Below are 55123 nucleotides of genomic sequence, written 5' to 3'. Positions count from 1 at the left end.
ACAAGCGGGCGAAGGACGCCGACGGGAGCGCCCCCGCGGTGACCACCGACGACGGGCAGTCCGACGACGACGGCACGACCACGACCGACGACGCGACGGCGGACGACGAATCGGAAACGTCGTCCACGGACGACTCGGGCGCTTGAAGCCGGGGACGGCGACCCCGCCTCCCGATACTGTTTAATATCCCCATCCTGTAGGTCCACACTGTAATGTCGGAAGTCTGCTCGACGTGCGGGCTCCCTGAAGAGCTCTGCGTCTGCGAGGACGTGGCGAAAGAGTCTCAGGAGATAGTCATCCGCATCGACGAGCGCCGCTACGGAAAAGAGGTTACAGTCATCGAGGGATTCGACCCGAAGGACGTCGACATGGACAGCCTGTCGTCGGACCTGAAGTCGAAATTCGCTTGCGGTGGAACCGTGGAAGACGATTCCATCGAGCTCCAAGGCAACCACCGCGGCCGCGTGGAGGACTTCCTCCGCGAAAAGGGGTTCAACGTCGCGTGACCGACCTCTGAGTTAGCCCGCCGTCGAGATTTTTCGAAGCAACTCAGCGCACACGAGCCGTTAGTCCGTCGGTCGTCCGACCGCTCGTGTCCGCGGCCGCGTCACGCTCCAGCGACGCCGCCGCTCAGCGGCGTCCGTCGTCGCGCCCGCCCTCGTCGGTGCCCTCTTCGAGCGGGCCGTCCCACGCGTCGAGTCCGCCGGCCATGCTCTCGATACGGGCGTTTTCGGTCCCCTCGTAGGCCGAAAGCAGGCGGACGGCCTGCACGCTCGCCTCGCCCCGCGGACAGACGGTGACGATGCGCTCTGCGCCCGCGACGCGGTCGAGGTGCGAGACGAGGTCGGAAAGCGGGACGTTGATGCTCCCCGGCACGTGCCCGAGCGCGAACTCGGCCTCGGTGCTCACGTCGACGACGAGCGGCGGGTCCTCGCCGTCGAGGAGTTCCTCGACCGCCGCGGGGGAGATTTCGTCGACCATCTACAGCAGGCCCTCGTCGCGGGCGAGGAGGACGCCCTCGACGGTCGCGTCGTTCGTCGGCGGTTCGGTCGCCCGCTCGATGGCCTCCTCGACCGGTACGGCGCGGACCGAGAGGAACTCGTTGTCGTCGAGGTCGCGTTCGACCGGCGTGAGCCCCTCGGCGAAGACGAAGCCGCGGCGGTGCCGGAGGACGCCGGTCGAACACCACACGTCGCCGACGACCGACGCGGAGTCGGCGGCGAAGCCGGTCTCCTCGCGGAGTTCGCGCAGTCCGGCGTCGGTGAACGACTCTCCCTTCTCGACGACGCCCGCGGGGAGTTCGAGCTGGGTCTGGCGGATGTTCGGCCGGTACTGCTCGACGAAGACGACGTGGTCGTCCGCGACGGCGACGACGACCACCGCGGTCGCCAGTTCGGCCCAGTAGTAGCGCTTCGTGGTCCCGTTGGGCTGTTCGACGAGGTCGTAGCCGCCGGTGAACCAGCCGGTCTCGTACTCGGTTTCGGATTCCAGCACGCGCCACTCGGGGTCGGGCAGGCGCTCGTGACGGCGGCCGTCGTCGGTCATCGGCCCGCTCCGGTCGCGTCGTCGGTTTCGTCGTCGTCGGTCTCGGCGGCGTCATCGTCGGCCGCGGCCGCCTCGTCGGTCTCGGCTTCCTCCCCGAGGAGCGCGTCGCGGTAGACGCGGCCGAAGGCGTTGCGTCGGAGCGTACTGACGGCGGCGTCCTCCTCGTTCTGGAACGTCGTCGCCAGCACCGTCTCGGCGAACGGAACCACGTGCCACGCGACGCGGTCCACGTCGGGGTTGCCGAGTTCGACGACCTCGTAGCGCTCGTGGGCCGCGCGCCAGTCGTCGAACTCGTCGCGCGTGCCGACGGAGACCGAAAGCGACTCGGCGAACAGCGCGTTGCGGACGGTCTCGATTACGTCGCCGGTCACGCGCTCTCGGTACTCCTCGCGGTCGAAGTCCATCGCCTTGGCCGTCTCGCGGACGACCACCTGTGCGGTCGGTCCGACGCGGTCGAAGGCGGCCTCGGCCTCGTCGAGCGACGCCGGAGCAATCGTCCCGTAGGTTTCCATCGCCAGTCGATTCGGGACCCGGACTTACGACTCTTTCCTGTCCACGTCGTCGTCGGCACTGTTGGCGTCACCGGCGTCGTCACGCCCCGCGTGCTCGTCGTCGCCGGTTCCCTCGCCGTCTTCTCCCTCCTCGTACATCTCGCGGGTGAGCGACTGCGCCTCCTCGAAGATGCGCGCCGCGTCACCAGACAGCGACTGCGACCCGCCGGAGCCGCCGAACTGCTGCGGCTGTCGGTCGGGGATGTCGTGGCCGTGATTGTGGTCGTGACCGTGACCTCGGCCTCCCGTGCGGTCGACCGTGTCCTCGAACACCTCGTCGAACTCCCGTTCCTCGGCGAGGTCGGAGACGAGCGGGCCGAGCGAGTCGGCGTTCAGGTCGCTCCACTCGGGGACGTGTTCGTCCAGCCACGTCTCGTGGTCGTCGCCGTGGACGATGGCCTGCAACGCGAGGTGGTTCGCGAGGTGCGTCTCGTCGCGCTGCGGCGCGTCGCAGACCGGACAGGCGTATCCCATGCCCTCCGGTAGCGGCTCTGTGTACCAAAACCCGTCGCACTCTCGCGTCGTGCTCTGTCGCGTTGCGTCGCGCCGCGTCGGCGTCGTCGGTCGTCGAAGGAAATGTGGCCGCGTCGCCCGCGCGGTGGTGGGTGGGTCGCGGGCGACGGTCGGCTCTCGCGGCACCGAACGAGGTGCCGCGTCGTGTGGTGGTGGGTGGTGGTGATACCGATTCGTTCGTGTGTCGATGCGTCAGGCGGACTTGACGATGACCGTTCCGTCGGCCCAGACGGTCACGTCGCAGGCAGCGTACCGGAACCCGATTCGACCGCGCGAGGGGACGACCGACCCGCGGGTGCCGCCGTCCGTCGCCGGTGCCCGCGCCAGCGGAGCGAACAGTTGGCAGAGCGCGTCGGGGTCGATAGTCTCGGACAGCGGCGGGAGGTCGACGGCGTCCACGTCTCGCAACTGGGCGGCCGCGGTGACGACGGTCACCGCGAGGGTGTCTCGTCCGCTCCAGTCGTGTCGGGCGACGACCTCGTCGGCCGTCCCCGTATTCCATCCCACATCGTTGCCCGGTAACACGCGAGTTTCGTCCATGGTTCGGTTCGCGTCGGCGCCTCGCCGACATCCGAGCCGACGACGTTCGTGAATATATCGGTCGCTGCTATCCAACTAGTGGTGGCGCGCGCGTCACCTCTAGGTACCTAGAACCGTAACTGAAAATCAGCTGGTATCGCTGGTTCTCATGTGGTATGTTATCATTCGAAGACGTGCGCGACCAGTTTTCGCTCGGCCGCGCGCAGGTGGTACTGGTAGGTCGGCGCGCTGATGTCGAACGTCTCGGCGAGCGTCTCGGCGGTGCTGCGGCGCGGCCACTCGTAGAATCCGGAGAGGTGGGCCGCCCGAATCGACTCGTACTGCCGGCTCGTCCACGCCTCGCGCATCTCGGCGGCGAACGTCTGCGGCGACTCGGTGCCGTCGTCCGCGGTCCGCCGCGACAGCAGACTCGTCCCCGGGTAGTTCGAGTCGAGCGCGTCGACGAACGACCGGACCCGGATTCGCTCCGGCACCTCGGCGGTGAGCGTGGTCTGGGTCGGCGTCGCGTCGAGCGCGCGCAGGGTCGCCTCCGAGGCGTACAGCGTCTCGAACAGCGACTCCCGCGGGAGGCGGAGTTCGAACAGGGACCCCGAGTCGTCGGTCGAGACGTGGCGCACGCGCGTCGCGATGTCCCGCCCGGCGGCGACGACCTCCTCGGGTTCCGCGTCGCTGGTGACGAACGCGATAACGGAGCCGTCGGAGTTCGGGATGACGCCGCCGAGGCTCACCGCGCGGCCGACGCGCCGGGCGAGCCGCGACAGCGACAGCCGGTCGCCGCCGAGCTGTACCTGCACGTCCGTCCGGCGCTCGGTCAGCATGGCGTCGGCGCGCCCGGTGGCCGCGAGGGCGTAGCCGACCGTCTCGCCCAGGTCGGTGAGCAGGCCGTCGTCGTCGGCGAAGGCGTCCGGGTCGGTGGCGTGGACGACGAACAGCGCCTCCACCCGGTCGTCGGCGACCGCGGGGATGACCGCGATAGCGCGGAACCCGTAGCTGAGGGCGTCGCCTCGGTGGTCGGCCCACGCGGGGTCGTCGAGCACGTCCGCTACCACCTGTATCTCCCGGGTCTCCACGGCGGCTTCGAGCAGGGGAAACAGCGGCTCAGCGGACGCCACCTCTCCGAGCCGGTCGGCGTAGGCGGTGTCAGCGCCGTGGACCGCGTCGCTCGTCGGCCGGTACGTCTCGTCTACGTCCCTGGCCTCTGCGTGCCAGACGATGGCGTAGTCGTCGGCGTCGACGAGGTGCTTGGCCACGGCCGAAAGCGCCTCGCCGCGGGTCGGCGCGCGGATGAGCGACTGGTTGATGTTCCGGATGGTCGCGTTGATTCGGTCGAGTCGGGTGAGCGCCTCGTTCTGGGCCTCGAGCCGCCGGTCGCGCTCGCGTAGCTCCGCCTCGGCGTCGATTCGGTCGAGCAGTTCCTCGACGGTCGCAGAAAGCAGGTTCACGAGCTCCACGTCGACCTCGTCTGGCGCGACGGTGCCGGGGTGGCCGGTGACGAGGACGCCGTGACGACCGAGCGGCGCGGCGATGACGCGCTCGACGCCGTCGACGACGCCCCCGTCGGGCGCGAGTTCGACCACCCGGACCTCGCCGGAGACGAACGCGTCCCAGACCCCGCCGCGGTCGAGGCCGCCCCCGACCGGCTTGTCGCCGAGGCCGGTTCCGGCCGCGCCGACCCGGACGAGGCTCGTGTCCGCCTCGTCGAAGACGAACAGCTCGGTCCGGGCGTCGCCGAGCACCTCGTCGCAGGCGTCGACGGCGGCCCGGAGGACCGCCTGCCGGTCGGTCGCGCCCATCATCTCTCGGGTCCGGTCGTGGAGCGTCGCGAGCAGGCGCTCGTAGCGGTGTCGCTTCGTCACGTCGCGGAGGACGCCGACCGAGCCGACCTCCTCCCCGCCGACGACCAGCGGCGTCCGGTGGTCCTCGACTCTGACGACCCCCTCGTCGGGCGTCCGCAGGTCCAACTCCACGATTCCCTGCGAGGTCGACGCGAACGCCTCGTCGCTGCCGTCGGTCGCGCTCGCGTTCTCGGTGAGCAACGCCGTCGACGACCCGATGACGCGGTCGCGGTCGAGTCCGGTGAGGCGCTCGAACGCGGGGTTGACCGCCGCGAACCGACCCTCGTCGTCCAGCGCGTACACCGCGTCGGCGACGGCCGCGAGCATCCGCCCGTACTGCTCGGCCTCGACCTCGTGTTCCAACTGCTCCGTGATGTCGGTGAAGTAGACGGACAGCCCCGTCTCTGAGGGGTACGCCCGAACCGCGTACCACGTTTCGAGGCGGTCGTAGTACTGTTCGAAGGTCGCCGGCTCCTGTCGCTCCATCGCGCGCTCGAACTCCTCGCGGAAGACGGCCGACTCGGGCACCGAGTCCCAGATTCGCGTCCCCAACACCGCCTCGGCCGACATCCCGAGGCCGTGTTCGGCCGTCGAGTTGACGTAGGTGACGCGCCAGTCCGCGTCGAACCCCATCACCGCCTCGTCCATCCGCTCTAAGACCTCCGAGAGGGCGCTTTTCAGCTCGTGCCGTTCGGTCGCCGCGCCGACGACGGCGGCAATGTTCTCCAAGAAGAGCACGTCGTCGTCGGAGAACTGCCCGCTGGCGACGCCGTGGACGGCGATGACTCCCCACCGGGTGTCGTCGCCGCCGATGGCCGCGCTCATTCCGCTTTTCGGTCCCGACGGGCCCGCGTCGCTCGCGTGCTCGAAGCGCTCGTCGTCGTCGAAGTCGTCGACGAGCGTCGAACGCCCGGACCGGTACGTCTCGACCGCCTGCGTCCCCCCGGCCGCGGCGAGTCCGTGGTCCCGATTCGCCGACCAGCCCGCGGCGGCGGCGACGCGGAACGCGCCGTCGTCGAGGCCCTCGAAAATCGTGACCGAACTGGCGTCGAGCACGTCGCGGACGCGACTCGCGGCGTGGTCGAGCGTCGAGTCGAGGTCGACGGCGGTCAGCGCCCGCGTTCCGATTTCGGAGACGACGCGCTGCTGTTCGATTCGGTCCCGGTGGCTCCGAGCGAGGGTGCACTCGCCGAGCGCCCGCTCGACGCGGAAGGCGAGCCACGACATCGTCTCGGGGTCGTCGTCGCGGACGACGTAGTCCGTCGCGCCGGCTTCGACCGCGCGGGTCGCGGTCTCCTGGTCGGCGGCCGCGACGACGACCGGGACGTCGATACCCTGGGCGTAGATGTCGCGGACGAACGTCCCCTCGTCGCCGGCCGCCGTGGGGGCGGCCAGGACGATACAGGAGATGGCCGCCGAGGCGGAAACGAGTTCCGCGCGCGCCGCGGCGGGGGTGCGGACGTGCCGGACGGTCGTCGCTCCGTCGAGCGACGACAGCGACGAGTCGAGGGACGCCGCGAACTCGCCGTCGTCACTCAGACAGAGCACGGTGGGGGACGGTAACACAACCCGTGTACGCGGCTCGTCGTGATAAGCGCTCCTTCGGCCGCGAGCGGTCCTGTCAGGCGCGCTGCCACTCCGCCACGTCGAGGACCATGATGTACGCGTCCTCGCCGTCGCCGTAGTAGCCCGGCACCCGGCGGGCGGGCTCGAAGCCGAGGCTCCGGTAGAGGCCGATGGCCGGCTCGTTCGAGACGCGGACTTCGAGCTTCACGACCGTCGCGCCCGCGATGGCCATCGCCGTCAGCGACTGGACGAGCAGCCGCCGACCGAGGCCGTTCCCGCGGGCCTCCGGGCGGACCGCGAGGTCCTTCACGTGGCCGATGTCGTTGCCGTGGTTCGGCATCACGTCGGCGACGACGTAGCCGAGCACCTCGTCTCCGCGGGCGGCGACGAGGAACGCCGGCTCGTCGACGAACATCTCGAACGCGGAGTACGGCCACGGCTCGGAGAAACACGTCCGCTCGATGCGGAGCACGTCGAGGAGGTCCGCCCGGTCGACCCGCCTGACGACCAAGTCGCCGGCGAGCGCGTCGTCGAACGCCGTCACGCCCGGCGCTACGTGGTTGGCACGCAAAAGCCCGACGGCACGGGTGCGGACGGTCGGCACGGGTCCGGACGGTCGTCGGACGGACGCGGAACCGACGTCGAGACAGACGCGCACGGGAGCGGGCGGTGCACTACTTCCGGCCGCGCGGTGGCCGCCGCTCGCCGGGCGAAAAAGTGAGAAGGTGTGTTGGTCGCGTTCAGTCGTCCGCGGGGGCAGCGCCGCCCTCGGCCTGCTGCTTCGTGAGGGGGAGCTTGCCGCCGGCGGTGAGGATACGACGCTCACGCTCGGAGGCGTGCAGGTTCGCCGTCGCTTCCCAGTCGTCGTTCACGCGGATGGTGAACTCTTCCTGGCCGGATTCGACGGCTTCGGCAACGTCGTCGACGATTTCGACGTCGTCGCCCTGTTCGATCTTCGCGTAGGTCTCCTCGTCGATGGCGAGGGGGACGATACCGAAGTTGAACAGGTTCGCCTTGTGGATGCGGGCGAACGACTGCGCGAGGACGGCCTCGATGCCGAGGTACATCGGACACATCGCGGCGTGTTCGCGGGAGGAACCCTGACCGTAGTTCTCGCCCGCGACGAGGACGCCGGTGCCGGCATCCTTGGCGCGCTGGGCGAACGTCTCGTCGACGCGCGAGAGCGTGAAGTCCGAGAGGCGCTCGATGTTCGAGCGGAACTTGAGGATGTCGGACGTCGCCGGGATGATGTGGTCGGTCGTGATGTTGTCCTCCATCTTCAGGAGGGTCTCACCCGAGATGTTGGAGCCGAGGGGGTCCTGCAGGGGAACCTCGCCGATGTTCGGGCCCTTGATGAGCTCGTCGTCGATGGCGTCTTCGGCGTAGATGAGGTCCGTCTTCGAGCCGTCGTACTTGTCGGGGAGCTCGATGCCGGGGGCGTCGAGACCGAGTTCGTCGGCGAGGTCGCGCGGGTCGACGATTTCGCCCTTGAGCGCCGCGGCGGCGGCGACCTGCGGCGAACAGAGGTAGACGTTGTCGTCTTCGATGCCCGAGCGGCCCTCGAAGTTGCGGTTGAAGGTGCGCAGCGAGACGGAGTCGGAGGCGGGGACGTGGCCGATACCGATACACGGTCCACAGGTCGCCTCGGAGACGTTGACGCCGGCCGCCATCATCTCTGCCGTCCAGCCCTGACGGGCGAGCATCTCGCCGGCCTGCTTCGAACCGGGCGCGACGATCATCTCGAGGTGCTTTGCGACTTCCTGGTCCTTGACCATCTTCGCGGCCGGGAGGACGTCCTCGTAGCCGCCGTTGGTACAGGAACCGACGAGGACCTGCTCGACCTTCTCGCCGGCGACTTCGCGGACCGGAACCACGTTGTCGGGCATCGACGGGCAGGCGATGAGCGGTTCGAGGTCGCCGAGGTCGATGACGATTTCGTCGGCGTATTCGGCGTCGTCGTCGGCCGTCAGCTCGACGTACTCGTCGCCGCGACCCTGGCGCTCGAGGTAGTCCTTGGTCTTCTCGTCGGTCTCGAAGAGCGACGAGGTGGCACCGAGTTCGGTTCCCATGTTGGTGATGGTGGTTCGCTCGGGCACGGTGAGCGATTCAGCACCGGGGCCGGTGTACTCGAACACCTTGCCGACGCCGCCCTTGACGGTCTCGCGGCGGAGCATCTCGAGGATGACGTCCTTCGCGGAGGACCACTCGGGGAGTTCGCCTTCGAGGCGGACGTTCACGACTTCCGGCATCTCGACGTAGTACGCGCCGCCGCCCATGGCGACAGCGATGTCGAGGCCGCCGGCACCGATGGCGAGCTGGCCGAGGCCGCCGGGCGTCGGCGTGTGGGAGTCCGAGCCGAGGAGCGTCTTGCCGGGCGCGGCGAAGTTCTCCTTGTGGACGTTGTGGCAGATACCGTTACCGGGGCGGGAGAAGTGGGCACCATATGTCCCGGCCGCGGAACGGAGGAAGCGGTGGTCGTCCGTGTTCTTGAAGTCGAACTGGTAGGTCTGGTGGTCGCAGTACTGGGCGGCGAGTTCGGTCTGGGCCTCGTCGAGGTCGAGCGCCTCGAACTGGAGCCACACCATCGTCCCAGTCGTGTCCTGCATCAGGACTTGGTCGATTTCGATTCCGATCTCCTCTCCGGGGGTGAGGTCACCCTCGACGAGGTGGTCCGAGAGAATCTTTTCCGTGAGCGTCTGTCCCATAACACCCGAACGTCGATGGTCCTCGGATATAAATCCCGCGTACTTCCCTATCTTCGAACGTGAACGATAGCGCCGTCTCGGGGTTTCTAGCGTCTAAGGGCCATTAAACTCCTTGTTGGTTCTCCCATGTGACTTGTCACCGCGGGGGTCGTCACCGCCCCAGATGGAGGGCGATTCGGGCTCTCACATCCCCCCGAAACCGGGGTGTTTGGACCCCGTCACGACCTCGGAATCGACACCGTCCTCGGGCCGCCGACCGACCGAGGTTCGGCACAGTTTTGCGCCCCCTGGACGGGGTTCGGATATGCACCGCGCTGGCTCGTTCGTCGCACAGCACATCTCGCCGGTTACGGCCGAACAGGTCCAACCGAACGGCGTCGACCTGACGCTCGAAGCGGTCCTCGAACAGGTCGAACCGGGCCGCCTCGGCCGCGAAGGGAAGACCATCGGCGAGCGTCGGCCCCTCGAGTTCGCCGACCCGGACGCCGAGACGTACCGACTCGACCCCGGCGGCTACGTCCTCCAGTACGCCGAGACGGTCCACATCCCGGAAGACCACGTCGGCTTCATCTACCCGCGGTCGTCGCTCATGCGGAACTCCTGTATGCTGAACACGGCCGTCTGGGACGCCGGCTACGAGGGGAAAGGCGAGGGGCTCTTGCAGGTCCACCACCCGGTCGAACTCGAACGCGGCGCGCGCGTGGCTCAAATCGTCCTCGCGGACGCGAACCACGACGGGACCTACGACGGTAGCTATCAGGGCGAGCGGACCCGCTGACGGCTTCCGGTCGATGGCGCTCCGGAGGCATCGCTCGGCGGATCGTACCGGATGAATACCGACATCCCGATTTACGGGACGTTCTCGGCGATTACGAATTCGTTTCAAGTCGATGGGCGTCGTATTTGTCCTCGCGGAGGACATGTCGGGCCGAAACGAGGGGCGACCTGTACACACCGAACCTCCGCAACTTCCTCCTTTCACACCTTCTTCAGTGCGCGTGTTCCTGTTGGGCCCGTTTCGCTTCGCGCGAGTCGCAGACACCGCCCGCGGGCCTTCGATTCGCCCGGAAAGCGAGCGGCCACGGGGGCGCTGTCACCTAAAACCGCTTCGAGCGGCGCACTCGTGTTCTCTGACCCAAAGGCACATTTACGCGCATGCCTAAGTGTGGCCAATCACTGATGTCACGGAGTCCATCTCTCCCGGAACGTCCTCATCTCGATCTGGACCCCGAGATGTCGGATGCAGAGCGCCTCTCTGCACTCCGCCAGCACTTCGAACGCATGGTCGACGTCAACCGCGAACTCGACCAGCGGCTCCAGAACGCCGACGACCGTCACGCCGAACTGGTCGACGAGGTCGACCAGATGAAGGCGCGAAACGAGGCCCTGAAGACGGCCTCGTACTACATCGCCACGGTCGAAGAACTGACCGACGACGGCGTCATCATCAAGCAGCACGGCAACAACCAGGAGGTCCTGACCGAGTTCGCACCGAGCCTGAACATCGACGACATCGAACCCGGCGACCGCGTCGCCATCAACGATTCGTTCGCCGTCCAGACCGTCCTCGACGACGAGACGGACGCGCGGGCGCAGGCGATGGAGGTCGTCGAGTCGCCGACGGTCACCTACGACGACATCGGCGGCATCGACGAGCAGGTCCGCGAGGTCCGCGAGGCGGTCGAACAGCCCCTCGAGAACCCCGAGATGTTCGAGGAAGTCGGCATCGACCCGCCCGCGGGCGTGCTCCTGTACGGCCCGCCGGGAACGGGGAAGACGATGCTCGCGAAGGCCGTCGCCAACGAGACCAACGCCTCGTTCATCAAGATGGCCGGCTCCGAACTCGTCCAGAAGTTCATCGGCGAGGGCGCGCGGCTCGTCCGCGACCTGTTCAAGCTCGCCGCCGAGCGCGAACCGGTGGTCATCTTCATCGACGAAATCGACGCCGTCGCCTCGAAGCGCACGGACTCGAAGACCTCCGGCGACGCCGAGGTTCAGCGCACGATGATGCAACTGCTCTCGGAGATGGACGGCTTCGACGACCGCGGCGACATCCGCATCATCGCGGCGACTAACCGCTTCGACATGCTCGACGAGGCCATTCTCCGGCCGGGGCGGTTCGACCGCCTCATCGAGGTGCCCAAGCCCGCCGTCGAGGGCCGCCGCCGCATCCTCGACATCCACACCCGCGACATGAACGTCGCCGACGACGTGGACCTCGACGCGCTCGCCGAGGAACTCGACGACTACTCCGGCGCGGACATCGCGTCGCTCACGACCGAGGCCGGGATGTTCGCCATCCGCGACGGCCGGACCGAGGTGACGGGCGCGGACTTCGACGCCGCCCACGAGAAGCTCTCGAACGTCGAGGAGTCCGGCACCGGCCCCATCTCGGGCTTCACGGACTACCAGTACTGAACCCGGCCGGGAACCGGCGTCGCGGCGGTCGTCGACGCCCCCGCCTCGCCCCGGCTTTCGAGCGCCACTATTCGTAACCCCCTTTTCCGCCGCCGCGAGAGTTCGGACATGAACACGATTCGCGTCGTCCGCGGGGTCGGCACCGCCCCCACCGAGATGGCGTCGTACGACGCCGCCCTCGCCGCCGCTAACGTCCACAACTACAACCTCGTCGCCGTCTCCTCGGTCGTACCCGCCGACGCGACCGTCGAGGCGGTCGACGTGGCCCCCGACCTCGGCCCGGCGGGCAACCGACTGACCGTGGTGCAGGCCCGCGAGACCACCTCGACGCCCGGCGAGACGGTCGTCGCCGGCCTCGGCTGGGCGACCGGCTCCGGACCCGGCCTGTTCTACGAGGCGTCCGGCACCGACGAAGCGAGCGTTCGCGCGGCCGTCCTCGACGGGCTCGAAGCGGGCCGGAACCTCCGCGAGTGGTCGTTCGACGACGAGGAAGTCGCGCTCACGACCGGGACCCACGAGGGCGACGGCTACACCACCGCCGTCACGGTCGCGGCCTACGGGCAGAGCGAATCCATCTTCTGACGGTCCCCGCGCTGACCGACGGACTCATCAGCTTTTGTGAGAACCCTTCCGGCATGAGTGGTGACGCGCCGTTCGACCTGTCTCCCGGGCGAGTGGCGCTTATCTACGCCGCCTTCGGCTTCCTCTGGGTCGCGACGAGCGACAGTCTCGTAGAGGGACTCCCGAACCACGAACTCATCCAGACGGCGAAGGGATGGCTGTTCGTCGGCCTCTCGGCGCTGTTGGTGTACGCCCTCGTCAACCGGAGCCAGTCCAAACTGAACCGGACCTCCGAGCAACTGGAGTCGACGCTCGCACACACGAGCGTCCTCCATCGAATCCTCAGACACGACATCAGAAACGCCTGCACCGCCATCCTCGGCTACGCCGAACTCGTCGAGTCGAAAGGCGACGCGGGTTCGAACATCGACCCGGTCGAGGCGATTCAGGTGCGCGCGAACCGGCTGGTCGAAGTGAGCGACGAGGTCGCGCTCCTCCGCACCGTCGAACTCGCGGAGGGGAACGAGGTCGACGTCGACCTCTCCTGTGCGGTCGCGGACGCCGTCGAGGACCTCGAAATGGAGTATCCGGAGGTGCAGGTCTCGGTCGCCTCGCCGGAGTCGCTCGTCGTGCGGGCGCATCCGGCGCTCCCGCGGAGTCTCGCGGAGTTACTCGACAACGCCGTCGTCCACGCCGACTGCGACGAACCGGAGGTGCACGTCGGCGTCTGGCAACTCGGCGAAGTCGCCGGGGTGACCGTCACCGACAACGGCCCCGGTATCCCCGATGCCGAGCGCGACGCCCTCCTTTCCGGCTCGGAGACGCCGCTTTCGCACACGAGCGGGGTCGGCCTCTGGCTGGTTCGCGCCATCGTCGACGCGTCCGGCGGCTCCCTCGACATCTCGAAGCCGAAGGCCCACGGGACCGTGGTCACCGTGTCGCTCCCGCGGACGGCGTCGTGACCGCGCCGCGACCGAGCCGAGACCGAGCCGCGACGGTCTCGTCCGCGCCGCGACGGCCTCGCCCGCGTCGCAACCGCGTCGTCACCCGGTTTCGATTCGCTCGCCACATCACCGCCGACGACGGCTTTTTACACGTCCTTCCCGTATCGCAGACGACTGATGAACGGGAACAACCCATATGCGGGCGCTCCCGGCGTGGCTGGGGCCGGCCAGCCGTCGGCCAACCGAGAACTGACCGTCGAGCAGATGGACGCACTCCGGCGGGCCGTCGCCGGCATCGTCTCGCGCACCGAGTCGTATCTCCCCGAGGGGTTCGCCGTCGGCTCGGAGCTCTCGACGGGGTCGAACGGACCGCTGGCGACCGTGGCCGTCCACCCGCCCGTCGGCCACCCCGTCAGCGCCGGCTTCTCGCCGGACGCCGACGAACTCGACGCCGGACTCACCGACGAGGACCGAAACGAGGTCGCCCGCGGACTCGCCGCGACCGCGGCGTTCCAGGTGATGAGCGCCGTCGGCGACGACCTCACGCCCGCCGCGCGGTAACCCCGAACGACCCCCGCCGCCGTCGGGGTCCGAGTGGCGACTGACGCGCGGTCGCCGACCGATTCACTCCGCGACTCCTTTCACGGCCTGTCGCTTCGCTTCCGAGCGCTCTCGTCCTCTCAGAACGAGAACAATACACTTCACGGAGGCGGTCGAAAGGGAGGTATGGCTTCGCTCCTCGGATACGCGGACGAGATCGGCCCGACGACGCTCATCATCGTCGGATTCCTCCTGTTTGTCTTCCCGGAACCGGCGACCTCCGCGCTCGGCGCGGGGCTGATGCTGTTCGGCGCGGCGTACTGGTTCTGGGAGTGGAACCGCCCCTGAGTGCAAAACGAGTGCGTGAACTCGCTCAGACGCTCCCGCGACGACGGTTTCGCCCGGTGTCGTCGCGAGCGCGAGACGTAACGCCGCCGAGCGGGACGTCGGTCTCGGCGGACGCATCCGACCCGCGTGTCGGCCCGACGGCCGACCGCGGCGTCGCAACGAACAACCCGTGAGCGAGCACGGCCGCCGAGACGAGGCCGCTCGCCCCCACGACGAGCGAGAGGGGGAGCGGCGAGAGCGTGCCGGCCGCCGTCCCGACGACTATTGGGAGCGGCAGTGTCGCGAGGATGGCGTCGTACCGCGTCGCTTCCGAGACGATGCTGTCGCTATGGGGAGTTCGTGTGCGCATGATACCACTCGGAGACGAGTACGAACGTGTGAATAATAGCTATTTCGCCGGACGGGTCGGTCCCGGTGGTCGAATGGAACGGCCGTCCGGACCGCGTCGGGCGGGCGTCGCGGGCGCGGTGAATCCGCGAGATTTCCGGTCGCGTCTCGCGCCTACTTCCCCCAGAAGGGGTCGCGGCGGCGGTGCTTTTCGAGGTAGCCGGACAGCGCCTCCAGTTCGTCGGTGGGGATGTCGTCGCGGAGTTCCTGTTCGAGAATCTTCGCGTGCTTCTCGGGGAGTTCGATCCAGAGTTCGTCGCCCTCGTCTATCTGCCGGCCGACCGTCGGGCCGTCGATGGCGACGCTGACGCGCGAGCCGGCGCGGGCGCTCGACGCGTCCTCGCCGTTCTCTTGGATGCCCGAGAGCTGCCCGACGCGAGTGGGCTCGCCGTCTTCCCACTTCACGACGTTCATGTTGTTCTTGATGGTCCCGGACATGATTTCGACGCCGACGACGGCGGGGTTGTTCTGCCGGAAGACGTGGTCCTGGAGGATGCGGAAGCGACACGGCCGGACGATTTTGTCGAGAATCGTCTCCTGCTGGGCGCGTTTCATCTCGTCGACGTACTCCTCGTACTCCTCGACGAGCTGATAGATGACGTCGTCTTCGAACAGCTTCACGTCGTTCTTGTCGAGTTCGGCCTCGGCGTTCGAGAGCACGTCCACGTTGAAGCCGAGGATGACCTTGTGCTCGGGTTCGCGGGCGGTCGAGGCGACGGCAACGTCGCGCGGGGCGATGTCGCCGACCTCGGCGCGGAGGATGGGGACTTCGGCCTCCTGTAAGGCGTTCGCCATCGCTTCGAGGCTGCCGAGCGTGTCGGCCTTGACGACGACGCCCTCCTCTTCGGTCGTCACTTCGATGTCGGCGAGTTCGGCTTCGACCTCGCGGATGACCTCGTCGAGGTCGCGGTCGCCGACGACGCGGACCGGCGCGCCGGCCATCGCGTCTTCGAGGTCGGGGGCGGCGATTTTCACACCGGCCGCGGCACCGACCTCGTCGACCTTGTCGAACCGCTTTTCGGTGCGAATCTCGGCGTTCGGTCGGGGCTGGAGGAGCGCGCGGACCTCGGTGACGATGGGGTCGTTCGCGCCGCCGACGACGATGGTGTCGCCCGCGCGAATCGTCCCGTCGTAGAGGACCACGTCGAGGGTCGCGCCGAAGCCACGTTCCTCCTTGACTTCGAGGACCGTCCCGGAGCCGGGGCCGGCCACGTCGATGGCCATCTCGTCTTTCATGTAGCGCTGGGAGAGGCCCATGAGGACGCCCAGCAGGTCCGGAATGCCCTCGCCGGTGAGCGCGGAGACGGGGACGACGCCGATGTTGGACTGGAAGTTCTGGACGCGCCAGTAGAAGTCAGAGGAAAAGCCCCGGTCGGAGAGTTCGCCGATAATCTCGTACAGCTTCTCGTCGAGTTTCGAGCGGGCGCGCTGGGACTGTTCCTCGTAGGTCTTCTGGATGGGGGCCCCCTCTTGGGGGTTCCAGCCCGGCGTCGTGTCTATCTTGTTCGCGGCCACGATGAACGGCGTCCCCGTTCGTTTGAGGATGTCGATGGCCTCCTCGGTCTGCGGCTGGAAACTGTCGTTCACGTCGACCACGAGGATGGCGATGTCGGCGAGCGCCCCGCCGCGAGAGCGGAGGGTGCTGAAGGAGTGGTGGCCCGGCGTGTCGATGAACAACAGCCCCGGGAGGTCGAAGTCCTCGGGTTTGACCAGGCTGCCGGCCATCTGCGAGACGGTGTCTAAGGGGACCGCGGTCGCGCCGATGTGCTGGGTGATGGCACCGGCCTCACCCTCGCTGACGGCGGAGCCGCGAATCTTGTCGAGAAGACTCGTCTTCCCGTGGTCCACGTGGCCGAGGACGGCCACGATGGGTGTGCGAAGCGTATCGGATTGTGACGTCGAATCAGTGTCGGACATGGAGAATCGCCCCGGAGAAAGCTCTTACCGGAATCGAGTCGGTGACTCAAGTTAAGTCCATCGTCACGGGCGCACGACCCCGCGATTCGCCGTGTCGACTGTTCTCGCGGCCCACGCTCGGGTCCGGATTCGCTCGTCGGCCGCCCGTCAGACGTGCCCGTGTCGTTTATGTGAACCGGCGAGGAAGGGGTGTGTATGGCCGACATACTCGCCGAGAACCTCTCCGGAAAGGCCGTCATGGGGTCCGACGGGACGGAACTCGGGATGCTGTACAACATCACGATGGATCTGAAATCGGGCGAGCTTCACGACCTCCTCGTCCAGCCGAACGAGCAGGTCGCCCCGAGCCGCGTGGCGTTCGACCAGGACGACCGCGGTCGGTTCCGTGTCCCGGTGAACCGCGTGCAGGCGGTCAAGGATTACATCGTCGTCCAACGGTAGTTTCAGGATAGATTCTCAATGCGGATTCTCGACGCTTCTGCGTTCATCAACGAGTACCACACCGACGACGAGACGGCCTCGATTCCCCTCGTCAAGGAAGAACTCACCGGCGAGCACGCCTTCCGGTTCGACGCCCTCGAAGGCGCGGGCATGTACGTCCACATCCCCGGACAGGGAACCGTGGACAAGGTGCTCCGCGCCGCGGGCGAGACCGGCGACCGCGACGTGCTCTCGGAGACCGACACGCGCCTCATCGCCGCCGCGTTCGAACTCGACGCGACGCTCGTCACCGACGACTACGCGATGCAGAACGTCGCCGAGCGGCTCAACGTCGGCGTCGAAGTCATCGCCCAAGACGGCATCGCAGAACAGCGGAGCTGGAAGTTCCAGTGTCAGGGCTGCGGCCGCGAGTTCGACGAGAACAAAGAGCGCTGTCCCATCTGCGGGATGGAGCTGTCGCGGAAGAATCCGGCGTAAGCCGGTCGAACCGGCCGACTCGACTCGGCTGTCCGACGTTCTTTTTCAGACCATGCCGGTCGCCTGCGCGTAGCTCACGAGGAACTGGACCGCGTTGTACAGCCCGTGGACCAGCGCGGCGACGAGCAGGTTCCCGCTTTTCTCGTAGACGAGCGCGAGGACGCTCCCGAGGAGGAACACCATCCCCAGCGAGACGAAGGCCCCCTCGCCGGAAAACGACCAGACGTGAATCGACGCGAACACCAGACTCGACAGGACGACCGCGGGCGCGGGACCCCAGAGTCGGCGGAGTTCGCCGAAGGCGACGCCGCGGAAGATGAGCTCCTCCGCCGGGCCGACGAGGACGATGGTGACGACGGTGAGATACAGGAAGTACACCGGGTTCTCGCGGCCCTGCTGGGCGATGACGCTGTCGCCGCTCTGGATGCCGAGCGCGGACATCAGCGCCGACGCGCCGAGGTAGACGCCCATCACGGCGACGAACCCGCCGACGATCCACAGGGCGTCGCGCGCGGTCGGTCGCTCGAACCGAATCAGGTCCCAGTCGTCGCGGGCGGCGAGGTAGCCCGCGCCGACGACGCCGAAGCCGACGAACTGCCCGGCGCTCTGTATCGCGCCGATGAGTGCGGTGTCACCCGGAACCACGCCGCGAGCGAGGCCGCCGGCGAGCGAGCCGAACGTCGCGCCGACGAGGAGCGAGAGGGCGACGACGATGATGATGCCACCGTACGCTTGGAGGTGGTCTGCGGGGCTCGCAGACGTGCGGGCGGTGTCGTGTGCCATTGCCCTCCCCTTCGGAACGGGGTCGGATAACCGATTCGGGTCGATTCTCGTGATTCCGTGGAGTCTCGTGACTCTGCGCCGTTTGCGTCGTTTCGAGAGGAGAACCGGACTTCGGGACCCCCCTCGAAAGCTCCCGCCCATGGACTGTTCGGTGGTCGTTCGGTGGTCGTCGCTGGGTGGTCGTTCGGTGGTCGCCGCAAAAGTTAGCTCTCGGCCGTGGTCGCCGGGAGACTCTCGTTCCGACTACTCCACGACCAGCCGCGACTTCTCTTCGACCGCGTCGGCCTCCGCGAAGTCGCCGCCGCCGAGCAGGCCGCGGGCGGCGCGCTTGCCCCACTCGACCGCCGGCTGGATGAACGTGTCAACGCTGGCGAGCTCGCCGTAGAGGACGCAGGCGGCCTCCATCGCGTAGAGGAGTTCGCCCAGCCCGTACTCGTCGACGCGGTCGAGTTCGATGCGGACGTTCGGACAGCCGGCCGCGGCGAGGCTCGCCTCGGTCGCCTCGAACTCGGCGTCGAGCAGTTCGCCGAGCGACGAGCCGCCGAGGTACGCGAGGCCGTCGAGGTCGGTCTCGGGGATGGAAACGTCCTCGCGCTCCGTGGCGCGGACGAGCGTCACGAGCTTGTCGCGCGGGCCGGCGCGGTACAGTTGGAGCTGGGAGTGCTGGTCGGTCGCGCCGAGCGCTCGCAGGGGCGTCTGGCCGAGGCCGTCCTTTCCGAGCGACTCGGCCCACAGCTGGGCGAACCACTCGGAGAACGTTTCGAGCGACTCGGCGTAGGGCATCATCGCGTTCTGCCGCAGGCCGCGCTCGGCGAGGGCGTAGGAGACCGCGCCGTAGGCGTAGGCGGGCGAGTCGAAAAGCGAGTCCGACAGGCGCGCTTCCTGTGCGGCCGCGCCCTCCAGCACCGCCTCGATGTCGTGGCCGCAGAGGGCCGCGGCGGCGAGGCCGACCGTCGAGAGCACCGAAAAGCGGCCGGGGACGCCGTCCGGGACGGGGAGCGACGGGAGGTCGTGCTGGTCGGCGAGGTCGCGGAGATTGCCCTCCTCGCCGGTCGTGACGAAGGTACGGTCGGCCCAGTCGACGCCCGCGTCGGCCATCGCCTCCTGCACGACGAGGAAGTTCGCCAGCGTCTCGGCGGTCGTGCCGGACCGCGAGACGACGTTGACGACCGTCGACGAGAGGTCCAGCGAGTCGAGGAGGCGCTCGACGGCCTCGGGGTCGACGTTGTCGAGGTAGTAGGCGTCGACGTCGCTTTCGAGGGCGTCGGTGAGGGTGGCCGCGCCGAGGGCGCTCCCGCCGATGCCGACGGTGACGACCGCGGAGGGGTCGTCGAACCGGCTCACGGCGTCCCGAATCGCCGCGGGGTCGGTGCTGTTCGGGAGGTTCAGCGATTCGTAGCCGTGCTCGCCGGCCTCTCGGCCCCGTTCGATGCGGTCGTGGGCGGCCGCGACGCGGCCGTCGAGTCGTTCGAGCGTCTCGCGCGAGACGCCGTGGGACGACGCCGTGTCCAGGACGTTCCCGAGGTCTACCTGCATACAGAATGCCGCGTCGCCCGGCGTCAAAACGACACCGGTCGCTTTAATCGCGGCCGCTCCCAAGGGCGACCGATGGCAGACGACTACGGCGGCGTCATCGGCGCGTTCCCGTACGCCTTCCGGCACAGCGAGTCGTGGCTGTTCAAGTGCTACGTGCTCGTCGGTGCCCTCGCGACGGGTGTCGTCTCGCTGTTCGTCGCCTTCGGACTCGTGGTTCTCATCGGCGCGACCGCCGGCGTCCCCGGCGGCTCGCTCACCCTCTCGCGGTCGTTCTACGTCCTCGTGGGGCTGTTCGTCGTCGCGCCGCTGGTCGCTCCCGTACTGTTCGTCGCCCGACGACACCGCCGCACCGGCTCGGAGCCGCGGTACGACCTGAGCCTCGCGCTCGCTGGCTTCGTGTTCATGGCGTCGGTGTACGTCGGGCTCGTCGCGTCGGTGCCGGCGGAGCTTCAGACGCCCGCAGAGCCGTTCACGGTGGGTCCCGTGACCGTCTCCGCACTCGTTCCCGTCGTCCAGCTCCTCTACGACCTGCCCGCAATCTACGGGCTCGTCCCGCCGGTCGCGTGCGCGGTGGGAATCTACGGGATTCACCGACTGCTTCGGTAACCGCCGCGGACTCGTTTTTTTCCGACTCGGCCTCACCCGACTCGCGCCGCTAACTCGTCGCGGTAGCGGTAGACGACCGCCGAGGCCACGACGCCGACGCCGACGAGGAGCGCAACCGTCTCGTAGTTCGCCGCCCCCGCGTTCCGCCCGGCGGCCGCCGCGAGCGCGAACGTCGGCAGGCGACCGACGGCGACGAGGACGACGAGCGTCCGCAGTCGAAGCGGCGAGACCCCGGCGAGCGCACAGAGCGCGTCGTCCGGGAACACCGGCAGGAGAAACAGGACGAACAGGCCGGCGACGCCCCGGCGGTCGGCGACGCCGTCGAACCGCGCGAGCGCGTCGTCGGCGACGAGGCGCTCGACCGCGGGTCGGCCGAAACGCCGGGCGAGCAGGAAGACGATTGCGCTCCCGGCGACGACGCCGACCATGCTGTAGGCCGTCCCGGCGACCGTCCCGAACAGGTAACCGCCGACGGCGGCGAGGGCTTGCCCGGGAATCGGCGCGAGAATCACCTGCAGGGTCTGGACGCCGACGAACGCCAGCGGCGCGAACGGGCCGGTCGATTCGACCGCCGAGCGAATCCACGCCGGGTCGGCGAGCCGTGGGGCGAACGCGGCGACGGCGACCGCGAGGACCGCGGCGGCGACCGCGACGACGCCGACTCTGAGGAGCGCCGCGTTCCGCGCCGCGGGCGAGTCGAACAGCCGGCCCGTCACAGGAACGAGGCGGTCTTGAGCCGGGCGTTCAGCGCGTACTTCCGCAGGTACTGGCGGGCGGTCGTTCGCGTCCCCCGCGCGACGGTCCGCCCGGCGCGAACCCCGTCCAAGATGGCGTCGGTCGTGACGCCGCCGTCCGCCGCGACCGAGACGGCCGTGTACGCCTGTCCGACCAGCGCGGGTCGGTGCGCGTCGCTTCCACCCGTCCCCGGAAGGCCCTCGCGGCGGGCGTAGCGCCGCGCCTGCCCGTTTCTGAACCCGGTGAGCGTGTGCGCGTTGTACACCTCGACGGCGTCCACGTCCCGAATCGCCCGACGGGACGCGCCGTGGCGGAACGTCTGAAAGGGGTGCGGTACGACCGCGAGGCCGCCCGACTCGCGGACCGCCCGCGCCGTCTCGGAGAGCGGTCGTCCCCTCGCCGGCGGGTCGTCGACGCCGAGCGCGAGGAGGTGACCGTCGGCCGTCGAGACCTCGACACCGGGGACGACCCGGACGCCGTACTCGTGGGCGATGTCGAACGCCCGCGGGAGCGACCCGACCGAGTCGTGGTCGGTGATGGCGACCGCGTCCAGGCCGACCGCCGCGGCGCGGGCCAACACCGCCTCGACCGACATCTCGCAGTCGTAGGAGGCGTCGGTGTGGACGTGGAGGTCGACCGCGAGCGTCCGCGCCTCCCGCGAGCCCTGCGTCCGACCGCTCATATCACGCCGAATTCGAGCGCGAGACAGCCGACGACCGTCAGGACGCCGGCGGCGCCGACGAGGAGGTGCCCCGCGTCGGTCTTGTACGCCTTGTAGTCGGAGGTCATGAGCGGGCAGACCGCCACGATGGTCGCGCCCGCGACCCAGCCGTTCCACGGCGGGACGAACTGGAGGAGGAAGTAGTTCGCCAGCACGACGAGGTGCGTGTGGACGACGGTCGTCCCGCGGTAGTACGAGGTCCCCGAGTCGTCGCCGAAGCCCTCGCTGTTGTGGCGGATGAGTCGCAGGCCGCCGAAGGTGAGGACGACGAACCCGACGACGGCGCTCACGACCGGGTTGGGCGCGAGCGCGACGTGGTACAGGAGCGCCGCCGACACGAGGTACGCGAAGATGTCGATGAAGGAGTCTATCTGTCGGCCGAACGCCGAGGCGGTCCCGGTCTTGCGGGCGTAGTAGCCGTCGGCCTTGTCGAAGGCGAAGCCGACGAGGACGGCCACGATGGCCCAGTTCGGCTCGCCCGACACGAACAGTATCGCGCCGACCCACGCCCAGAAGAGCGCGCCCAGACTCAACCAGTCCGCGACCCCGAGCCGCGAAATCATGTTCTCCCCCGTCGATGAGCGCACGACCTCGCTCGCCCGCGCGTCGACCGCGTCCAGCCTCCCGCGAAGTGCTGACCTGAGTTCGTCCGTCATGCCTGTCTGTCCGACACACTCGGCCGATTGAGTATAAATTTAACCGCTATAGTATATATAAATCAAATATCTATATATCAACGTTCCCGAACGGAGCGCTCGGGACGTAACTGAGCACTCTGTACCGCTATGAACGCGGTTTGACGCGCCGGCGACGCCACGGCCCGACCCGGTAGTACGCCCGGGTTCGGGCGACTCGGAAGCCGACGCTCTCGAAGGTCCACTGCGAGGGTCTGTTGTCGCGGGCGACGAGCGCGTGCACCGTTTCGGCCCCCCGCTCGCCGGCGACCGCGACGGCCCGCGAGACGAGCGCGGTGGCGATGCCGCGATTCCGCGCTTCGGGCGCGACGAACACCCGGCGGACGTAGCCGCCGGGGAAGGTCACGTCGGCCTCCAGCGGGTGGACGCGGTACGTCAGGCCGGGGTCGCCGAGGAAGAGATAGCCGACGAGCACAGGTTCCTCGTCTGCCCCACCATCGAACGCGCACACCGCCGTCTCGTCGCCTCTGAGTTCGGAAAACGCGTCGTATCGGGCTTCGAACCGCGTCGCCTCCGCGGGGTCGAGCGCGCGAATCTCGACGCCCGCCGGGGGGTCGCGGCCGACGTCCGCCGCGTCGGCGTCCGCGACGTACTCGTCCATCTGCGTCGCCGTGAGTCCGCGGGCTTTGAGCGCGTCGTAGACGCGTCGGGCCGTCTCGGTCCGGGTCAACCGCCAGAGCGCGGGCATCGTCAGTCGCGTCGAAGCGCCGCGAGAAAAGCCCACCGTCGCCGTGGGTACAGGTGGCACACGCGGTCGAAAGCGCCCGAAACGGGGAAAAGGCCCGGCGGCTTACACCGGGTGATGACCGAGACCGAGTCCGAGACCGAATCCGAGTCCGAGCGAACGGGAACGTTTCTCGTCACCGCCGCCGACGAGGAGTCGGCCGTCCTGAAGGACGTTCACTCCGGGCAGGTTCACGCGCTCTCGTCGAACCCCGGCGTCTCCGAGGACGAAGCCGTCCGCGGGACCGTCGCGCCCGACCCGCCGATGAACGTCTCGTGGCAACTCGTCGAGGTCGACTCGCGCTGGACCGTCTCCGTCGAGCGCTCCACCGAGTCGCCGACGACGAACTCCCGCGACATCGCCGCGGACAACCCCGACGGCGAACTCGTCCGGGAGGAACGCGCCGGCACCGGCGAGATTCACGTCCTCTCGGTTCCCGACGACATGACCGAACAGGCCGTCGACGATGTCCTCTCGGACCGCGAGGGGCTGCTCTCGCGGGCCGCCAGACTCGACGTGAACCGCGTCGAAGTCCGCTCGCAGCCGGGCGTCGTCGCGGTCCGCTACATGCCCTGAGTCGGGTCTTTTCCGCCCTCCGCTCGCTCGTCTACTTCGCTCCCGCTTCGCCTCTCGCTACCGCTGTGTTCCGGTCGAGGAGACGGGACCGTCCGCGCTCTGGACGCACCACCCGCCGTGGACGCTCCCCTCGCGCTCGACGAACTCGACGGTCGTCTCCTCGCCGATTCCGGTCGCGTCCGCGGGGTCGAGCCCCTCCACGCGGAGCGTCAGCGTCAACGCGTCGCCGCAACAGCCCACGTTGAGGAACTCCTCCCACTCGTCGCCCGGCGCGGCGTCCTCGTGGACCCGCTGCAGGTAGGTCACGAAGTGGTCGGTGGTCAGCTGGTCGCGGCCCCACGCGCTGAGTTCGTCGGGAAAGGAGACGACCACGCGGGTCGCCGTCTGGTCGGTCGCCATACCTCACGATTGTCGGCCAACGATTATGGGCCTGTCGCGGGTTCGCCGCGCGCCCGTCAGACCGTTTTACGGCCGAGGCCGTCCGCGGATAAGAAACCTTATTCGGCACCGCTCAGGACCGCAACCCATGGTTGAGTTTACGGTACCGGAGGTAGACTACACCCGGTACACGAATCGCCAACTCGTGGCCGTCCCCCTCGCGGTCCTCGCGGTGGCCCTACTGGTCATCGGAGGGTGGTACGTCGCGACTGGCGCGCCGGTGAACCCGGGCGTCGATTTCACCGGCGGGACCGAACTCCGTATCGCAACGGATGCCCCGCAAAGCGAGGTCGCCGCGGCCTTCGACAGTCAGCCCGAATCGATTCGTTCCGTCGCGGCCGACGGAACGTACGTCGTGACCTTCCAGTCCGGGAGCGCGACGTCGAGCGAGCTCCAGACGCAGGCCGAAGACGCCGGCTTCGAAGTCAGGTCTATCGATGCGGTGTCGGCTAACTTCGGCTCCGAGACGCAACTGCTCGCCCTCGGTGGCCTCGCGGTCGCCTTCGCGGGCATGAGCATCCTCGTGTTCGCCATGTTCCGCTCGTTCGTCCCCTCCATCGCGGTCGTCGTCTCGGCGTTCTCCGACATCGTCATCCCGGTGGCGCTGATGAACCTCCTCGGCATCGAGCTATCGCTGGGGACCGTCGCCGCCCTCCTGATGCTCATCGGGTACTCGGTGGACTCGGACATCCTCCTGAACAACCACGTCCTCCGACGGTCCGGTGACTTCTACGAGTCCACCGCGCGCGCCATGCGCACCGGTGTCACCATGACGCTCACGTCCATCGCGGCGATGATCGTCATGACCATCACGGCGACGCTGTTCGGCATTCAGCTGCTCGCCGCCATCGGAACGGTCCTCGTCTTCGGCCTCACCGCCGACCTGATGAACACCTACATGCTGAACGTGACCCTCCTTCGCTGGTACAAGTTCGAGGGGGTGGCCCGATGAGCACGCTCCGCGACAACTGGCGGGTCATCTTCCTCGTCGTCGCCGTCCTGCTCTCGACGCTCGCCCTCTTCTCGCCGACCATCGGGGGGCAGACCCAGGGCCCCGTCGCCGATGACGGCGGCGCGACGAACCTCAAGTTCGGCCTCCAACTCGACGGCGGGACGCGCATCCGCGCGCCGCTCGTCGGCGTCACGGCCGAGGACGTCGAGTTCGAGGGCGATTCCGACCGCGTCGTCGAGCGACAGGTCGCCGCTCAGTTGGACGGCGCCGACGCCGCGGACGTCATCGCCCGTGTGGGCGCGGAGTCCAACACGGTCGAAGTGACCATCGAGAACGCCACGACCGACGACTTGGCCGCCGCGCTCGACGCCGCGGGCTACGCCCACGGCGAGGTCAGAGACGGCGTCACCGAGACGACCCGCGCCGAGACGGTCCGCGTCCTCCAGTCGAAGATCAACGAGGCCGGCCTCTCCGGCGGGACGGTCCAACAGGTGACCACGGCGACGGGCGAACACTTCATCCTCGTCGAGGTCCCCAACCGCGACCAGTCGGACGTCGTCGACCTCGTCGGCGAGCGCGGGACGGTCCAAATCGACATCTATCACCCGGTCTCACAGAACGGCACGCGGACCTACGAGACGCGCGAGGCCGTCCTGACGCAGGCCGACTTCACCTCCATCGGGACCGCACAGGAGTCCCAGGTCGGGAGCGGGGCGTTCGTCCCCGTCTCCGTCCGGGACGAACCCGCACAGGAGTTCCAGTCGGCGGTCGTCGAGACCGGCCTCGCCCAGAACGGCGGGACCCGGTGTACCTACATGGAAGACGGCGGACAGAACACGACCGAGGGCTGTCTCCTGCTCGTCGTCAACGGGGAGGTCGTCAACGCCTTCGGCATGAGCGACGGACTCGCCGACACCATGCGGGCCGGCGAGTGGGCCGGCGCACCGAGCTTCCAGCTCCAGACGCGCAACACGTCCGAGGCCCAGGAAATCGCCATCAACCTCCGCGCCGGCGCGCTGCCGGCCAAGCTCGACCTCTCGGGCGAGGACAGCGGCACCTCGTCGTACATCTCCCCGAGCCAGGGTGAGAGCTTCAAGTTCAACTCGCTCATCACGGGTATCATCGCGGTCCTCGCGGTCGCCGGCGTCGTCTTCGTCCGCTACGGCAAACCGCAGGTCGCCCTGCCGATGATCGTCACCGGCCTCTCCGAGGTGTACATCCTCCTCGGGTTCGCCGCGGCCATCGGCTACCCGCTCGACCTCTCTGTCATCGCCGGCTTCATCGCCGTCATCGGGACGGGTGTGGACGACCTCATCATCATCGCCGACGAGGTGATGGCTGAGGGCACGGTGAAGTCGCGGAAGGTCTTCCAGTCGCGGTTCCGTCGGGCCTTCTGGGTCATCGGCGCGGCCGCTGCGACGACCATCATCGCCATGAGCCCGCTCGCCGTGCTCTCGCTCGGCGATCTGCAGGGCTTCGCCATCTTCACCATCCTCGGCGTCATCATCGGCGTCCTCGTCACCCGCCCGGCGTACGGTGACATCCTCCGAATCCTCCTGACCGAGGACCGCTGAGGTCGGCTCCACCTCCGACCGACGCTTTCTCTCACTCGTCCGTCACGCGCCCAGCCCCGCGAGCCGACGACCCCGCCCGCAGACCACCGTGGCGATTCTCGCAGTTGATACCTCTCCGACCGCTCAATCGTTCCCCATGTCAGAATCGGAAGACGGCGACGGTTTCGGTCGTCCTCATCGGGACGTATTCGCCGACAGAATCATATAGACTGTCTATAAAATACTGACCGAACCGGCAACCGACCAACCGCCGCCCGTCGGTACTCACGGTGCACGCACTCCACTCATGGAAGACACGCCACTTCGACGCGACGACACGGACGCGACGACGACCCGGCCGGACGCTCCGCGACGCTCCGCCCCCGCGGACGACGAGGAGTTCGTCGCCATCGTCGCCCCGTACGAGGACGCACCAGACGAGTGCACCATCTTCCCCGCAGGACTCGCAGAAGACGAGTTGCTGACGACGTGGCTCTCCGCGCAGGAAGGCTCGTACGTCGCGCTCGCCGAGATGCGGTGAGCCGTCTCCGCGACTCGCCCTCGAACCACCGACCCTCCACTTTTTCGACCGCCGCTCCCGAGCCGACTCAGAAATCGCCCAGCGACGACTGTTCGTGTGCGGCCATGAGGTCGGCGCAGGTCGACCACGACTTCCGCGCGCAGTCCGGGAGAATCCCGTGTTCGCGGACGTACTCCCGCAGGAACTCGCGGGTCGTCCCGTCGCTCGGGTAGCCGCTTCCGACCTCGCCGTACGACGCGGCAATCTCCTCGACCCGGCGGTCGCGTTCGACCTTCGCCACGATGCTCGCCGCGCCGACGATGGCGTGTTCGTCGTCCGCGCGGTGCTGGGCGTGGACCTCGACTTCGACGCCCGCCTCGGCCAGCCCCTCGCGGACGCGGCGGCCGAATCTGGACTCGCTCACGTCGCCCGCGTCGCAGACGAGTTCGTCGGCGTCGACGGCGACCTCGGCGGCGGCCTCGACCTGCGCTCGGACGGTCAGCAGGTTCATGTCCGTCTCGGGGTCGTCGATGGTCTCGGGTTCGACGAACGCGACCCCGACTTCCACGTCGTCTCGGTCACGGAGTTTCGCGGCGAGTTCCTCGCGGCGCTCGGGAGCGAGTCGCTTCGAGTCGGCGATTCCGTCCGGGAGGGCGTCGGGGTCCCCTCGGACCGCCGCGGCGACCATCGGACCCAACACGGGTCCCTTTCCGGCTTCGTCGACGCCGATGTGCATACCTCGTCGGGTGTCGCGGGCGAGAATTAGAGATTGCGGTCTGCGGCGACGTTCGCAGGGGGTCCCCGGGGTCTCGTTTCAGTCCTTGAAGAAGTCGTCGTCCTCGAACGGTTCGTCCTCGCCTTCGACGGCGATGACGTCGAGCGCGGTGACGACCGCGCCGGTGTCGAGGATGCCGGCGAGGCTCGGGTTGGTTCGGCCCTCGTCGCCCGAGACGAGTTCCTTGATGTAGAGGCCGCCCTCGCCGTGGATTTCGACGGTCGCGTGGCGCGCGTCTTCGAGGTCGCCGGTGGCGTCGTAGACGTGGCGGGTGCGGGTGATGCTCGCGCGGCGGTGGTCGACGCGGTGGGGCGTGTACTGCTCGATGGTCGCGCCGGTGAGTTCGTCCAGCGCGGCCCCCAGTTCCTCGTCGGTCACGTCGTCGTCGAACTCGACGGCGGCGCGGTACTCCTTGCTCGCGTCGAGTTTCTTCACGCGCTCGACCATGTCGTAGGTGGCGAGGCGGAGCCCCTCGACCTCGATTTCCCCCTCGGCCATCGCGTTGATGTCGCCTTCGAGCTGTTCGACGTCGATGGTGCGGCGGCGGGGTTCCATGATTTCGACCACGAACGGCCGGCCCGTCCCGAGCATGAGCGCGTCCACGTCCTCGCGGCCCGCGCCGTGGAACTTCGCGTCGACGCCGTCCATCACGTCCGTCACGACGGGGGCGACGAAGCCCTCGACGCTGTCCTCGTAGAGGTAGCCCGAGCCGCCGCAGTAGTCGCAGGGCTCCTTGCCCTTGTAGCCCGAGCCGTCGCACTCGCGGCAGGGCCACTCGGTCTGCGGGATGTCGCGCGCGAGCTTCCGGTAGCGCCCGTAGACGAACGCGGAGTTGAGCTGCGCCTCGACGGTGTCGGCTTCGATGTCGAGGAGGAACTGCACGTCCGGTCGGGTGAAGTCGACCTCGGTGCCGGTGAGTCGGCCCACGCGCTTTCCGACCTCGCGGTTGAACTCGGATTTGAACAGTTCGCCGGCGTCCTCGGGGAGGCCCGCCCCCTCGCGGAGCAGTAGCTCGTTTTCCTCGACGAGCGGCGGCGCGCGGGTGCCGACCTGATACGTCTCGACTTCCACGTCCTCGATGGCCTCGGCGCAGCGTTCGGCCCACGCGTCGAACTCGGCGCAGGCCCCCTCGCAGACCCAGCAGTCCTCGGTCTCGACGGCCTCGTAGGGCTCGTCCGCGTCGAGGGCGGCGGCGACCCGGAGCGACTTGCCCCGCTCGGCGTTCGTCAGCCCGAAACTGCGCTCGGCGAAGGCCCGGCCCAGACAGGCGTCGCAGACCGGCCCGCTCTCGGCGAGCGCTCGCGCGTCCTCAAGGATGCTCATGTTCGGTCTCTATCGGGGCGCGCGTAACTAGCTTACTTTGTTCGCCGCGTCGCCGCGGCACGGCTTGTCGACGTATCTCAGCTCAGAGATGTTTGTCAACACGACCCGAGTGGAGTGCTATCTCGGCTCCGAGAAATTTGATGTACGGCGGCGTGGTAGCCGCTTCAACACCTGGGTCTACGGTCGATATCTCGTGTCTATCAATACGCAAACGAATCGGACGCTCGCACTGTTCGCGACCATCGCGGTCCTCTGGGGAACCTCGTTTATCGCCATCGAGGTCGGCCTCGACGTCCTCCCGCCCGTACTGTTCGCCGCCCTCCGATACGACGTGGCCGGCGTGGTGCTGTTCACCTACGGCCTGCTCGCGGCCGAGGACTGGCGGCCCCGCGGCCGCGACGAGTGGCTCGTCGTCCTCGTCGGCGGGGCGCTCCTCATCGGCGCGCACTTCTCGCTCCTGTTCTCCGGCCAGCGGTACGTGACGAGCGGCGTCTCGGCCATCGTCATCAGCCTCGCGCCCGTCCTCACGCCGCTTTTCGCGTGGCCGATGCTGCCCGAAGAGCGCCTCGACGGGTTCGGCTTCCTCGGGGTGTTTCTGGGGTTGGCCGGGACGGTGGTCATCGCCCTCGCGTCAGGGTCGGTCGGCGGCCAACTCCTCGGCGTCGTCCTGCTCCTTCTCGCGGCCGCGGCGTGGGCGTTCGGCTCGGTGCTCGTCAAGCGGCTCCCCGGGAACCCGCCCGTCGTTCCGATGCAGGCGTGGATGATGCTCCTCGGCGCGGGCATGCTCCACGTCACGAGCCCCGTCCTCGGCGAGCCCGGCCTCGCGAGCGTGGCGTGGTCGCCGGTCGTCGTCGCCGCGCTGCTGTTCTTGGCCGTGCTGTGCAGCGCCGTCGGCTTCATCGCCTACTTCGTCCTGCTCGACCGCATCGGCGCGGTCGAAATCAGCCTCGTCAACTACGTCACGCCGGTCGTCGCCGCCGTCACCGGCTGGGCGTTCCTCGGCGAGCGCATCGGCCCCGTCACCGTCGTCGGCTTCGCGCTCATCCTCCTCGGCTTCGCGTTCATGAAGCGCGACGCGCTCGGCCCGCTGGGTCGTCGCCTCGGCGTCCGCGTCGGTCTCGTCGCGCCCGAACCGGCGACCGACCCGGACGGCCTCCCGGCCGACGACTGAGCCGGTTCCGCCGCCGCCCACCCGAGAGTATCGTAGCGCTATCGCGGTCCCGTTGCTCCGCGACAGCGCGAACGTCGAACCGCTTTCGAGTCGAAAAAAGCCTCGTCGCGTCCGACGCCGGTGTCCGCGTCGGCGTCGGCCGTCGTTCTCAGTTGCTGGTCTCGTTGTCCGACGACGTGGTCGTCTCGTTCGTCGTCGTGACCGTCTCGTTGGCGGCCGTCGTCTCGGTGACCGTCTCGTTGGTGGCGGTCCCGTTCGTGGTCGTCTCGTTGGTCGTCGCGGTCGTCGTGGTCTCCTCTGCGGCGACCTCGTGGGTGGCGAGGACTTCTTCGGCACCCGCGCGGCCGACCCAGACGACCTCGACCGTCGAGCCGCTCTCGGCGGACTCGATTTCGCGGAAGTTACCCACCGAGACGGGGTAGTCCTGCCCCTCCTCGCCGTCGGCGACCCACGTCGCGGTGCGCTCGTCGTCGACGGTGACGTAGACCTCGCTCGTCGCCTCGTCGGTAATCTTCTCGCCGCCCATGTGAACCACGCGGAGGACGCCGCTGTTGGTGCGGAAGGCGAGTTCGGGGTCCGGGACCTCGGCCGGCTCGACGTCGGCCGTCGTCTCGCCCGCCGTGCCGTTGCCGGTCTCGTTACCCGTCTCGTTGCCCGCGGTCGGCTGCGACCCGGAGCCACCGCCCATGCATCCGGCGGTGGTGAGGAGGGCTCCCGTCGCGGCGACGCTCTTCAGGAAAGTTCGTCGTTCCATACGCCATGATTTGCAAGCCCGTATATATGTCTTGTAGTTTACAGTTTGGGGGTGGATAACGACTCACACAGCGGATTTCTTCGTTTCGAGCACTGGTAACTTACAACAGTCCAACCTGTCCGAGCACCCACAGGGCGACGAGCGCGGTCGCCGCGCCGAGCGCGACGAGCAGGAGGGCGATGGCGGCGACCGCGGCCAAGAGGAAGCGTCGGTCGGCCGCTACGGCCGCGGGGGAGGCGTCGTCGTATCGGGCCTCCAACAGCCGAACGTTCCGGGCGTTCGCCTTCCACGCCGCGTCGAACACGTCGCCGACGACCGGGAGCGACCCGACGGTCGCGTCGAGGACGACGTTGCCGAGCATCCGCGCGAGCGTCTCCCGCGGCACGCCGAGCATGGCGGCCTCGACGAGGATGTACGCCGAGAGCGCCGAGGCCGTCGCGTCGCCGACGCCGGGCACGAGCCCCAGAATCGGGTCGAGGCCGATGCGGTAGTTCGTCCCCGGAATCTCGAACGCCTCGTCGAGGTAGAAGCTCACCGTACGGAGTCGCGCGAGCGTCTCCTCGTCCGCGACGCCCACGGACTCGAAGTCGACGACTGCGTCGGGTTCCAGCGACTCGTCCGCGTCGCCGTTGCTGTCGCTCGTCCCCACGGGCGTCGCCGGGGTGTTCGTCGAATCGTTCACACGTGCCAACTCGCGCGGGCGGAACTTGAGAATAGCGTCGGTCGGGGTCGTGTCGAGTCGGAAACTGCGCGTCGAGTGGAAAAAGAGCGCGACGCGCCGCCCCCACGGTTCGGGCGGGCACGTCGTCGGAGCTACGAAGCCGGACGCCGTCGCGTGACTAAGCCGGAACCCGGGGCCGACGGCGGACCCCCTGCGGTGAGGTCGGTTCCCGAGCTTAGAGCCCCACCTCCATCGCGCGCTCGACGACGTCCGCGCCGTAGCGCTCCGCTAACTCTTCGTGTTGGTCCGGACGGTGCTCGTACACGTCCTGGAACAGGCTGATGGGCGTCATCGCGGCCTGATAGGTCGCCTCGTCCCACATGCGGTCCTTGGCGATGTCGATTTCGGTGCCGCCGATGCGGAGCGTCGCCGACTGCGTCATGGCGATAGCGCCGCGACCGGCCTCCTTGGCCGCCTCGAACTCCTCCATGGAGTCGACGATGTCGTCCATGCTCGGCACGTACGAGGTCAGCCCGAGCAGTTCCTCGCGGAGTTCGTCCGCGGTGAGTTCACGCGCATCGCCGCCGACGCGGAGTTCGTAGCCGTCGTCGGTGGCTTCGAGCGAGAGGCGGTCGCCGTCGTACACCTCAGCTCCGTCCTCGGACGCGAGTTCGACTTCCTCGCCGCCCGCGTCGAGGAGCCAACTGCCGGTCTTCGGCGGGAGCGGCGAGGTGTTCGCCTCGACGACTTGGCCGGGCGTGAGCGACCAGATGCCGAGCATTCCCTTCGCCTGGTTCTCGGTCATGCGCTCGCGGTAGCCCTCCACGTCGCGGATGTCATCGTAGGGGCCGTCCACGGCGATACAGCCGGCGGCGCTCGCTCCGCGCGAGGTGTTGTGTCGAAGCTCCGGCCACGCCGGAAGCTCGCCGGTCGGCGTCATGGCGCGCATGTCCTTCGTGTAGTCGACCTCGCCGTCGACGAGGAGGAACAGCCGTTCGAGGTTGTTCGTCGGCTTGCCCATCTCGTCGCGGAGGTCGCCCATGGCGAGTTCGGCCTCGCCGCTCTCGATGATAACCGACATTGCGAGGCTCCCCTCGTCGAGTCCGTGCTCGTTCTCGACGATGGTGAAGAACTCGTCGGCCTTCTTCCAGTCGTCGATGCCGCCGACCTCGGGGATGACGAAGCCGTCGATGTGCTCGACCGCGCCCCGCTCGGGGTCGGTGATGTCGAGCATGTGCCGGAAGCCCTGATACCGGGTCCCGGGGCTGTCGCGGTGCCAGACCATCCGGGGGTGAATCTCGCCGGGGAACGCCGCGCCGTGCTCGGAGATGACTTCGACGATGTTCTCGGCTCCCTCGTCGCGCATCGACGGCGCGGTGGCGTCCTCGTTGTCGGGGACCCACACGTCGGGCGCTTGCATCCCGCGGAGGCCGGCCGCCCGTCGGAGCATCTTCGCGGAGTCGGCTTCGCCCTCGACGGCCGTCGGCGAGGTGAAGAACGTCCGCACGAACTCGCGGTCGTGTCTGCGCTCAGTCATCGTCGTTGCTCGTGATGGGGTCGGCCTGCTCCTCGCTGAACCCTTCGGACTCCTCGATGCGGCGGCGCGCCTCGGGGTCGAACTCCGTCTCGATGTCCTGATACCGCGAGACGAACGATAGCTCGTGGTGGCTCTCGGTCGGGTGGCCGAGGTAGCGCTGTTCGAGGTCGAACTGGCCTTCCTCGTCCTGTTCGGCGAGCTTCTTGAAGTCCTCGTAGACGGCGTGCGCGCCCGAGTGGAGCCCGAACAGCGTGATGAAGATGTACTTGTAGCCGAGGTCGCCCAGTTCCTGGAACGTCAGCGGGTCCTCTTCTTCGGACCACGCGAACGACGAGGAGTAGTTGAACGCGAGCTTCAGGTCGGGGTGCGTCTCGTGAATCTCCTCGGCGTAGGCGACGGCGTCCTCGCGCGAGGGGTTCGGCATCTCGGGCCAGACGATGTCGACGCCGGCGTCGGCGTAGATGCGACCGCGCTCGACGTGTTCGTCCCAGTCGCCGTTCGAGGAGCCGTAGGCGTCGGTGCGGGCGATGACGACCGTGTCCTCCGACTGCTTGGCGTCGACGGCCGCCTCGAAGCGGGCGCGGGCCTTCTCGCGGGAGACTATCTGCTTGCCCGCGATGTGGCCGCAGCGCTTGGGCGTCGTCTGGTCTTCGATGTGGACGGCGGCGACGCCGGCCTTCTCGTACTCGCGGACGGCGCGGCGGACGTTGTGGATGCCGCCGTAGCCCGTGTCGCAGTCGGCGATGACCGGGAGGTTCGTCGCCTCGACCATGCGCTTGGCGTTCTCGACCATCTCGGTCATCGTGACCATCTCCAGGTCCGGGAAGCCGAACTGCCCGAGGACCGTCGAGTAGCCGGACATGTAGGCGGCGTCGTGGCCCGTCATCTCGGCGAGGCGGGCGTCGAGGGCGTGGTACATGCCGGGGGCGAACACGAAGTCCTGCGTGTTCAGCATCTCCCGCAGTTCGCGGGCCTTCTGGTTGTCAACATCCTGTGCGAAGACGTCGCTGTCGAGTTCGGTCGGGTTCATTGGGTATCGGTGGGCTGCATCGTTCGCTCGATGCGGTTCAGTTGGGCGCGGAGCGCGGCCAGTTCGCGCCGGATGCTCGTCATCTCGTCGTCCTCCCCCGGTTGTCGGATGAAGGGGACGAGCGGCGCGTCCATGTTCTCCTCGTTGTTGGGGTAGCGTCGCGCGGCGCGAGGGCGAGTCGTCGTCGAGCGAGTGGTGGTCGGCGTGCGGGTCGTCGTGTCGGTTCGGGTCGTGTTGTCGCGGTTTGTCATCGGTTACGTCGGTGGGGTCGGCGGTCGGTAGCGGTCGGTTCGGGTCGCGGTCGTCGAGTGGTCGGTTGCGTGGTGTGCTGCGGATACTACCATCGGATGTCTCCTCACCCGGTTCGACTGCCGAGTGGTACTAATAGTTAATGATTGATAATGATAATATTAGTTAATGACTTAGTTCTGTACGGATGGATATTAGGCCCTAATTTGACACGTGGTAACACATCTAACTCTTTGAGCGGGGTTCGAGCGTCGTCGGTTTCCCCGGCGACCGGGCGTGCCACGCCGTGACGGGGCGTTCCGCGGACACTACGCTTAATCGCGTCCACGCCCGACGACGCACCAGCGAATGGCATCCGCGATAGAGATACGCGACTTGACGAAGTCCTACGGCGACGTCCGCGCCCTCGACGGCGTCGACCTCGACGTTCCCGAGGGGTCGTTCTTCGGGCTGTTGGGGCCGAACGGGGCGGGGAAGACGACGTTCATCAACATCCTCGTGGGCCTCGTCCGCAAGACCGGCGGCGAGGCGAGCGTCTTCGGCTACGACGTCGAAGACGACTACCGCGAAGCCCGCGACCGAATCGGCCTCGCGCCCCAGGAGTTCAACGTGGACCGATTCTTCCCGATCCGCGAAGTGCTCGAACACAAGGCGGGATACCACGGCATTCCGCACGACGAGGCCGCAGAGCGCGCCGACGAGGTGCTCAAGCGCGTCGGCATCTACGACAAGCGCGACACCCGGTTCGACTGGCTGTCCGGCGGGATGAAACGGCGGTTCATGCTCGCGCGGGCGCTCATCACCGACCCCGACCTGCTCATCCTCGACGAGCCGACCGCCGGCGTCGACGTGCAACTGCGCCACGAACTCTGGGAGACCATCGTCGACCTCAACGACAGCGGGACGACCATCCTGCTCACGACCCACTACATCGAGGAGGCCGAACGCCTCTGCGACGAGGTCGCCATCCTCGACTCCGGCTCCGTCATCGAGGTCGCAAGCCCCGAGGAACTGATGGACCGCGGCACCGACGACATCGTCGTCCAACTCCGCGACCCGCCGACGGCGGTCCCCGACTTCGCGGCCGACGACGACCGCGTCGAGGCCGTCGAACTGGACGGGACTCGCCTCGTCGTGACGGCCCAGCAGGGCGGCCTCGTCGCTCCCGACGTGGTGCAGGCGCTCGACCGCGCCGGCCACGAAATCGTCGACCTCGAAATCTCGCGCACGTCGCTCGAAGAGGTGTTCGTCGAGATGACGAGAAAGGGCGAGGGCCGCGCCACCGCGGAGGTCGAGCAGTGAGCCTCACGAGCCTCGACGTGACCGGCTTTTACGCCCTGCTCCGCCGCGAAGTCCTCCGGTTCGTCCGCCGCCCGCGCAACACGTTCGTCCCGCCGTTCATCACGAACGTGCTGTACTTCTCCGTGTTCGGCGTCATCCTCGGCGAGCGCATCAACGAAATCGCGGGCGTCCCGTACATCCTGTTTATCCTCCCCGGTCTCATCGTCCTCGGGGCCGTCTCGAACGCCTTCGAGAACGCCTCGTTTTCCATCTTCCACGGCCGCTGGAACCGCTACATCGAGGAGGCGCTGACCTCGCCGCTTTCGTACTCCTCGATGGTCGGCGCGTACGTCCTCTCCAGCGCGACCCGCGGGGTGCTCGTCGGCGCGCTCGTCGCGCTCATCGGCGCGTTCTTCACGTCCGTCGGCGTCGCCAGACCGTTCTACCTCGTCGCGTTCATGCTCGTCATCACCCTGCTTTTCGCGGGTCTCGGCGTGGTCGGCGGCCTCTGGGCCGACGACTTCGACGACCTGACGATGATGAACCAGTTCATCCTGCGCCCGCTGGTGTTCTTCGGCGGCGTCTTCTACTCGCTCAACGAGATTCCCGCGACCTTCCAGCAGGCGTCGCTCCTCAATCCGATGATATACATGGTTAACGGCGTCCGCTACGGCTTCCTCGGCGTCACAGAGGTCGACCCGAACCTGTCTCTCGGCGTGCTGACGGCGCTCACGCTCGGGGTCGTCGGTCTCAACGTCGTTCTCTTCCGGCGCGGCTACGGGCTGACCGACTGAGGTCGGTCGACCGTCGTCGACTTCCTCCGGTGGCGACCGGGTGCGGTCGGCGCATTTTCGACCCGCCGCTCGGAGTTCTTGTCTGAACAACTGTCTTTTGAGATGACAAGTATTTTGACACACGCTCTAGAAGTCACGTCCGAAGTATGGTATCAAAACCCTCCTCCGCGGCGTCGGCGCGGACCATCTCGGTCCTCGCCCTCGTCGCGGCCGTCCTGGTTGGAGCATTCCTCGCCCCCGTCGTCTACGACGCGGCCGCGCCCACCCCCGACAGGGTCGCGGTCATCTCGGTCGACGGGACCATCACCTCCTACACAGCTGACCAGCTGGAAGAGGACCTCCACGAAGCGCGAGAGAACGAATCGATAAAGGCGGTCGTCCTGCAGGTCGACAGCCCCGGCGGCTCTGCCGCCGCCTCCGAGCGCATGTACTTGGCGGTCAATCGGACCGCCCAAGAGATGCCCGTCGTTTCGAGCGTCCAAGGAACGGGCGCGTCGGGCGCGTACTACACGATGCTCCCCTCCGAGAGCATCTACGTGACGCCCTCGTCGGTCATCGGGAGCGTCGGCGTCCGCGGGTCGGCCCCCTACGGTGGCACGTCCAGCGAGATTCGCACCGGCCCCGACAAGGCGTCGATGACTCTCGACCACCGCGAAGCGCAGATTGAGACGCTGAAGCACGCCTTCGTCGGCAGCGTCATGGACCACCGCGGCGACGAACTCTCGCTGTCGCGCGAGGAGGTCGCCTACGCGAAGGTCTACACCGGCGCTCGCGCCACGCAGAACGGCTACGCCGACGACATCGGCACGCTTCAGACGGCCATCGACCGCGCCGCCTCCGAGGCCGGCCTCGAAAACTACGAGGTCGTCGAGAAGGAGCCCCCGACCCGCTCGGGAATCATCCTTCTCAGCTCGCAGAACGGTAATTCGTCGGTCGTCATCCAAGAGAGTCCCATCGGGTACGACGGCGTTCGCGCGCCGCAGTTCCTGATGGTGTACGGACAAGTGCAGTACGAAGATGAGGTGATCGGCAATGTCTCAGCGTAACTTACTCGGCGGGACGGTCGTCTTCGCGGTCGCGCTCGGCCTCATCTTGGTCGGAGCCGCGGTGGCACCCTACGCCTTCCAACTCGGCGGTAGCGCCCCGGCAGACACGGAAAACGCCGCGAAACAGGCGTTCGACGCGGACGAACTCGTCGCCACGCCCGGCCCCGAATCGGGCGAGGTGACGATGGATTCGAACGCGGAGCCCAAAACCGTCCTCATCGACGTGGCCCACGAGAACGGTGTGAGCGAGTCCGACATGCAACCGCTCGTCGACGCGCTCGTCGCCAACGGCCATCAGGTGAAGTACCTCACCCGCGAGGACGCCCAGCGGAACTTCAACGCCTCGCTCCGGTCGGCCGACGCCTTCGTCGTCGTCAACCCCGAACAGCCGTACACCGGCGACCAGCTCGCCGGCCTGCGGTCGTTCGAGGACGCCGGCGGCCGCGTCGCCCTCGTCGGGGACCCGCAGTCCGCGGGCACGACGAGCGTCCTCGGTCTCATCACCGTCTCGGTGTCGTCCGGCGCTGTCGGCGGCGACGCCGGGCTGACCTCCGACTACGGGGTCTCGTTCGGTTCCTCGTCGCTGTACAACATGCACGACTACTACCTCAACTACGAGAACGTCTACGCCACGCCCGAGGGCGAAACTGCCCTGACCGAGGGCGTCGACGAGGTCGTGTTCCGCGACGCCGCGCCGCTTTCGGTCTCGGCCGACAGCGTCTCGCCGGCGCTCGTCTCCGGCGGCGAGACCCGCGTCGAGTCGATTCGCAAGACCGGTCCGTACACGGTCGCCGCCCAGAGCGAGACGGTCGTCGCCATCGGTGACGCCGACTTCCTCGCGCCCGAATCGGCCTACGAGGCCGACAACGAGGTGCTCGTCGGCAACCTCGCCGACTTCCTCGTCTCCGGCGACAAGGAGTCCGGCGCGCCCGCCCCGGCCACGCCCGAATCCGGCGGCGAGGCCGGTTCGGCACCCGGACAGGGAACCGCCCCGACTCCGGCGTAACTGAGTCGCACCGACGCGGCCGAAGCCGGACTCCCGGCTTCGCTGCCCCGCCCCGTTTTCTTTCGTCGTTCTTCGCCTAGCGTCGGTTGACGACTTCCTCAGGCGCCTTCGCCGCCGTCGGCGGTGACTCCGTCGGCGATGCGGTCCGCGTCGGCCTCGTCGGCCGCGCGGCTTCGCTCGACCAGTCGCGCGAGGATGTCCGCGGAGACGCCCGACACGTCGCCGGCTTGGACGCCCCAGAGCGTCGCGTAGAGGCCGCCGAGTTCGACGAGTTCGTCGTGGGTGCCCGACTCGACGACTTCGCCCTCGTCGAGGACGACGATGGCGTCGGCGCGGCGGACCGTCGAGAGCCGGTGGGCGATGACGAGCGTCGTCCGGCCCGCCGAGAGGCGGTCGAGCGCGCGCTGGATGAGCAGTTCCGTCTCGGTGTCGACGGCGCTCGTCGCCTCGTCGAGGACGAGAATCCGCGGGTCTTGGAGCATCGCGCGGGCGATGGAGAGCCGCTGGCGCTGGCCGCCCGAGAGCTTCACGCCGCGCTCGCCGATGCGGGTGTCGTAGCCCTCGGGGAGCCGCGAGACGAACTCGTGGGCCTCGGCGGCTTTCGCGGCCGCGACCATCTCCGTCTCGGTCGCGTCGAACGCTCCGTACAGGAGGTTCTCCCTGACAGTCCCGTCGAAGAGGTACACGTCCTGACTCACGTAGCCGATGGCCTCGCGGAGGCTCCTGAGTTCGACGTCGCGCACGTCGTGGCCGTCCACGCGGACCGCTCCGTCCGTGGGTTCGTAGAGCCTGAGGAGGAGCTTCGCGACGGTGGATTTTCCCGCGCCCGTGGGGCCGACGAGCGCGACGGTTTCGCCCGGCTCGGCCGCGAACGAGACGTCGTGGAGCACGTCGCGGCCGGTCGCGTAGGCGAACGAGACGCCGTCGAACTCGATTCGCCCGGCGACGGTGTCGAGAGACTCGGCGTCGGGTGCGTCGCGGACGACGGCCTCGCGGTCGGCCAGCCCGAAGATGCGCTCGCCCGAGGCGCGGGCGTTCTCGTAGGAGTTGACGATGCGGCCCGCGCCGGACAGCGGGTCGATGAACCGCTGGGTCATGAACAGGAACGTGACGAACTCGCCGACGAGCAGGTCCCCTGTGAAGGGGGCGGGCGGGCCGAAGATGAGCCAGACGCCGCCGATGGCGAACGTGGCGGCGAACGCGACGCCGGCGAGGAGTTCCATCGACGGCTGATAGAGGTAGTCGAGCCTGACGACCGCGAGGGCGCGCCGGTAGTAGTCCATGGAGGCGTCGGCGACGCGGTCGGTCTCGTAGTCCTCGGTCGCGGAGGCCTTGATGACCTCCATCCCCGAGACGTTGTTCTCGATGCGGGTGTTGAGCGCGCCGACGCTCTCGCGGAGCGCGCGGTACAGCGGCCGAATCGTCCGCATGAACCAGACGGTGAAGACGGCCAGAAGCGGGACGGCCACGAGCGTGACGACCGCGAGCTGGGCGTTCAGGTAGAACAGCACGCCCGCGATGCCGACGACGGCGACGACCAACTGGAGGCCGCCCGAGAGCGTGCTGTCGAGGAACGTCCGGAGGTTTCGCACGTCGCCGTCGAGAATCGACAGCACCTGCCCGGTCTGCTTGTCGTCGAAGAAGGCCATATCGAGGCGCTGGAGCGCGTCGTAGGTGTCCACGCGGACGGCGTGTTGGACGCGATTCGAGTAGACCGCGAGGCCGAGGCCCTGCACCCACGAGAGCGCGACCCCGCCGACGAACGCTCCGATGACGAGCCAGAAACTCAGCCAGAACTGCCCGGAGACGGTCGTCGGCAGCCACGACGACGGAACCAGCGGGAGGGCGTACGCCGTGTTCCGGAAGAACACCGCGTCGATGGCGACCCCGAGGACGAGCGCCGGGACGATGGCGACGAGTCGCCCGAGGACGCTCGCCAGTAGCCCGACGACGAACCACGCCAGGTTCTCGCGACCGTATTCGGCGAACAGGCGGACCATCGGGTCGCGCCCGGATTTGAGGCTCACTTACCCGAGGTAAGCGTCCGGCGGATATGACGTGCGCGGTCGGGGAGATTCGCGCCCGCTGCGGGCGTCGCTTCGCCCTCGCCCGCACGCCCGCCCGAGTGAACAGCGATAAGGTTCCCACGCGACGAATCGGAGTCATGCGCCAATTCATCGTCATCGGCCACGACGCGCCGACGACGCCCGACTTCTCGCTCGACGACATCGCCGGCGGGGCCGGCCGACTCGACGTGCTCTGTCGCTGTGTCAACGCCGCGTTCTTCCTCTCGCACGACATCCGCGAGGACGTTCGGGTTCATCTCGTCCTCGGCGACGAGTACACCGTCCGGTTCGAAGGTTCGGAACTCCGTCGGCTCAACCCCGACGAGCGCTCCACCGCCGCCCTGATTCGCAAGGCGCTGGAGAAGCGCGAGGAGGCAATCGGGCACATGCCCGCCGAGTCGTCGCCGGGGGTCTCCATCCGCCGGATGGGCTTCGAGACGACGCTGGAGGAGGCCGCCCGCGACGCGACCGTGGTCGAACTCCACGAGGAGGGCGACCCCGTGGTTCAGGTCGAACCGCCCGAAAACCCGCTTTTCGTCCTCTCGGACCACCACGACTTCACCGACGAGGAGGCCGAGTTGCTGGCGGCCGCCGCCGACGAGCGGGTCCGACTCGGTCCCGAGATTCTCCACGCCGACCACTCGATTACGGTCGCGCACAACTACCTCGATACCGCGGGCTATTCGCGGTACTGAGGCGGGGTCGGCGGTGTGTCACGCCGTCTGACGGTGGCCCACAATCACAACTGTTAAACGCGACGGTGGCTTGCCTCAAAATGCGGGCCGGTGGGGTAGCTTGGTATCCTTCGGCCTTCGGGTGGCCGTAACCTCAGTTCGAATCTGAGCCGGCCCATTTCTACCCCTTTCAACGCCAACGAGCACCGCGTAGCGTGTGCGAGTCCCCCCGAAACGGTTGTCTGGGCGACTGAAGATCCGAACGCCCGAGCGACAGCGAGGGAAGTTCGAATCTGAATTGACGGAGCCCCGAAATCAAAGTCACAGGAACTCATTTGATTACGCTCCGATCACACTCGAGATCTCTGCTGCCACATCCGCCTCTTCTTCCGCGAGCGAAATCGTCTCAATCACGTCCCCGTCATCGCCGATAACCTTCACCGTGACTGCGCCTTGCTTCGTCTGGACCGCGTTCCAGATGTACACGACACCGATGATTCCACCAATGAACGCCGAGGCCAGTCCGACGAGTTCAGCAAGACCTGCGAGCTCACCGCTCACACGCTCGGTGACGAAGAAAATCCCCAAACCGAGTACGAGTGCTACCAACCCGGCGGCGAGTCCTTGGAGGTCCACTCGCTCACTCCCTTCCTCGACGATTTTGACACCGAGAATGTTTGGTCCCGTAATGAGCGTGCTCTTCGCAAGTTTGAGGTCACGTCCTCGACTGTCTGAGCCGCGTTTAACCTCCATAACGCGCCGGTCTGTGACGACGACCGCGCTTGAGTCGTTGGCTCGAGCAGCGCGAATAGACTCGTTGGAGGACAGATACGGTTGAATCGCATCAGTAAGGTTGGTCATTAGAGTGTCTGGTGGGATATATTCAGGATATATAATATATTCGTGGCATGATATGTATTGGACGACTCACCGGTGAGTGGCGTGATCGATGCGGAACTCATGCTCCTAGGAGAGAGAGCTACGGGAGCCCTGAGACGTTTGAAATACGAGTCTTCCACAGGCCGAGAACGACTGATTCAATCGAGTTACACGGAGTGGTTACTGCCGCCCACGCCACCAAACCGAAAAGCTTCAATAGTTTAGGCCAACCTAAAACAGAAGAGGGCGAGCGGTACCGACGGCTCGACCGCCGCCTCGCCGCCGACAGACCCAAGGTGAGCACGGAATCGGCCGAACGGCCGAAGGCAGTCCAATCGCACCAAGCGGCGACGCGAGGCCGGCCCCCGCAGTTTCCTGTCGGAGCCGACGCGCGGCCGAGCCGACGAGGCGCTGTTCGCGCTCGTGACGGCCCCGCTGTCGTCCGGGAACCGAAGCAATTATCTATTTTAGGCTGGCCTAAAAAACTATGGAACGCGACGAGACACCACGGAAGGGATTGACGCGGCGCGACTACGTGAAGTACGGCGGCGCGGCCGTCGGCGGCGGGCTGCTCGCCGGCTGTACCGGGGGGAACGGTTCGGAGCCGACGACGGACGCCGAGACCGGGTCGACGACCGAGACGGCAACGGAAACGGAGACCGAGACGCCCGAGGACAGTTCGTACTCGGTGACGATGTCGCCGGTCGGCACCGTCGAGTTCGACGAGCCGCCGCAGAGCATCTTCACGCGGCTGACCCACCACGCGGGGATGGCGTTCGCGCTCGGCCGCGGCGACGACGTGAACGCGGTCAACGGGCCGGAGTACTACGACACGACGTGGAAGCAGTTCACGGCGCGGCTCCCGGGCGTCGAGGTCGACTGGGCGGACCTGTATCCCTCGTGGGAGACGAGCAAGGAGAAGCTCTACGAACTCGACAGCGACGTGCATCTGGCGGACCCCGCGTGGGTCGTCCAGCTCGAACAGTGGGACATGGACGACATCGAGGAGGTCGACGACAACATCTCGCCGTGGTTCGGGAACTCGCTGAGCGGTCGTCACGCGTCGCCGACCGACGAGTGGACCGGCGACTACGAGTACTACACGCTGTGGGAGCAGTTCGAGAAGGTCGCGCAGGTGCTCAACGAAGAAGAGCGCTACGAGGCGCTCACGGCCGTTCGCAACGACGTGCTCGCCACCATCGAGGAACGGCTCCCGCCGGAAGACGAGCGCCCGAGCGTGGTGCTTCTCACCGCGGCCGACATCGAAAAGCAAATCTGGGCGTACACGGTCGGCAACCCCGGCTTTATGTCATCACACATTCGGCCGCTCGAACCCCACGACGCGTTCGAAGGCTCCATCGAGTCCGGTTCGAACGTCGACTTCGAGGCGCTCTTAGAGGCAGACCCCGACGTCATCCTCTTCCTGAGCGGGATGCAGCCGAACGTCAGCATGAACGACCTCCGAGCGACGCTCGAAGACGACCCCGTCGCCGCGGAGATTTCGGCGGTCCAGAACGGTCGCGTCTACCCGCAGGGCGCGCGCTATCAGGGTCCGATTCTCAACCTCTTCCAACTGGAGATGAGCGCCAAGCAGTTCCATCCCGAGGAGTTCGGCGCGTGGCCGACCTCGGACGGCGGACCGTACCCCGAAATCCCCGAGGAGGAACAGCTGTTCGACCGTCAGCACGTCGCCGACATCATCAACGGCGAGTTCTGAGCGGCCGCCGGAGCCGCATCGACGGCCCCGCTACCGGCCCCACTACCGGCCCCGCACCCGCCGTCGCCGAACGACACAAGAGATTTGTTCCGTCCTCGACTCCACCACATAGACAGATGACGGACCGACCCGCGTTCGACCGACGGGCGTTCCTCGCCGCGCTCGGGAGCGCCGGCCTCGGGTCGCTCGCCGGGTGTTCGGCCCTCGGCGGCGACTCGACCGAGACCGCCAGCACCGCCGCCCCGACCGCCAGCGTCGACGCCGACGTCGCCCGCGACCTCGCCGCGCGGTTCGCGCCGACGCTCTACTTCGACGCCGACGAGACGTGGTTCCCGACGGACCCGCGGTCGTACGCGAGCGACCGGGACGGCGAGACGGTCGTCGACGGCTTCGACGCCTTCGACGGCTACCACGCGACACAGGAGGAAACGGGCGAGCGAGCGCCGGAGCCGACGGTGTTCTACAACGTGGTTCGATACGAGGACTCGTCGCTGACGACCGTGCAGTACTGGTTCTACTCGGTGTTCGACCAGTTCACGACGAACTTCCACTGGCACGACTGGGAGGTGCTGCACGTCTTCGTCGACACGGCGGACGACGAGCCGGTCCCCCAACTCTACGTGGCGAGTTCGCACTCGCGGTCGGTGCCGAACAACGAGTTCCTCGACCCGGACCCCGCGCGTCCGCCGCGGGTGCTCTCCGAACTCGGGTCGCACTCCAGCGCGCTCTCGCTCAACGACCGCGCCGACCGATTCCAGCGGCTCCCGACGGGCGGGACGTTCGCGGACATCACGAACCGGGCGTTCGACCGTATCGAGGACGCCGCGGAGATACCCATCGCCTACGGCCTCCCGCGGGACGAGGGCGCGCGCCTCCCCTACGTCGTCCCGGAACTCGACGGCGCGCCGGTGTACGAAGACGAGCGACTCCCGTCGGTCACCCGCGACTCCCTCGTCAGCGAGGCGCTCACGGTGCGGTCGTTCGACGCGCTGTCGTCGCCGCCGACGGACCTCCCGGCGCGGTCGACGGGGTTGGTGTTCGGGCCCGAGGCGACCGGCGAGCGCGACGCGGACGCGGACGCCGACATCGAATACGCGCTCGTCTCCGCGGGCGAGGTCGAACACATCACCGAGTTCACCGGGCCGCAACTGAGCTTCGAGTTCGCGGTCCCGACGTTCGCCGAAGACGCGATTGCGAGCCACCTCACGACGACGAGCACGCCGTGGAGCCAGTCGCGCTACGCCGACCCCGCGGCGGACATCACCGACCCGACCCACCGCAGCGCCCTCGCCGAGCGGTACGACGTCGTCGACGAGCCCTCGGCGCTCAACACGCTTTTCGTCCGGGTGACGGAGGCCGTCACCGACGCCGACGCGCCGGACGGCGAGGGCGTGACGACCCGCGAGTCGGGCGTCGAGTCCGTCCTCCTCTTGGAGAGCGACCCGGAGGCCGCGCCGACGTTCGGCGGTCTCGGCGTCCTCCGCGACGTCCCCGCGGGCGAGCATCGGCTCACGGTGAACGGCGCAGGTTCGGCACCACACAGCGAGACGGTTCAGGTCGGCGACGCGGGGCCCGGGTCGGAGTCCGCAACAGAGACCGAATCGTCATCCACCGACGGCGACGACGGCGAGACGCTCACCACGGCCGGCGTGGGCGGCGAAATCCCGCTCGTCGCCCGGGAGTCGGCGACGAAAGTCGAAGTCGACGCCGACGGGACCGACCGCGACCTGACGTCGCTCGCGCTCGAAGACGACTTCGCCGGGCGGCTGTACGACGCGCCGCTGTCCGGGCCGGACGCCGTCTACGTCCACCGCGGCGGCGCGTACACCGTCGAAGTCCGCGACAGCGACGACGAAATCGGCGCGTTCCGCGTGAACCCCGACCCGAACGCGAGCGCCGCGGGCGACGACTCGGATTCTGACTCCGGGTCCGCGCCGGCGTCGATTCCGAGCGTCCGAATCGACGACCCGCGGACCGGGAAGTCGTCGCTCGCGACCTTCCTCGCCGACATCGCCGCCGAGACGGCCGCGGCGGTCGCGGCGGCCGACGAGAGAGACGGCGGCGACAGCGACGACTCGGACGACTCGGGTACTTCGGACGACTCGTCGGGCACGGGTACCCCGGACGACTCGACGGGAACGGCGACGAGCGACGGACAGGCGAACGCGGTCCGCGGGCTGGCGCAGGCGCTCGAATCGGTCGCCGAGGCCGCGAACCGGGCCGCGGAACGCGCCGAGGCCGGCGAGCGCGGCCGGGCGGACGAGAGCCTCGACACCGTCGCGTCGCGGCTCGAACGCGTGGCTGAGCGGTTAGCCGAGGCGCGCGGGGAGCTTCCGGGGTCGCTCTCTCGGGCGGCCGACCGGCGACTCGAACAGGCGCGCCGTCGCTCGGAGCAGGCCCGCGCGGCCGACGCGCTCTGAGTGGTGCGTGGATAGGTCGCGTAGCCGACCGGCCGCGAACGCGTCGCTCGCCGGTCGAATATACGCAAAATGTGAGTTATCGTTCTGCCGCGAAAACGCGGCGTACTAAATTAGTTTAAAGGCGCGTGAGGTTCGTCGCGCGGGGGCCCTTGGGGGCCTGCTCGATGTCGAACTCAACATCCGTGCCTTCTTCGAGGTCCGGGCCGCCGATGTCTTCCATGTGGAAGAACACGTCGTCGTCAGCATCGTCCGTCGAAATGAAACCGTAGCCGCCAGTGTCGTTGAAGAAATCAACGTTTCCTTTCGCCATTGCTTTTGAACACACACGCCCTTTACGGATAAGACTTGTGAGGGTCGTGTTGTCACGGGGTTATTTTATTGAATATGTTTCTGAATCATCGACATTTGTAGACGAATGTTCTGGTATGTCGGTTCTACCCGCGCTCGCCTAGTGGTTCGACGGTGATTCCTCGATAAGCTGTGGTATCGGCAGTTCCCCCCGTCGAATCCGGTCGGTCGCGGCCGACGAGGCTTTACGCGTGGCCGGACGGTCTCCGACACCGTGGATGCTAACGACGTTCGTCGGAAGTGGGCGAATCGGTCGGGAGAGTTCTCGCCGGAGTACTACGCGTACTACGGGCCGAACGAGACGAGCGAGTCGATTCGGCGCGTCTTCGAGGCGCGTCTCGACCCCTCGGCGTCGATTCTCGAACTCGGTTGCGGTCCCGGTCGGCACCTCTCGCACCTCCGCGAACACGGCTTCGAGAACCTCCACGGCGTCGACATCAACCCCGACTGTTTCGAGGTGATGGCCGACGCCTACCCCGACCTCGCCGACTGCGGGACGTTCCACGCCGCCGCCATCGAGGAGGTCGCCGAGGAGTTCTCCCCGGGCCAGTTCGACGCCGTCTACTCCATCGAGACGCTCCAGCACATCCACCCCGACGACGCGTGGGTGTTCGAGGCGCTCGCCCGGAGCGCGAGCGACTACTTCGTCACCGTCGAAAACGAGGGCGACCAGTCGGTCCCGCCCGAGGACCGCGGCGTCAACGACGACGAGTACGACTTCCCCCTCTACTACCGCGATTGGGAGGCCGTGTTCGCGCCGTTCGGCTTCGAACAGGTCGCCTGCGAGCGCGGCGACCGCGACACCCTCCGCGTGTTCCGCCGGACCGACTGACCTCGGTTCGGGTCAGAACCCGCCGTAGCGGAGGTACACCATGTCGGCGATGAGGACGAGTTGGAACAGTCCCTGCACGCCGCCGAGCATGGCGTTCTGTTTTCCGATGGCCGAAATGACGCCGGGGTCGGGGTCCTCGGAGGTCATCTCGAAGTACATCCGTATCTCGCCGGGCATCAGGAAGCCGAAGCCCTGCACCGAGAGGATAGTGACGATGACGAGCGCGACGACGATGGCCGGGGTCGTCATCTGGAAGTCGCCGATGGTGGTCGCGACCCACGCGAGCGACCCGACGGTGGCGACGGCGAAGACGACCTGCCAGCGTCGGTCGCGCCACGCGTTCAGCCGCCACCCGAGCAGGAGGAGAACCGGAATCAGGTTCGCGGCGGTGAACAGCGCGAGCCACGGTTCGGCGTGGGGAAACACCCCGAGTCGCTGGGCGAGCGTGATGCCGCCGGCGATGGTGACGAGCGCCATCGACGGGAGGAAAAACGAGGTCTTCGGCGTGAGGCGCTCGAACACCGCGGCGCTCTGTTCGTCGGTCAACCCGCCGATGACCGGCCCGAGAATCGCCCCCATGAACAGGTCGGTCCCGGTCCAGAGCAGTCCCGCCATGACGTGGACGTACGTGTGTTGCTGGAGCGACCCGAGCGTGACCGCGTACGCGAGTGCGACTACCGACACGGCGACGATGCCGCCCGCGAACGCCGGGTTCGCCCGTTGTGCCATGCCCCCGATTGTCCCACCAATCGTTGCCCTGTGTTGGCTCATCACGTTCGAGACGTGTACTATCGGTGATAAAACTGGCGACGAACGAACTTATCCCCTCCAACCCCCACCCTCCGACAATGACTGACGCCCTCTCGTTCGATATCACGAGCGTCGACGACGTCGCGGCCAACCGCGACGAGGTCGTCGCCGCGGTCGAAGCCCACGCGGGACCCATCGCGCGCGAACTCGCCATCCTCCAGGGCGGCGACTACGGCCAGGAGACGTTCAAGACGCGCCGCGGGACGTGGACGCTCAAGTACGAGGCGGGCGCGCTGCAGTACCTCCGGTTCAAGGGGAAGTCGGGCGGCGAGACGTACGTCGTCTCGACCAAACAGCCCCCGGAGCCGAAGGCGCTCGGAACGGCGATGCAGGACTACCCGGCGTTCGTTGAGGCGTACAACGAGCACGTCGAGTCGCTCGACGGCGTCCTCGACGACGTACCGACGGAGTTCCCCGCGGTCACGACGACCGAGGAAATCGTCGCCCAGCGGGACCAACTCGTCTCGACCATCCGCGAGGTGGCCGACACCATGGCGGGCGAACTCAACCGCTTCGACGGCGAGTACGGCACCTTCACCCAGCGGGTCGGCGGCACGCGCTGGGAGCTGAAGTGGGACGGCCCGCGGGCGTCGTACCTCCGCGTCGGCGGCGAGGGCGGCATCTACCTGCTGTCGCAGTACGAACCCCCCGCCGCGCCCGACGTGCGCGAACTCGCCGGCGACTTCGTCGCGTTCGTGGAGGCGTACAACGAGTACGTCGACGACCTCGAAGCCGACCTCGCGACCGTCTCGTTCGACGACGCTGGGTAGCGGGGCACCGCGACGCTTTTGGAATCACCGCCGGCACGTGATGTCATGAACGACGACTCCGAGACGGCTGACGACAGTCTCGCCGCCCCCACCGACGACCTCGCGTGGGAGACCACCGACACGCGCATCGACTACTCGTGTCCCGGCTTCGACATCCGCATGGACGACGTTCGGCTCCCCGACGGGACCGAGACGGACTTCCACTACGTCGACGAGCCGGCGGCGGTCGTCGTCCTGCCGTTCACGCCCGACGGCGACGTGGTCGTCATCGACGAGTGGCGACAGGCCGTCGGCCGGACGAACCGCGGACTCCCCGCCGGCGGCACGGAACCGGACGACGACGACTACGCCGCGGCCGCCCGGCGCGAACTCGCCGAGGAAACCGGTCACGAGGCCGAGGCGGTCGAACCGCTCGTGACCGTCGAGCCGGCCAACGGCATCGCCAACTCGGTCCACCACTACTTCGTCGCGCGCGGGTGCGAGCCGAGCGCCGACCAGAACCTCGACTTCAACGAGAGCATCCGCCCGACGACGGTCGGCTACGACGACCTCAAGCGGGCCGTCCTCGCGGGCGAGGTCCGCGACGCGCGGACGGTCCTCGGCGTGCTCTACTACGAACTCGCCGGCGAGTAGCGCGGTCGGTTCCGCGCACCCCGCGTTCGCGTCTCGAACCCCCCTCCGAGGCGAGAAGGATTTTGACGCCGGCGCCCCAAGGGGTCGATTGTGGCTACTACGACGCGCCTCCCCGACCCCGTTCGGTCCTTCCTCGCGGCCATCGCCCTCGGCGGCGGCGGTCTCGCGGTGGGGACCATACTCGTTGTCATCACGCAGTTCGCGGCGTTGAGCGCGGGCATCGAACTGACACCGCTCGCGCTCGTCGTCACGTCGCTGGTTCTCCTGCAGGGCATCGCCTTCGGCGGCGTCGCCGTCGCCTACAGTCGGTACCGCGGTCTCGGACGCTCGTACTTCGGCGTCTCCGTCCCGTCGCTCCGCGACGTCGTCGCGGTCGTCCTCGGCTACGTGACGGCGCTCGTCGCGGCGTTCGTCGGCGCGTTCCTCGTCTCGACGTTCGGCGTCCAAGCGGGGTCGAACCAGGTGACCGAAATCGCCGCGCAGGACCCCGAAGTGCTGTTGCTCCTCGTCCCGGCGTCGTTCCTCCTCATCGGCCCCGGCGAGGAACTGCTGTTCCGCGGGGTCGTCCAGAACCGCATCCGCGAGTCGTTCGGCCCGGTTCCGGGCATCGCCCTCGCCAGCGCCATCTTCGCGGCGATTCACTACGTCGCGCTCACCGGCGGCGCGGGCGGTCGACTCGTCACCATCGGCATCCTGTTCTTCCCGAGCGTCGTCTTCGGCACGGCGTACGAGCTGACCGACAACATCGCCGTCCCGGCGCTCATCCACGGCGCGTACAACGCGACGCTGTTCTCCTTGGCGTACCTCGTGTTCAAGTTCGCCGAGATGAACCCCGGCGAGGTCCCGACCGGGCTGCTGTTCTAAGCGGCCGGCGATACCAGCCTTTTTCCTTCGCTGTCCCCTCGAACAGACGTGTTCTTCTCCACACTCGTGTCGGCCGTCCAGGGGCTGGTTCCGGCGGCCGTCACGGTGGATATGCTCGTCGTCTTCGCGCTCATCCTCCTCTCTCTCGTCTTGTTCGCCACCGAGTGGCTCCCCATCGACGTGACCGCCATCGTCGTGATGGTCCTCCTGATGGTGCTGGAGCCGTGGACGCAAATCACCCCGCAGGAGGGGCTCTCGGGATTCGCCAGCCCCGCGACGATCACCGTGTTGGCGATGCTCATCTTGAGCACTGGCGTCAACCGAACCGGTATCGTCCAACTCATCGGCCGGAAGATGGCCGAGTACGCCGGCAACAGCCAAACGAAGCAACTCGCCGCGACGATTAGCGTCACCGGCCCGGTGTCGGGATTCATCAACAACACGCCGGTCGTGGCCATCCTCGTCCCGGTCGTCGCAGACCTCGCGCACAAGGGCAAGACCTCGCCGTCGAAGCTCCTCATGCCGCTTTCGTTCGCCTCGATGCTCGGCGGCACCCTGACGGTCATCGGGACCTCGACGAACATCCTCGCCAGCGACATCGCGGCCCAACTCGGACGGGAGTCGCCGGGCCTCGGCCTCCACGCCTTCGGCATGTTCGAGTTCACCAAGCTCGGCGTCATCGTCTTCGTGGTCGGCGCGGTCTACCTCATGACGGTCGGCGTCCGCCTGCTCCCGAAGCGGGTGCCCGCCGAGGACGACCTCCTCGAGGAGTACGCGCTCCAGGAGTACCTCGCCGACGTGGTCGTCCCCGCGGACTCGTCGCTCATCGGCCAGACCGTTCAGGAGGCCCTCGGGAACGACGACCTCGACATCGACGTGTTACAGCTCATCCGCTACGGCGAGCAGTTCTTGGAGCCGCTGGCCCGCAAGGAGATTCACCAGAACGACACGCTCCGGCTCCGCACGAACCGGGAGACGCTCGAACGAATCATGCGCTCGGAAGGGCTCACGTTCGTCGGCGGGCCCCGCTCGGAGAGCGAGCTCCACCCGGGCGAAGAAGAGCCGGTCATGGTCGAAGTCGTCATCCCGTCGGGTTCGTTTCTCGTCGGCGAGAGCCTCGCCAGTTCGACGTTTCGACAGCGCTACGACGCGAACGTCCTCGCCTTCCGGACCCGCGGGAAGGTCGTCCGCGACCGGTTCGAGGACATCGACATCCGCGTCGGCGACACGCTGCTCGTGCAGGCACCGCCCGACAGCCTCACGCGACTCGTCCAAAACGAGGACTTCATCGTCGCCCACGAGTTCGAGGACACCGACTACCGAACCGAAAAGACGCCGTTCGCCGTCGCCATCATCGCCGGCGTCGTCGCGCTCCCGGCGTTCAACGTCCTCCCAATCGTCGTCTCGGCGCTCGGCGGCGTCGTCGCGATGATTCTCACCGGCGTGCTCAAACCGAACGAACTGTACAAGTCGGTCGAGTGGAACGTCATCTTCCTGCTCGCGGGCGTCATCCCGCTCGGCGTCGCGCTCCAACAGACGGGTGCCGCGGCGCTCCTCGGTGACGCCGTCGCCTCGACGGCGACGTTCCTCCCCGCACTCGGCGTCCTGTGGGTGTTCTACCTCGCGACCGGGTTGCTCACGAGCGTCATCTCGAACAACGCGAGCGTCGTGCTCATGATTCCCGTCGCCGCCAGCGCCGCCCAATCAATCGGGGCCAACGCGTTCGCGTTCGTCCTCGCCGTGACGTTCGCGGCCTCGACGGCCTTCATGACGCCGGTCGGCTACCAGACGAACCTGTTCGTCTACGGCCCCGGCGGCTACACGTTCTCGGACTTCCTCCGCGTCGGCGCGCCGCTGCAGTTGCTCCTGTCGGTCGTCACCGTGGCCGGCATCGCCTTCTTCTGGGGCGTCGGCGCGTAGGCGCGTCGCCCCCGCCGTGCGAGTCGGCCACCGCCGACTCAGTCGTCGCCGTCGAACTCGTGGTCGTAGAACGCCGAGACCGTTCGGTCCGCCGAGCGCCCCGGCGGCGCGCCGACGTAGACACCGACTTTGTCGATGGCTGGGTGGACCGTCACGTCGGGGTCGCGCATGGTCGACATCGCCAGATACCGGAGCGGTTCGTCGCCGTCGTTGACGACGCAGTGCGCCCCTGACTCGTCGGTCGGGCAGGGGACGTAGTCGCCCTCGCAGAGGGCGTGGACCTCGCCGCCGAGGCGAACCTGCCCGCGCCCGGAGAGGACGTACAGCGCCTCCTCGTTCGCGGCGTGGTAGTGGTACGACCACGGCTGTGCGCCGGGCGGGAGTTCGTAGAGGCTACAGCCGAGGTGGTCGCTTCCGGCGGCCGCGCCCAATCGCTTCTGTTTGAACGTGCCTTCGACGCCGTCGCGGACCCTCCAGTCGAGGTCGGACTCGTTGACCGGTTCCATATCGGGCGTTCGGCGAGTCGGCGGAAAAACGTTCGTCGGGGTCGCTCGCCGGCGCGGTCGCCGGGCGTCGGTCAGTTCGGACGGTCGTCGCCGCGCCCGTCGGCCCGCATCGCTCGGTTGGGGGTCGAGGCCGCGGGCGTCGCCGTCTCGCGGCCCGGTGCGCCGCCCGCCGCGCGTCCGGAGTCGAACTGCGAGACGAGCGACTTGAGCTGTTGTGCGCGCTCCGAGAGCGACGAGGACGACGCCGCAATCTGCTGGGTCGCGGCCGTCTGTTCTTCGGCCGCGGCGGAGACGTTCTGGGCCTCGGAGGCCGTCCGGTCGCTGAGGTTCGTTATCTCGTCCATCATCGTGACGACCTCCTGGGTCGACTGCGCCTGCTCGTCGGTGGCGCTGCTGATGGACTGGATGGAGTCGTTGCTGTCTTCGATTTTGTGGACGATTTCCTCGAGCACGTCCACCGTCTCGCCGACGGTCTCGCGGCTCGCTTCGACCTCGTCTTGCGTCTCGAAGGTGTCTTCGGCGACGTTCTCGGTCGATTTCTCGATGTCGCGGATGATCGAATCGACCTCCTGTGTCGCCTCGGCGGTCTCCTCGGCGAGCGTCTTCACCTCGCTGGCGACGACGGCGAACCCCTCGCCCGCGTCGCCCGCGCCCGCCGCCTCGATGGAGGCGTTGAGCGCGAGGATGCTCGTCTTCTCCGCGATGTCGTCGATGAGGTCGACGACCTCGCTGATCTGCGTGACCGACTGCTGGAGGTCTTCGACCTCGCTGACGGTCTCGGTCGACCGCGACTCCAGTTGCTCCATCTTCTCGATGGTCGAACTGGCGGCCTCTTGGCTCTCCTTGGCGCGCCCGACGGTCTGCTGGGACTGCCGCGCGATTTCCTCGGAGGAGGAGGCGATTTCCTCGATGGTCGCAGAGAGGTTGCTCAGTTCGGACTCCGCGGCGTTGAGGTTCCGGTGCTGCGTCTCGTTGCCCGCCGAAATCTCTTCGATGCTGTTCGCCACGTCCGTGCTCGTCGTCTTCACGGCGTCCGCGCTCGCGGTGACCTCGGAGCTCTCGTCGTCGACCTGCTCGGCGAACGTCTGTATCTGGACGATGACCGAGTCGATGGCCTCCAGCATTTCGTTGAACCCGCGACCGATGCGACGCATCGCGTCGTTCTGACTCTCGGCGTCGACGCGGACGGTGAGGTCGCCGTCGGCGGCCGTCTGCATCGCGTCGCCGTAGTTCTCTGCCTGCCGTTCGAGGTCCGTCGTCAGCGCGTCGAGTTCGCGCCGCCGTTCTTCGGCGCTGTTGACGAGCTCCTTCATGTCCGCGACGATGGCGAGCGTCGCCGTGCCGCCGATGGCGAAGACGGCGACCGTGGCGGTCATGAGCGGCGAACTCGCGAGGTCGAACACCTCGGGATAGATGCCGACCTTTTCCAGCGTGAGGCTGGCCATCCACAGAATCGCCAGCACGGAAGCGAACGCGTACGTCAGCCAGAACGACGCTTCCGCGTCGGTGTCGCGGTAGTTGAGCCACGCCAGCACCGCCGCGCCGATGAACCCGAGGGTTCCGATAGCGTCGAAGAACGCGTCGATTATCACGAGCCCTCACCGCCTTTGATCACGTTTTTCCGGCGGACGTACGCGGCCGCGAAGAACGTCACGCCCGCGAGGCCGATGCCGACCGCGTGCTCGACGAAGTTGAGTACCGACCCGAGGAAGAGCGCCTCGACGTTCGTGGCCACGATGCCGATGACGAGCATGACGTACCCCGCGGCGAACAGCTTCGTCTCGTCTCTGTACTGCGTGATAACCGGTATCAGCCCGACGAGCGCGACGGCGAGCGCGGTTACTTCGAGTGGCGATAGGTTGGCTAACATCTGGTTTCCCAGTTCTGCTAATCTCTTTGTAAACTGTTCGCCCAAAAAATCACGTTTGAT

59 protein-coding genes and 1 tRNA gene (1 of these 60 cut by a window edge) are annotated in these 55123 nt (G+C 67.7%); 29 read left to right on the top strand and 31 right to left on the bottom strand.

Annotated elements, in window-relative coordinates:
- On the top strand, nucleotides 1–146 hold the end of the coding sequence (locus tag DEQ92_RS15115) for a hypothetical protein (protein ID WP_004976317.1). It extends 892 nt beyond the left edge of the window; the window shows 146 of its 1038 coding nt (coding positions 893–1038); its start codon lies beyond the left edge, outside the window; it ends in the stop codon at nucleotides 144–146.
- A 66-nt stretch (nucleotides 147–212) separates the two neighbouring features.
- Entirely contained in the window at nucleotides 213–506 is a 294-nt protein-coding gene (gene yciH, locus DEQ92_RS15110; protein WP_004976316.1) for a stress response translation initiation inhibitor YciH, read from the top strand.
- Nucleotides 507–630: 124 nt separating this feature from the next.
- On the opposite strand, the gene DEQ92_RS15105 is transcribed toward yciH, so the two are convergent.
- The 8 genes from DEQ92_RS15105 to DEQ92_RS15070 all read right to left on the bottom strand — a co-directional run bounded on the left by DEQ92_RS15105 (nucleotide 631) and on the right by DEQ92_RS15070 (nucleotide 9255).
- Entirely contained in the window at nucleotides 631–981 is a 351-nt protein-coding gene (locus tag DEQ92_RS15105) for a rhodanese-like domain-containing protein (protein WP_004976315.1), read from the bottom strand.
- Entirely contained in the window at nucleotides 982–1545 is a 564-nt protein-coding gene (locus tag DEQ92_RS15100) for an NUDIX hydrolase (protein ID WP_004976314.1), read from the bottom strand.
- Complete coding sequence (locus DEQ92_RS15095) at nucleotides 1542–2057, bottom strand: DUF5809 family protein (RefSeq protein WP_115821092.1); 516 nt, start codon at nucleotides 2055–2057, stop codon at nucleotides 1542–1544. The genes DEQ92_RS15100 and DEQ92_RS15095 overlap by 4 nt, the downstream gene beginning before the upstream one ends.
- A gap of 24 nt (nucleotides 2058–2081) precedes the next feature.
- Nucleotides 2082–2570 carry a DUF5810 domain-containing protein gene (locus DEQ92_RS15090; protein ID WP_115805329.1) on the bottom strand — a complete coding sequence of 163 codons (489 nt, stop codon included), beginning with the start codon at nucleotides 2568–2570 and terminating at the stop codon, nucleotides 2082–2084.
- Nucleotides 2571–2801: 231 nt separating this feature from the next.
- Complete coding sequence (locus DEQ92_RS15085) at nucleotides 2802–3149, bottom strand: HalOD1 output domain-containing protein (RefSeq protein WP_115821091.1); 348 nt, start codon at nucleotides 3147–3149, stop codon at nucleotides 2802–2804.
- A gap of 161 nt (nucleotides 3150–3310) precedes the next feature.
- Nucleotides 3311–6523 (bottom strand): bacterio-opsin activator domain-containing protein, encoded by a 3213-nt coding sequence (locus DEQ92_RS15080; RefSeq protein ID WP_115821123.1) that lies wholly within the window; start codon nucleotides 6521–6523, stop codon nucleotides 3311–3313.
- A gap of 82 nt (nucleotides 6524–6605) precedes the next feature.
- Complete coding sequence (gene rimI, locus DEQ92_RS15075) at nucleotides 6606–7094, bottom strand: ribosomal protein S18-alanine N-acetyltransferase (RefSeq protein WP_004976308.1); 489 nt, start codon at nucleotides 7092–7094, stop codon at nucleotides 6606–6608.
- A gap of 196 nt (nucleotides 7095–7290) precedes the next feature.
- Nucleotides 7291–9255 carry an aconitate hydratase gene (locus DEQ92_RS15070; protein WP_004976307.1) on the bottom strand — a complete coding sequence of 655 codons (1965 nt, stop codon included), beginning with the start codon at nucleotides 9253–9255 and terminating at the stop codon, nucleotides 7291–7293.
- Nucleotides 9256–9559: 304 nt separating this feature from the next.
- On the opposite strand from DEQ92_RS15070, the gene DEQ92_RS15065 reads away from it, so the two are divergent.
- The 6 genes from DEQ92_RS15065 (at nucleotide 9560) to DEQ92_RS23920 (ending at nucleotide 14066) form a co-directional block, all read left to right on the top strand.
- Complete coding sequence (locus DEQ92_RS15065; RefSeq protein ID WP_004976305.1) at nucleotides 9560–10033, top strand: deoxyuridine 5'-triphosphate nucleotidohydrolase; 474 nt, start codon at nucleotides 9560–9562, stop codon at nucleotides 10031–10033.
- A gap of 401 nt (nucleotides 10034–10434) precedes the next feature.
- Nucleotides 10435–11673: a proteasome-activating nucleotidase Pan2 gene (gene pan2, locus DEQ92_RS15060; RefSeq protein ID WP_050459305.1), complete on the top strand. Its 1239-nt coding sequence runs from the start codon at nucleotides 10435–10437 to the stop codon at nucleotides 11671–11673.
- Between the two features lie 108 nt (nucleotides 11674–11781).
- Nucleotides 11782–12255: a pyruvoyl-dependent arginine decarboxylase gene (locus DEQ92_RS15055; protein WP_004976302.1), complete on the top strand. Its 474-nt coding sequence runs from the start codon at nucleotides 11782–11784 to the stop codon at nucleotides 12253–12255.
- A gap of 92 nt (nucleotides 12256–12347) precedes the next feature.
- Nucleotides 12348–13196: a sensor histidine kinase KdpD gene (locus DEQ92_RS15050; protein ID WP_115805476.1), complete on the top strand. Its 849-nt coding sequence runs from the start codon at nucleotides 12348–12350 to the stop codon at nucleotides 13194–13196.
- A gap of 159 nt (nucleotides 13197–13355) precedes the next feature.
- The gene (locus DEQ92_RS15045) at nucleotides 13356–13739 is read left to right on the top strand and encodes a DUF5811 family protein (RefSeq protein WP_004976300.1); all 384 of its coding nucleotides are present in this window, start codon (nucleotides 13356–13358) and stop codon (nucleotides 13737–13739) included.
- A 165-nt stretch (nucleotides 13740–13904) separates the two neighbouring features.
- A complete protein-coding gene (locus DEQ92_RS23920; RefSeq protein WP_004976299.1) occupies nucleotides 13905–14066 on the top strand; it encodes a hypothetical protein in 162 nt (53 codons plus the stop codon).
- Between the two features lie 25 nt (nucleotides 14067–14091).
- Here the strand turns inward: DEQ92_RS23920 and DEQ92_RS15040 are convergent, their stop codons facing one another.
- A complete protein-coding gene (locus DEQ92_RS15040) occupies nucleotides 14092–14415 on the bottom strand; it encodes a hypothetical protein (protein ID WP_115805328.1) in 324 nt (107 codons plus the stop codon).
- Between the two features lie 152 nt (nucleotides 14416–14567).
- The gene (gene infB, locus DEQ92_RS15035; RefSeq protein WP_050459307.1) at nucleotides 14568–16370 is read right to left on the bottom strand and encodes a translation initiation factor IF-2; all 1803 of its coding nucleotides are present in this window, start codon (nucleotides 16368–16370) and stop codon (nucleotides 14568–14570) included.
- A gap of 195 nt (nucleotides 16371–16565) precedes the next feature.
- Between infB and DEQ92_RS15030 the strand changes: the two genes are divergently transcribed.
- Complete coding sequence (locus DEQ92_RS15030) at nucleotides 16566–16811, top strand: PRC-barrel domain-containing protein (RefSeq protein ID WP_004976296.1); 246 nt, start codon at nucleotides 16566–16568, stop codon at nucleotides 16809–16811.
- Between the two features lie 18 nt (nucleotides 16812–16829).
- Nucleotides 16830–17288 (top strand): NOB1 family endonuclease, encoded by a 459-nt coding sequence (locus DEQ92_RS15025; protein WP_004976295.1) that lies wholly within the window; start codon nucleotides 16830–16832, stop codon nucleotides 17286–17288.
- A 45-nt stretch (nucleotides 17289–17333) separates the two neighbouring features.
- Here the strand turns inward: DEQ92_RS15025 and DEQ92_RS15020 are convergent, their stop codons facing one another.
- Entirely contained in the window at nucleotides 17334–18071 is a 738-nt protein-coding gene (locus DEQ92_RS15020) for a CPBP family intramembrane glutamic endopeptidase (RefSeq protein WP_004976294.1), read from the bottom strand.
- Nucleotides 18072–18314: 243 nt separating this feature from the next.
- The gene (locus tag DEQ92_RS15015) at nucleotides 18315–19607 is read right to left on the bottom strand and encodes a hypothetical protein (RefSeq protein ID WP_004976293.1); all 1293 of its coding nucleotides are present in this window, start codon (nucleotides 19605–19607) and stop codon (nucleotides 18315–18317) included.
- A gap of 72 nt (nucleotides 19608–19679) precedes the next feature.
- Between DEQ92_RS15015 and DEQ92_RS15010 the strand changes: the two genes are divergently transcribed.
- Nucleotides 19680–20213: a hypothetical protein gene (locus DEQ92_RS15010; protein ID WP_004976292.1), complete on the top strand. Its 534-nt coding sequence runs from the start codon at nucleotides 19680–19682 to the stop codon at nucleotides 20211–20213.
- A gap of 32 nt (nucleotides 20214–20245) precedes the next feature.
- On the opposite strand, the gene DEQ92_RS15005 is transcribed toward DEQ92_RS15010, so the two are convergent.
- The 4 genes from DEQ92_RS15005 to DEQ92_RS14990 form a co-directional block, all read right to left on the bottom strand.
- Entirely contained in the window at nucleotides 20246–20929 is a 684-nt protein-coding gene (locus tag DEQ92_RS15005; protein WP_115805325.1) for a TVP38/TMEM64 family protein, read from the bottom strand.
- Nucleotides 20926–21630 carry a PHP domain-containing protein gene (locus tag DEQ92_RS15000; RefSeq protein ID WP_004976290.1) on the bottom strand — a complete coding sequence of 235 codons (705 nt, stop codon included), beginning with the start codon at nucleotides 21628–21630 and terminating at the stop codon, nucleotides 20926–20928. Before DEQ92_RS15000 ends, DEQ92_RS15005 begins: the two co-directional genes overlap by 4 nt.
- The gene (locus tag DEQ92_RS14995) at nucleotides 21627–22325 is read right to left on the bottom strand and encodes a CDP-alcohol phosphatidyltransferase family protein (RefSeq protein WP_004976289.1); all 699 of its coding nucleotides are present in this window, start codon (nucleotides 22323–22325) and stop codon (nucleotides 21627–21629) included. The genes DEQ92_RS15000 and DEQ92_RS14995 overlap by 4 nt, the downstream gene beginning before the upstream one ends.
- Nucleotides 22326–22452: 127 nt before the next feature.
- Entirely contained in the window at nucleotides 22453–23052 is a 600-nt protein-coding gene (locus tag DEQ92_RS14990) for a GNAT family N-acetyltransferase (protein WP_004976288.1), read from the bottom strand.
- Between the two features lie 114 nt (nucleotides 23053–23166).
- On the opposite strand from DEQ92_RS14990, the gene DEQ92_RS14985 reads away from it, so the two are divergent.
- Nucleotides 23167–23664 (top strand): DUF5812 family protein, encoded by a 498-nt coding sequence (locus tag DEQ92_RS14985; protein WP_004976287.1) that lies wholly within the window; start codon nucleotides 23167–23169, stop codon nucleotides 23662–23664.
- Between the two features lie 57 nt (nucleotides 23665–23721).
- On the opposite strand, the gene DEQ92_RS14980 is transcribed toward DEQ92_RS14985, so the two are convergent.
- Nucleotides 23722–24063, bottom strand: a complete 342-nt coding sequence (locus DEQ92_RS14980) for a hypothetical protein (protein ID WP_115821090.1) — start codon at nucleotides 24061–24063, stop codon at nucleotides 23722–23724.
- Nucleotides 24064–24190: 127 nt separating this feature from the next.
- On the opposite strand from DEQ92_RS14980, the gene secF reads away from it, so the two are divergent.
- From secF to DEQ92_RS14965, 3 genes are all read left to right on the top strand, one after another.
- Nucleotides 24191–25054 (top strand): protein translocase subunit SecF, encoded by an 864-nt coding sequence (secF, locus tag DEQ92_RS14975; protein ID WP_042663512.1) that lies wholly within the window; start codon nucleotides 24191–24193, stop codon nucleotides 25052–25054.
- A complete protein-coding gene (gene secD, locus DEQ92_RS14970) occupies nucleotides 25051–26628 on the top strand; it encodes a preprotein translocase subunit SecD (protein ID WP_004976284.1) in 1578 nt (525 codons plus the stop codon). Before secF ends, secD begins: the two co-directional genes overlap by 4 nt.
- Nucleotides 26629–26914: 286 nt before the next feature.
- Nucleotides 26915–27148 (top strand): hypothetical protein, encoded by a 234-nt coding sequence (locus DEQ92_RS14965; RefSeq protein ID WP_004976282.1) that lies wholly within the window; start codon nucleotides 26915–26917, stop codon nucleotides 27146–27148.
- A gap of 67 nt (nucleotides 27149–27215) precedes the next feature.
- Here DEQ92_RS14965 and rnhB read toward each other — a convergent pair whose 3' ends face one another.
- Both rnhB and DEQ92_RS14955 read right to left on the bottom strand, forming a co-directional pair.
- Nucleotides 27216–27863 (bottom strand): ribonuclease HII, encoded by a 648-nt coding sequence (rnhB, locus tag DEQ92_RS14960; protein ID WP_115805324.1) that lies wholly within the window; start codon nucleotides 27861–27863, stop codon nucleotides 27216–27218.
- A 78-nt stretch (nucleotides 27864–27941) separates the two neighbouring features.
- Nucleotides 27942–29225, bottom strand: a complete 1284-nt coding sequence (locus DEQ92_RS14955) for a tRNA pseudouridine(54/55) synthase Pus10 (protein ID WP_004976278.1) — start codon at nucleotides 29223–29225, stop codon at nucleotides 27942–27944.
- 193 nt (nucleotides 29226–29418) lie between these two features.
- On the opposite strand from DEQ92_RS14955, the gene DEQ92_RS14950 reads away from it, so the two are divergent.
- Entirely contained in the window at nucleotides 29419–30396 is a 978-nt protein-coding gene (locus DEQ92_RS14950; RefSeq protein WP_004976276.1) for a DMT family transporter, read from the top strand.
- A 148-nt stretch (nucleotides 30397–30544) separates the two neighbouring features.
- Here DEQ92_RS14950 and DEQ92_RS14945 read toward each other — a convergent pair whose 3' ends face one another.
- The 5 genes from DEQ92_RS14945 to DEQ92_RS14925 form a co-directional block, all read right to left on the bottom strand.
- A complete protein-coding gene (locus DEQ92_RS14945; protein ID WP_049905166.1) occupies nucleotides 30545–31150 on the bottom strand; it encodes a twin-arginine translocation signal domain-containing protein in 606 nt (201 codons plus the stop codon).
- Between the two features lie 100 nt (nucleotides 31151–31250).
- Nucleotides 31251–31832, bottom strand: coding sequence for a DUF4112 domain-containing protein (locus DEQ92_RS14940; protein WP_115821089.1), 582 nt, complete (start codon nucleotides 31830–31832; stop codon nucleotides 31251–31253).
- Between the two features lie 214 nt (nucleotides 31833–32046).
- Nucleotides 32047–33348 (bottom strand): malate synthase AceB, encoded by a 1302-nt coding sequence (gene aceB / locus DEQ92_RS14935; RefSeq protein ID WP_115821088.1) that lies wholly within the window; start codon nucleotides 33346–33348, stop codon nucleotides 32047–32049.
- Entirely contained in the window at nucleotides 33341–34378 is a 1038-nt protein-coding gene (gene aceA / locus DEQ92_RS14930) for an isocitrate lyase (RefSeq protein WP_004976265.1), read from the bottom strand. The genes aceB and aceA overlap by 8 nt, the downstream gene beginning before the upstream one ends.
- Entirely contained in the window at nucleotides 34375–34629 is a 255-nt protein-coding gene (locus DEQ92_RS14925; protein ID WP_004976263.1) for a hypothetical protein, read from the bottom strand. The genes aceA and DEQ92_RS14925 overlap by 4 nt, the downstream gene beginning before the upstream one ends.
- A 346-nt stretch (nucleotides 34630–34975) precedes the next feature.
- Here DEQ92_RS14925 and DEQ92_RS14920 point away from each other — a divergent pair, with 346 nt between their 5' ends.
- From DEQ92_RS14920 to DEQ92_RS14905, 4 genes are all read left to right on the top strand, one after another.
- Complete coding sequence (locus DEQ92_RS14920; protein WP_004976261.1) at nucleotides 34976–35929, top strand: ABC transporter ATP-binding protein; 954 nt, start codon at nucleotides 34976–34978, stop codon at nucleotides 35927–35929.
- Nucleotides 35926–36702 (top strand): ABC transporter permease, encoded by a 777-nt coding sequence (locus DEQ92_RS14915; protein ID WP_004976259.1) that lies wholly within the window; start codon nucleotides 35926–35928, stop codon nucleotides 36700–36702. The genes DEQ92_RS14920 and DEQ92_RS14915 overlap by 4 nt, the downstream gene beginning before the upstream one ends.
- Before the next feature lie 146 nt (nucleotides 36703–36848).
- Nucleotides 36849–37748, top strand: coding sequence for a S49 family peptidase (locus tag DEQ92_RS14910; RefSeq protein ID WP_004976255.1), 900 nt, complete (start codon nucleotides 36849–36851; stop codon nucleotides 37746–37748).
- Nucleotides 37735–38754 (top strand): hypothetical protein, encoded by a 1020-nt coding sequence (locus DEQ92_RS14905; protein WP_004976253.1) that lies wholly within the window; start codon nucleotides 37735–37737, stop codon nucleotides 38752–38754. The genes DEQ92_RS14910 and DEQ92_RS14905 overlap by 14 nt, the downstream gene beginning before the upstream one ends.
- A 98-nt stretch (nucleotides 38755–38852) precedes the next feature.
- On the opposite strand, the gene DEQ92_RS14900 is transcribed toward DEQ92_RS14905, so the two are convergent.
- Nucleotides 38853–40754 carry an ABC transporter ATP-binding protein gene (locus tag DEQ92_RS14900; protein WP_004976251.1) on the bottom strand — a complete coding sequence of 634 codons (1902 nt, stop codon included), beginning with the start codon at nucleotides 40752–40754 and terminating at the stop codon, nucleotides 38853–38855.
- A gap of 164 nt (nucleotides 40755–40918) precedes the next feature.
- Between DEQ92_RS14900 and trmY the strand changes: the two genes are divergently transcribed.
- Together trmY and DEQ92_RS14890 are read left to right on the top strand one after the other, a co-directional pair.
- Nucleotides 40919–41515: a tRNA (pseudouridine(54)-N(1))-methyltransferase TrmY gene (gene trmY / locus DEQ92_RS14895; protein ID WP_050459917.1), complete on the top strand. Its 597-nt coding sequence runs from the start codon at nucleotides 40919–40921 to the stop codon at nucleotides 41513–41515.
- Between the two features lie 84 nt (nucleotides 41516–41599).
- Nucleotides 41600–41672 (top strand) — tRNA-Pro (locus DEQ92_RS14890).
- Nucleotides 41673–41833: 161 nt separating this feature from the next.
- On the opposite strand, the gene DEQ92_RS14885 is transcribed toward DEQ92_RS14890, so the two are convergent.
- The gene (locus DEQ92_RS14885) at nucleotides 41834–42355 is read right to left on the bottom strand and encodes a hypothetical protein (protein ID WP_049905164.1); all 522 of its coding nucleotides are present in this window, start codon (nucleotides 42353–42355) and stop codon (nucleotides 41834–41836) included.
- A gap of 505 nt (nucleotides 42356–42860) precedes the next feature.
- Here DEQ92_RS14885 and DEQ92_RS14880 point away from each other — a divergent pair.
- Both DEQ92_RS14880 and DEQ92_RS14875 read left to right on the top strand, forming a co-directional pair.
- Nucleotides 42861–44090, top strand: a complete 1230-nt coding sequence (locus DEQ92_RS14880; protein ID WP_115805304.1) for an ABC transporter substrate-binding protein — start codon at nucleotides 42861–42863, stop codon at nucleotides 44088–44090.
- 116 nt (nucleotides 44091–44206) lie between these two features.
- Nucleotides 44207–46510, top strand: a complete 2304-nt coding sequence (locus DEQ92_RS14875; protein ID WP_115805303.1) for a hypothetical protein — start codon at nucleotides 44207–44209, stop codon at nucleotides 46508–46510.
- Nucleotides 46511–46625: 115 nt separating this feature from the next.
- On the opposite strand, the gene DEQ92_RS14870 is transcribed toward DEQ92_RS14875, so the two are convergent.
- A complete protein-coding gene (locus tag DEQ92_RS14870) occupies nucleotides 46626–46820 on the bottom strand; it encodes a cold-shock protein (RefSeq protein WP_004041873.1) in 195 nt (64 codons plus the stop codon).
- A 252-nt stretch (nucleotides 46821–47072) separates the two neighbouring features.
- On the opposite strand from DEQ92_RS14870, the gene DEQ92_RS14865 reads away from it, so the two are divergent.
- A complete protein-coding gene (locus DEQ92_RS14865; protein ID WP_004976226.1) occupies nucleotides 47073–47690 on the top strand; it encodes a bifunctional 2-polyprenyl-6-hydroxyphenol methylase/3-demethylubiquinol 3-O-methyltransferase UbiG in 618 nt (205 codons plus the stop codon).
- Between the two features lie 12 nt (nucleotides 47691–47702).
- On the opposite strand, the gene DEQ92_RS14860 is transcribed toward DEQ92_RS14865, so the two are convergent.
- The gene (locus tag DEQ92_RS14860) at nucleotides 47703–48419 is read right to left on the bottom strand and encodes a hypothetical protein (RefSeq protein WP_004976224.1); all 717 of its coding nucleotides are present in this window, start codon (nucleotides 48417–48419) and stop codon (nucleotides 47703–47705) included.
- Nucleotides 48420–48538: 119 nt separating this feature from the next.
- On the opposite strand from DEQ92_RS14860, the gene DEQ92_RS14855 reads away from it, so the two are divergent.
- From DEQ92_RS14855 to DEQ92_RS14840, 4 genes are all read left to right on the top strand, one after another.
- Nucleotides 48539–49270 (top strand): hypothetical protein, encoded by a 732-nt coding sequence (locus DEQ92_RS14855; protein WP_004976222.1) that lies wholly within the window; start codon nucleotides 48539–48541, stop codon nucleotides 49268–49270.
- A gap of 45 nt (nucleotides 49271–49315) precedes the next feature.
- The gene (locus DEQ92_RS14850) at nucleotides 49316–49903 is read left to right on the top strand and encodes an NUDIX domain-containing protein (RefSeq protein WP_115805302.1); all 588 of its coding nucleotides are present in this window, start codon (nucleotides 49316–49318) and stop codon (nucleotides 49901–49903) included.
- 90 nt (nucleotides 49904–49993) lie between these two features.
- Entirely contained in the window at nucleotides 49994–50767 is a 774-nt protein-coding gene (locus DEQ92_RS14845) for a CPBP family intramembrane glutamic endopeptidase (RefSeq protein WP_004976219.1), read from the top strand.
- A gap of 48 nt (nucleotides 50768–50815) precedes the next feature.
- Nucleotides 50816–52687, top strand: coding sequence for an SLC13 family permease (locus DEQ92_RS14840; protein WP_115805301.1), 1872 nt, complete (start codon nucleotides 50816–50818; stop codon nucleotides 52685–52687).
- A gap of 38 nt (nucleotides 52688–52725) precedes the next feature.
- Here DEQ92_RS14840 and DEQ92_RS14835 read toward each other — a convergent pair whose 3' ends face one another.
- From DEQ92_RS14835 to DEQ92_RS14825, 3 genes are all read right to left on the bottom strand, one after another.
- On the bottom strand, nucleotides 52726–53193 hold the full coding sequence (locus DEQ92_RS14835) for a cupin domain-containing protein (protein WP_115805300.1): 468 nt from the start codon (nucleotides 53191–53193) through the stop codon (nucleotides 52726–52728).
- A gap of 71 nt (nucleotides 53194–53264) precedes the next feature.
- Entirely contained in the window at nucleotides 53265–54785 is a 1521-nt protein-coding gene (locus tag DEQ92_RS14830) for a methyl-accepting chemotaxis protein (protein WP_115821087.1), read from the bottom strand.
- Nucleotides 54782–55063 (bottom strand): hypothetical protein, encoded by a 282-nt coding sequence (locus tag DEQ92_RS14825; protein ID WP_004976212.1) that lies wholly within the window; start codon nucleotides 55061–55063, stop codon nucleotides 54782–54784. Before DEQ92_RS14825 ends, DEQ92_RS14830 begins: the two co-directional genes overlap by 4 nt.
- Nucleotides 55064–55123: the final 60 nt, after the last annotated feature.

Origin of the sequence: Haloferax sp. Atlit-6N (assembly GCF_003383195.1) — an archaeon.
GTDB classification, from domain to species: domain Archaea; phylum Halobacteriota; class Halobacteria; order Halobacteriales; family Haloferacaceae; genus Haloferax; species Haloferax gibbonsii.
The sequence above is the reverse complement of the archived record's forward strand: the minus strand, read 5'-3'. Positions and strand labels throughout refer to the sequence as shown.

Coding starts and splice junctions, on each gene's coding strand:
- rnhB (WP_115805324.1), bottom strand. CDS start 27,863: ATGCACATCGGCGTCGACGAAGCCGGAAAGGGACCCGTGTTGGGTCCG.
- DEQ92_RS14955 (WP_004976278.1), bottom strand. CDS start 29,225: ATGAGCATCCTTGAGGACGCGCGAGCGCTCGCCGAGAGCGGGCCGGTC.
- DEQ92_RS15090 (WP_115805329.1), bottom strand. CDS start 2,570: ATGGGATACGCCTGTCCGGTCTGCGACGCGCCGCAGCGCGACGAGACG.
- DEQ92_RS15030 (WP_004976296.1), top strand. CDS start 16,566: ATGGCCGACATACTCGCCGAGAACCTCTCCGGAAAGGCCGTCATGGGG.
- aceA (WP_004976265.1), bottom strand. CDS start 34,378: ATGAACCCGACCGAACTCGACAGCGACGTCTTCGCACAGGATGTTGAC.
- DEQ92_RS14965 (WP_004976282.1), top strand. CDS start 26,915: ATGGAAGACACGCCACTTCGACGCGACGACACGGACGCGACGACGACC.
- DEQ92_RS15010 (WP_004976292.1), top strand. CDS start 19,680: ATGGCAGACGACTACGGCGGCGTCATCGGCGCGTTCCCGTACGCCTTC.
- trmY (WP_050459917.1), top strand. CDS start 40,919: ATGCGCCAATTCATCGTCATCGGCCACGACGCGCCGACGACGCCCGAC.
- DEQ92_RS14850 (WP_115805302.1), top strand. CDS start 49,316: ATGAACGACGACTCCGAGACGGCTGACGACAGTCTCGCCGCCCCCACC.
- DEQ92_RS14900 (WP_004976251.1), bottom strand. CDS start 40,754: ATGGTCCGCCTGTTCGCCGAATACGGTCGCGAGAACCTGGCGTGGTTC.
- DEQ92_RS15070 (WP_004976307.1), bottom strand. CDS start 9,255: ATGGGACAGACGCTCACGGAAAAGATTCTCTCGGACCACCTCGTCGAG.
- DEQ92_RS15040 (WP_115805328.1), bottom strand. CDS start 14,415: ATGCGCACACGAACTCCCCATAGCGACAGCATCGTCTCGGAAGCGACG.
- DEQ92_RS15020 (WP_004976294.1), bottom strand. CDS start 18,071: ATGGCACACGACACCGCCCGCACGTCTGCGAGCCCCGCAGACCACCTC.
- aceB (WP_115821088.1), bottom strand. CDS start 33,348: ATGACTGAGCGCAGACACGACCGCGAGTTCGTGCGGACGTTCTTCACC.
- DEQ92_RS15085 (WP_115821091.1), bottom strand. CDS start 3,149: ATGGACGAAACTCGCGTGTTACCGGGCAACGATGTGGGATGGAATACG.
- secF (WP_042663512.1), top strand. CDS start 24,191: ATGGTTGAGTTTACGGTACCGGAGGTAGACTACACCCGGTACACGAAT.
- DEQ92_RS15100 (WP_004976314.1), bottom strand. CDS start 1,545: ATGACCGACGACGGCCGCCGTCACGAGCGCCTGCCCGACCCCGAGTGG.
- DEQ92_RS14945 (WP_049905166.1), bottom strand. CDS start 31,150: ATGGAACGACGAACTTTCCTGAAGAGCGTCGCCGCGACGGGAGCCCTC.
- DEQ92_RS14835 (WP_115805300.1), bottom strand. CDS start 53,193: ATGGAACCGGTCAACGAGTCCGACCTCGACTGGAGGGTCCGCGACGGC.
- DEQ92_RS14985 (WP_004976287.1), top strand. CDS start 23,167: ATGACCGAGACCGAGTCCGAGACCGAATCCGAGTCCGAGCGAACGGGA.
- DEQ92_RS15045 (WP_004976300.1), top strand. CDS start 13,356: ATGAACGGGAACAACCCATATGCGGGCGCTCCCGGCGTGGCTGGGGCC.
- DEQ92_RS14855 (WP_004976222.1), top strand. CDS start 48,539: ATGACTGACGCCCTCTCGTTCGATATCACGAGCGTCGACGACGTCGCG.
- DEQ92_RS14905 (WP_004976253.1), top strand. CDS start 37,735: ATGTCTCAGCGTAACTTACTCGGCGGGACGGTCGTCTTCGCGGTCGCG.
- DEQ92_RS15000 (WP_004976290.1), bottom strand. CDS start 21,630: ATGAGCGGTCGGACGCAGGGCTCGCGGGAGGCGCGGACGCTCGCGGTC.
- DEQ92_RS15065 (WP_004976305.1), top strand. CDS start 9,560: ATGCACCGCGCTGGCTCGTTCGTCGCACAGCACATCTCGCCGGTTACG.
- DEQ92_RS23920 (WP_004976299.1), top strand. CDS start 13,905: ATGGCTTCGCTCCTCGGATACGCGGACGAGATCGGCCCGACGACGCTC.
- DEQ92_RS14880 (WP_115805304.1), top strand. CDS start 42,861: ATGGAACGCGACGAGACACCACGGAAGGGATTGACGCGGCGCGACTAC.
- DEQ92_RS14870 (WP_004041873.1), bottom strand. CDS start 46,820: ATGGCGAAAGGAAACGTTGATTTCTTCAACGACACTGGCGGCTACGGT.
- DEQ92_RS14995 (WP_004976289.1), bottom strand. CDS start 22,325: ATGACGGACGAACTCAGGTCAGCACTTCGCGGGAGGCTGGACGCGGTC.
- DEQ92_RS14990 (WP_004976288.1), bottom strand. CDS start 23,052: ATGCCCGCGCTCTGGCGGTTGACCCGGACCGAGACGGCCCGACGCGTC.
- DEQ92_RS14860 (WP_004976224.1), bottom strand. CDS start 48,419: ATGGCACAACGGGCGAACCCGGCGTTCGCGGGCGGCATCGTCGCCGTG.
- pan2 (WP_050459305.1), top strand. CDS start 10,435: ATGTCACGGAGTCCATCTCTCCCGGAACGTCCTCATCTCGATCTGGAC.
- secD (WP_004976284.1), top strand. CDS start 25,051: ATGAGCACGCTCCGCGACAACTGGCGGGTCATCTTCCTCGTCGTCGCC.
- DEQ92_RS14910 (WP_004976255.1), top strand. CDS start 36,849: ATGGTATCAAAACCCTCCTCCGCGGCGTCGGCGCGGACCATCTCGGTC.
- DEQ92_RS14885 (WP_049905164.1), bottom strand. CDS start 42,355: ATGACCAACCTTACTGATGCGATTCAACCGTATCTGTCCTCCAACGAG.
- DEQ92_RS15015 (WP_004976293.1), bottom strand. CDS start 19,607: ATGCAGGTAGACCTCGGGAACGTCCTGGACACGGCGTCGTCCCACGGC.
- DEQ92_RS15055 (WP_004976302.1), top strand. CDS start 11,782: ATGAACACGATTCGCGTCGTCCGCGGGGTCGGCACCGCCCCCACCGAG.
- DEQ92_RS14825 (WP_004976212.1), bottom strand. CDS start 55,063: ATGTTAGCCAACCTATCGCCACTCGAAGTAACCGCGCTCGCCGTCGCG.
- DEQ92_RS14920 (WP_004976261.1), top strand. CDS start 34,976: ATGGCATCCGCGATAGAGATACGCGACTTGACGAAGTCCTACGGCGAC.
- DEQ92_RS14980 (WP_115821090.1), bottom strand. CDS start 24,063: ATGGCGACCGACCAGACGGCGACCCGCGTGGTCGTCTCCTTTCCCGAC.
- DEQ92_RS15025 (WP_004976295.1), top strand. CDS start 16,830: ATGCGGATTCTCGACGCTTCTGCGTTCATCAACGAGTACCACACCGAC.
- DEQ92_RS15095 (WP_115821092.1), bottom strand. CDS start 2,057: ATGGAAACCTACGGGACGATTGCTCCGGCGTCGCTCGACGAGGCCGAG.
- yciH (WP_004976316.1), top strand. CDS start 213: ATGTCGGAAGTCTGCTCGACGTGCGGGCTCCCTGAAGAGCTCTGCGTC.
- DEQ92_RS15105 (WP_004976315.1), bottom strand. CDS start 981: ATGGTCGACGAAATCTCCCCCGCGGCGGTCGAGGAACTCCTCGACGGC.
- DEQ92_RS14875 (WP_115805303.1), top strand. CDS start 44,207: ATGACGGACCGACCCGCGTTCGACCGACGGGCGTTCCTCGCCGCGCTC.
- DEQ92_RS14925 (WP_004976263.1), bottom strand. CDS start 34,629: ATGACAAACCGCGACAACACGACCCGAACCGACACGACGACCCGCACG.
- infB (WP_050459307.1), bottom strand. CDS start 16,370: ATGTCCGACACTGATTCGACGTCACAATCCGATACGCTTCGCACACCC.